At 66.5% G+C, this 56,230-nt stretch carries 58 protein-coding genes and 2 tRNA genes (2 of these 60 cut by a window edge); 19 read left to right on the forward strand and 41 right to left on the reverse strand.

What is annotated here, in order from left to right; genetic code table 11:
- From pgm to rpiA, 5 genes are all read left to right on the forward strand, one after another.
- Positions 1-733: the final stretch of a phosphoglucomutase (alpha-D-glucose-1,6-bisphosphate-dependent) gene (gene pgm / locus D2E24_RS00910; protein WP_125967434.1), read on the forward strand. 944 nt of this gene lie to the left of the window's left edge; 733 of the gene's 1,677 nt are visible here — the last part of the coding sequence; its start codon lies beyond the left edge, outside the window; its stop codon occupies positions 731-733.
- Positions 734-993: 260 nt separating this feature from the next.
- A complete protein-coding gene (locus D2E24_RS00915; RefSeq protein ID WP_206430897.1) occupies positions 994-1,770 on the forward strand; it encodes an SDR family NAD(P)-dependent oxidoreductase in 777 nt (258 codons plus the stop codon).
- 27 nt (positions 1,771-1,797) lie between these two features.
- Entirely contained in the window at positions 1,798-3,033 is a 1,236-nt protein-coding gene (locus D2E24_RS00920) for an L-lactate MFS transporter (protein ID WP_125967435.1), read from the forward strand.
- A gap of 177 nt (positions 3,034-3,210) precedes the next feature.
- Positions 3,211-4,359: a ribonuclease H family protein gene (locus tag D2E24_RS00925; RefSeq protein ID WP_125967436.1), complete on the forward strand. Its 1,149-nt coding sequence runs from the start codon at positions 3,211-3,213 to the stop codon at positions 4,357-4,359.
- Between the two features lie 93 nt (positions 4,360-4,452).
- Positions 4,453-5,151 (forward strand): ribose-5-phosphate isomerase RpiA, encoded by a 699-nt coding sequence (gene rpiA, locus D2E24_RS00930; RefSeq protein ID WP_125967437.1) that lies wholly within the window; start codon positions 4,453-4,455, stop codon positions 5,149-5,151.
- 400 nt (positions 5,152-5,551) lie between these two features.
- Here rpiA and D2E24_RS00935 read toward each other — a convergent pair whose 3' ends face one another.
- Both D2E24_RS00935 and D2E24_RS00940 read right to left on the reverse strand, forming a co-directional pair.
- Positions 5,552-5,641 carry a 30S ribosomal protein bS22 gene (locus D2E24_RS00935; protein WP_081887254.1) on the reverse strand — a complete coding sequence of 30 codons (90 nt, stop codon included), beginning with the start codon at positions 5,639-5,641 and terminating at the stop codon, positions 5,552-5,554.
- A 131-nt stretch (positions 5,642-5,772) separates the two neighbouring features.
- Positions 5,773-6,411, reverse strand: coding sequence for a hypothetical protein (locus D2E24_RS00940; protein ID WP_125967438.1), 639 nt, complete (start codon positions 6,409-6,411; stop codon positions 5,773-5,775).
- Between the two features lie 160 nt (positions 6,412-6,571).
- Between D2E24_RS00940 and radA the strand changes: the two genes are divergently transcribed.
- The 7 genes from radA (at position 6,572) to D2E24_RS00975 (ending at position 14,546) form a co-directional block, all read left to right on the forward strand.
- Positions 6,572-8,005, forward strand: coding sequence for a DNA repair protein RadA (gene radA / locus D2E24_RS00945; protein ID WP_125967439.1), 1,434 nt, complete (start codon positions 6,572-6,574; stop codon positions 8,003-8,005).
- A gap of 40 nt (positions 8,006-8,045) precedes the next feature.
- A complete protein-coding gene (locus tag D2E24_RS00950) occupies positions 8,046-9,659 on the forward strand; it encodes an adenosylhomocysteinase (RefSeq protein ID WP_125967440.1) in 1,614 nt (537 codons plus the stop codon).
- Positions 9,656-11,041 carry an amidohydrolase family protein gene (locus tag D2E24_RS00955; protein ID WP_125967441.1) on the forward strand — a complete coding sequence of 462 codons (1,386 nt, stop codon included), beginning with the start codon at positions 9,656-9,658 and terminating at the stop codon, positions 11,039-11,041. Before D2E24_RS00950 ends, D2E24_RS00955 begins: the two co-directional genes overlap by 4 nt.
- 73 nt (positions 11,042-11,114) lie before the next feature.
- Positions 11,115-11,603, forward strand: coding sequence for a cupin domain-containing protein (locus tag D2E24_RS00960; RefSeq protein WP_125967442.1), 489 nt, complete (start codon positions 11,115-11,117; stop codon positions 11,601-11,603).
- A 202-nt stretch (positions 11,604-11,805) separates the two neighbouring features.
- Positions 11,806-12,675 (forward strand): ABC transporter substrate-binding protein, encoded by an 870-nt coding sequence (locus D2E24_RS00965; RefSeq protein WP_125967443.1) that lies wholly within the window; start codon positions 11,806-11,808, stop codon positions 12,673-12,675.
- Between the two features lie 165 nt (positions 12,676-12,840).
- Entirely contained in the window at positions 12,841-13,716 is an 876-nt protein-coding gene (locus D2E24_RS00970) for an amino acid ABC transporter permease (protein ID WP_125967444.1), read from the forward strand.
- A complete protein-coding gene (locus tag D2E24_RS00975) occupies positions 13,713-14,546 on the forward strand; it encodes an amino acid ABC transporter ATP-binding protein (protein WP_125967445.1) in 834 nt (277 codons plus the stop codon). The genes D2E24_RS00970 and D2E24_RS00975 overlap by 4 nt, the downstream gene beginning before the upstream one ends.
- A gap of 421 nt (positions 14,547-14,967) precedes the next feature.
- On the opposite strand, the gene D2E24_RS00980 is transcribed toward D2E24_RS00975, so the two are convergent.
- From D2E24_RS00980 to nusA, 6 genes are all read right to left on the reverse strand, one after another.
- Positions 14,968-16,206 carry a riboflavin kinase gene (locus D2E24_RS00980; RefSeq protein WP_125967446.1) on the reverse strand — a complete coding sequence of 413 codons (1,239 nt, stop codon included), beginning with the start codon at positions 16,204-16,206 and terminating at the stop codon, positions 14,968-14,970.
- Between the two features lie 142 nt (positions 16,207-16,348).
- Positions 16,349-17,047, reverse strand: coding sequence for a hypothetical protein (locus tag D2E24_RS00985; protein WP_164520945.1), 699 nt, complete (start codon positions 17,045-17,047; stop codon positions 16,349-16,351).
- 327 nt (positions 17,048-17,374) lie between these two features.
- Entirely contained in the window at positions 17,375-18,538 is a 1,164-nt protein-coding gene (locus tag D2E24_RS00990) for a tRNA pseudouridine synthase B (protein WP_125967515.1), read from the reverse strand.
- 152 nt (positions 18,539-18,690) lie between these two features.
- Positions 18,691-19,302: a 30S ribosome-binding factor RbfA gene (gene rbfA / locus D2E24_RS00995; protein ID WP_125967448.1), complete on the reverse strand. Its 612-nt coding sequence runs from the start codon at positions 19,300-19,302 to the stop codon at positions 18,691-18,693.
- Between the two features lie 99 nt (positions 19,303-19,401).
- Entirely contained in the window at positions 19,402-22,323 is a 2,922-nt protein-coding gene (infB, locus tag D2E24_RS01000) for a translation initiation factor IF-2 (RefSeq protein ID WP_125967449.1), read from the reverse strand.
- 300 nt (positions 22,324-22,623) lie between these two features.
- Positions 22,624-23,667 carry a transcription termination factor NusA gene (nusA, locus tag D2E24_RS01005; RefSeq protein WP_125967450.1) on the reverse strand — a complete coding sequence of 348 codons (1,044 nt, stop codon included), beginning with the start codon at positions 23,665-23,667 and terminating at the stop codon, positions 22,624-22,626.
- 76 nt (positions 23,668-23,743) lie between these two features.
- Between nusA and D2E24_RS01010 the strand changes: the two genes are divergently transcribed.
- The 3 genes from D2E24_RS01010 to D2E24_RS01025 all read left to right on the forward strand — a co-directional run bounded on the left by D2E24_RS01010 (position 23,744) and on the right by D2E24_RS01025 (position 26,567).
- The gene (locus D2E24_RS01010) at positions 23,744-24,796 is read left to right on the forward strand and encodes a hypothetical protein (RefSeq protein WP_125967451.1); all 1,053 of its coding nucleotides are present in this window, start codon (positions 23,744-23,746) and stop codon (positions 24,794-24,796) included.
- A 176-nt stretch (positions 24,797-24,972) separates the two neighbouring features.
- Positions 24,973-25,049 (forward strand) — tRNA-Lys (locus D2E24_RS01015).
- A gap of 366 nt (positions 25,050-25,415) precedes the next feature.
- Positions 25,416-26,567, forward strand: a complete 1,152-nt coding sequence (locus D2E24_RS01025) for an IS1249 family transposase (RefSeq protein WP_125967452.1) — start codon at positions 25,416-25,418, stop codon at positions 26,565-26,567.
- Positions 26,568-26,685: 118 nt separating this feature from the next.
- On the opposite strand, the gene D2E24_RS01030 is transcribed toward D2E24_RS01025, so the two are convergent.
- Together D2E24_RS01030 and D2E24_RS01035 are read right to left on the reverse strand one after the other, a co-directional pair.
- Positions 26,686-26,770, reverse strand: a tRNA-Ser gene (locus D2E24_RS01030).
- A 122-nt stretch (positions 26,771-26,892) separates the two neighbouring features.
- Positions 26,893-27,813: a tRNA pseudouridine synthase A gene (locus D2E24_RS01035; protein WP_206430898.1), complete on the reverse strand. Its 921-nt coding sequence runs from the start codon at positions 27,811-27,813 to the stop codon at positions 26,893-26,895.
- Between the two features lie 369 nt (positions 27,814-28,182).
- Here D2E24_RS01035 and D2E24_RS01040 point away from each other — a divergent pair, with 369 nt between their 5' ends.
- Complete coding sequence (locus D2E24_RS01040) at positions 28,183-33,240, forward strand: discoidin domain-containing protein (protein WP_125967453.1); 5,058 nt, start codon at positions 28,183-28,185, stop codon at positions 33,238-33,240.
- A gap of 171 nt (positions 33,241-33,411) precedes the next feature.
- On the opposite strand, the gene rplQ is transcribed toward D2E24_RS01040, so the two are convergent.
- The 29 genes from rplQ to rpsJ form a co-directional block, all read right to left on the reverse strand.
- A complete protein-coding gene (gene rplQ, locus D2E24_RS01045; protein ID WP_125967454.1) occupies positions 33,412-33,882 on the reverse strand; it encodes a 50S ribosomal protein L17 in 471 nt (156 codons plus the stop codon).
- Between the two features lie 96 nt (positions 33,883-33,978).
- Positions 33,979-34,974: a DNA-directed RNA polymerase subunit alpha gene (locus D2E24_RS01050; protein WP_125967455.1), complete on the reverse strand. Its 996-nt coding sequence runs from the start codon at positions 34,972-34,974 to the stop codon at positions 33,979-33,981.
- An 82-nt stretch (positions 34,975-35,056) separates the two neighbouring features.
- Positions 35,057-35,455: a 30S ribosomal protein S11 gene (gene rpsK, locus D2E24_RS01055; RefSeq protein ID WP_033516516.1), complete on the reverse strand. Its 399-nt coding sequence runs from the start codon at positions 35,453-35,455 to the stop codon at positions 35,057-35,059.
- An 83-nt stretch (positions 35,456-35,538) separates the two neighbouring features.
- The gene (gene rpsM, locus D2E24_RS01060) at positions 35,539-35,916 is read right to left on the reverse strand and encodes a 30S ribosomal protein S13 (protein ID WP_125967456.1); all 378 of its coding nucleotides are present in this window, start codon (positions 35,914-35,916) and stop codon (positions 35,539-35,541) included.
- A gap of 145 nt (positions 35,917-36,061) precedes the next feature.
- A complete protein-coding gene (gene rpmJ, locus D2E24_RS01065; RefSeq protein ID WP_003842636.1) occupies positions 36,062-36,175 on the reverse strand; it encodes a 50S ribosomal protein L36 in 114 nt (37 codons plus the stop codon).
- Positions 36,176-36,200: 25 nt separating this feature from the next.
- A complete protein-coding gene (infA, locus tag D2E24_RS01070) occupies positions 36,201-36,419 on the reverse strand; it encodes a translation initiation factor IF-1 (RefSeq protein WP_003808114.1) in 219 nt (72 codons plus the stop codon).
- A gap of 185 nt (positions 36,420-36,604) precedes the next feature.
- Positions 36,605-37,165: an adenylate kinase gene (locus D2E24_RS01075; RefSeq protein ID WP_125967457.1), complete on the reverse strand. Its 561-nt coding sequence runs from the start codon at positions 37,163-37,165 to the stop codon at positions 36,605-36,607.
- 57 nt (positions 37,166-37,222) lie between these two features.
- A complete protein-coding gene (gene secY, locus D2E24_RS01080) occupies positions 37,223-38,557 on the reverse strand; it encodes a preprotein translocase subunit SecY (RefSeq protein ID WP_125967458.1) in 1,335 nt (444 codons plus the stop codon).
- Between the two features lie 387 nt (positions 38,558-38,944).
- Positions 38,945-39,400, reverse strand: coding sequence for a 50S ribosomal protein L15 (gene rplO / locus D2E24_RS01085; protein WP_125967459.1), 456 nt, complete (start codon positions 39,398-39,400; stop codon positions 38,945-38,947).
- A gap of 2 nt (positions 39,401-39,402) precedes the next feature.
- Complete coding sequence (gene rpmD, locus D2E24_RS01090; protein WP_125967460.1) at positions 39,403-39,585, reverse strand: 50S ribosomal protein L30; 183 nt, start codon at positions 39,583-39,585, stop codon at positions 39,403-39,405.
- Positions 39,586-39,587: 2 nt separating this feature from the next.
- Positions 39,588-40,307, reverse strand: coding sequence for a 30S ribosomal protein S5 (gene rpsE, locus D2E24_RS01095; protein WP_125967461.1), 720 nt, complete (start codon positions 40,305-40,307; stop codon positions 39,588-39,590).
- Positions 40,304-40,675, reverse strand: coding sequence for a 50S ribosomal protein L18 (rplR, locus tag D2E24_RS01100; RefSeq protein ID WP_125967462.1), 372 nt, complete (start codon positions 40,673-40,675; stop codon positions 40,304-40,306). Before rplR ends, rpsE begins: the two co-directional genes overlap by 4 nt.
- A gap of 1 nt (position 40,676) precedes the next feature.
- Positions 40,677-41,216 carry a 50S ribosomal protein L6 gene (gene rplF, locus D2E24_RS01105; RefSeq protein ID WP_125967463.1) on the reverse strand — a complete coding sequence of 180 codons (540 nt, stop codon included), beginning with the start codon at positions 41,214-41,216 and terminating at the stop codon, positions 40,677-40,679.
- Between the two features lie 17 nt (positions 41,217-41,233).
- Complete coding sequence (gene rpsH / locus D2E24_RS01110) at positions 41,234-41,632, reverse strand: 30S ribosomal protein S8 (protein ID WP_125967464.1); 399 nt, start codon at positions 41,630-41,632, stop codon at positions 41,234-41,236.
- Between the two features lie 93 nt (positions 41,633-41,725).
- Positions 41,726-41,911, reverse strand: a complete 186-nt coding sequence (locus D2E24_RS01115; protein WP_003808046.1) for a type Z 30S ribosomal protein S14 — start codon at positions 41,909-41,911, stop codon at positions 41,726-41,728.
- 1 nt (position 41,912) lies between these two features.
- Positions 41,913-42,482 carry a 50S ribosomal protein L5 gene (gene rplE, locus D2E24_RS01120; RefSeq protein WP_125967465.1) on the reverse strand — a complete coding sequence of 190 codons (570 nt, stop codon included), beginning with the start codon at positions 42,480-42,482 and terminating at the stop codon, positions 41,913-41,915.
- Entirely contained in the window at positions 42,479-42,814 is a 336-nt protein-coding gene (gene rplX, locus D2E24_RS01125; protein ID WP_125967466.1) for a 50S ribosomal protein L24, read from the reverse strand. The genes rplE and rplX overlap by 4 nt, the downstream gene beginning before the upstream one ends.
- A 1-nt stretch (position 42,815) precedes the next feature.
- Positions 42,816-43,184 (reverse strand): 50S ribosomal protein L14, encoded by a 369-nt coding sequence (gene rplN / locus D2E24_RS01130; RefSeq protein WP_125967467.1) that lies wholly within the window; start codon positions 43,182-43,184, stop codon positions 42,816-42,818.
- A gap of 91 nt (positions 43,185-43,275) precedes the next feature.
- The gene (gene rpsQ / locus D2E24_RS01135; RefSeq protein WP_125967468.1) at positions 43,276-43,536 is read right to left on the reverse strand and encodes a 30S ribosomal protein S17; all 261 of its coding nucleotides are present in this window, start codon (positions 43,534-43,536) and stop codon (positions 43,276-43,278) included.
- The gene (gene rpmC / locus D2E24_RS01140) at positions 43,536-43,793 is read right to left on the reverse strand and encodes a 50S ribosomal protein L29 (protein ID WP_125967469.1); all 258 of its coding nucleotides are present in this window, start codon (positions 43,791-43,793) and stop codon (positions 43,536-43,538) included. The genes rpsQ and rpmC overlap by 1 nt, the downstream gene beginning before the upstream one ends.
- Positions 43,793-44,212, reverse strand: coding sequence for a 50S ribosomal protein L16 (gene rplP, locus D2E24_RS01145; protein ID WP_125967470.1), 420 nt, complete (start codon positions 44,210-44,212; stop codon positions 43,793-43,795). The genes rpmC and rplP overlap by 1 nt, the downstream gene beginning before the upstream one ends.
- A 4-nt stretch (positions 44,213-44,216) precedes the next feature.
- Positions 44,217-45,017: a 30S ribosomal protein S3 gene (gene rpsC / locus D2E24_RS01150; RefSeq protein ID WP_125967471.1), complete on the reverse strand. Its 801-nt coding sequence runs from the start codon at positions 45,015-45,017 to the stop codon at positions 44,217-44,219.
- Between the two features lie 2 nt (positions 45,018-45,019).
- Positions 45,020-45,379 carry a 50S ribosomal protein L22 gene (rplV, locus tag D2E24_RS01155; protein ID WP_125967472.1) on the reverse strand — a complete coding sequence of 120 codons (360 nt, stop codon included), beginning with the start codon at positions 45,377-45,379 and terminating at the stop codon, positions 45,020-45,022.
- Between the two features lie 17 nt (positions 45,380-45,396).
- Positions 45,397-45,675 carry a 30S ribosomal protein S19 gene (rpsS, locus tag D2E24_RS01160; RefSeq protein WP_015450968.1) on the reverse strand — a complete coding sequence of 93 codons (279 nt, stop codon included), beginning with the start codon at positions 45,673-45,675 and terminating at the stop codon, positions 45,397-45,399.
- A 15-nt stretch (positions 45,676-45,690) separates the two neighbouring features.
- Positions 45,691-46,521: a 50S ribosomal protein L2 gene (gene rplB, locus D2E24_RS01165; protein ID WP_125967473.1), complete on the reverse strand. Its 831-nt coding sequence runs from the start codon at positions 46,519-46,521 to the stop codon at positions 45,691-45,693.
- Positions 46,522-46,557: 36 nt separating this feature from the next.
- The gene (gene rplW, locus D2E24_RS01170) at positions 46,558-46,854 is read right to left on the reverse strand and encodes a 50S ribosomal protein L23 (RefSeq protein WP_125967474.1); all 297 of its coding nucleotides are present in this window, start codon (positions 46,852-46,854) and stop codon (positions 46,558-46,560) included.
- A gap of 5 nt (positions 46,855-46,859) precedes the next feature.
- On the reverse strand, positions 46,860-47,525 hold the full coding sequence (rplD, locus tag D2E24_RS01175; RefSeq protein ID WP_125967475.1) for a 50S ribosomal protein L4: 666 nt from the start codon (positions 47,523-47,525) through the stop codon (positions 46,860-46,862).
- A gap of 6 nt (positions 47,526-47,531) precedes the next feature.
- Complete coding sequence (gene rplC / locus D2E24_RS01180) at positions 47,532-48,185, reverse strand: 50S ribosomal protein L3 (RefSeq protein ID WP_125967476.1); 654 nt, start codon at positions 48,183-48,185, stop codon at positions 47,532-47,534.
- A 16-nt stretch (positions 48,186-48,201) separates the two neighbouring features.
- Positions 48,202-48,510: a 30S ribosomal protein S10 gene (gene rpsJ, locus D2E24_RS01185; protein ID WP_003808013.1), complete on the reverse strand. Its 309-nt coding sequence runs from the start codon at positions 48,508-48,510 to the stop codon at positions 48,202-48,204.
- 406 nt (positions 48,511-48,916) lie between these two features.
- Here rpsJ and D2E24_RS01190 point away from each other — a divergent pair, with 406 nt between their 5' ends.
- Positions 48,917-49,741 (forward strand): YwiC-like family protein, encoded by an 825-nt coding sequence (locus tag D2E24_RS01190; protein WP_125967477.1) that lies wholly within the window; start codon positions 48,917-48,919, stop codon positions 49,739-49,741.
- Positions 49,742-49,866: 125 nt separating this feature from the next.
- Here D2E24_RS01190 and adhE read toward each other — a convergent pair whose 3' ends face one another.
- Positions 49,867-52,599, reverse strand: a complete 2,733-nt coding sequence (gene adhE / locus D2E24_RS01195) for a bifunctional acetaldehyde-CoA/alcohol dehydrogenase (RefSeq protein ID WP_125967478.1) — start codon at positions 52,597-52,599, stop codon at positions 49,867-49,869.
- Positions 52,600-53,005: 406 nt separating this feature from the next.
- Between adhE and D2E24_RS01200 the strand changes: the two genes are divergently transcribed.
- Positions 53,006-54,139, forward strand: coding sequence for an ROK family transcriptional regulator (locus D2E24_RS01200; RefSeq protein ID WP_125967479.1), 1,134 nt, complete (start codon positions 53,006-53,008; stop codon positions 54,137-54,139).
- Positions 54,140-54,479: 340 nt separating this feature from the next.
- Here the strand turns inward: D2E24_RS01200 and D2E24_RS01205 are convergent, their stop codons facing one another.
- A complete protein-coding gene (locus D2E24_RS01205; protein ID WP_125967480.1) occupies positions 54,480-54,881 on the reverse strand; it encodes a VOC family protein in 402 nt (133 codons plus the stop codon).
- A 728-nt stretch (positions 54,882-55,609) separates the two neighbouring features.
- On the opposite strand from D2E24_RS01205, the gene glgX reads away from it, so the two are divergent.
- Positions 55,610-56,230, forward strand: the start of a protein-coding gene (glgX, locus tag D2E24_RS01210; protein ID WP_125967481.1) for a glycogen debranching protein GlgX. The gene runs 2,049 nt beyond the window's last position; the window shows 621 of its 2,670 coding nt (coding positions 1-621); it begins with the start codon at positions 55,610-55,612; its stop codon lies beyond the right edge, outside the window.

A 56,230-nucleotide genomic window follows, 5' to 3' on the forward strand; every position in this document is an offset into this window, starting at 1 on the left:
TCCGGACGCCGACCGCCACGGCATCGTCTGCCCGAACTGGGGCGTCATGAACCCGAACCACTACATCGCCGTGTGCGTCGAATACCTGTTCGGCGGCAACCGTCCGGGCTGGCCGGCGGGCGCGGGCATCGGCAAGACGCTCGTCTCCTCCTCGCTGATCGACCGCGTGGCCGCCTCCATCGGCGCCAAGCTCGTCGAGGTGCCGGTCGGCTTCAAGTGGTTCGTCGACCCGCTGTTCAAGGGCGAGGTCGCCTTCGGCGGCGAGGAGAGCTCCGGCATGAGCTTCCTGCGCCGCGACGGCCACGTGTGGACCACCGACAAGGACGGCCTGATCCCCGACCTGCTGGCCGCCGAGATCACCGCCAAGACCGGCAAGAACCCGGCCCAGCTGCACGTCGAGCAGGTCGAACGCTTCGGCGAAAGCTGGTACAAGCGCGTCGACACCCCGACCACGCTCGAGCAGAAGGCCAAGTTCGCGGCCCTGAGCGGCGACGACGTGACCGCCGCCACGCTCGCCGGCGAGGACATCACCGCCAAGCTGACCGAGGCCCCGGGCAACGGCGCGAAGATCGGCGGCCTGAAGGTCACCACCGAGAACAACTGGTTCGCGGCCCGCCCGTCCGGCACCGAGAACATCTACAAGGTGTACGCCGAGTCCTTCGAGAGCCCCGAGGCGCTAGACAAGGTCCTCGAGGAGGCCACCGTCGTCGTCGACAAGGCGCTCGGCGAGTAGGACACTCCCCCGTCGCACCCATCGCGAAGGCCGTCGGATCAACCGATCCGGCGGCCTTCGCCGTGTCCGGGGCCAACCGGCCCACCCGGCCCGACCATCCCGACCATCCCGGGCGCGCCGAAAAAGATGCCGAATCGTTATCGAACCGGCTCCCCTCCCCCGGCCATGCGTCCCTAGAATGCTCAGGTGTGCCGATCCGCCGACGCAGGCGGAGCGCACGGCACGCACCAGCAACGAAGATTCGAGGAGGAATACCGACAGTGGAACGCAAGGTCGTACTGATCACCGGCGGCGCGATGGGCCAGGGCCGCGCCCACGCGCTCAAGTTCGCCGAGAACGGCTTCGACGTCGTGCTCGCCGACATGCAGGATCCGGCCGGCGACGTCTTCCGCGCCACCGTGGCCGACATCGAGGCCACCGGCGCCAAGGCGCTCGCCGTGCGCTGCGACATCACGTCCGACGCCGACATGAAGGCGCTGTTCGAGCAGGCGTGGGACGAGTTCGGCCGCATCGACGTGGTCGTCGCCAACGCCGGCGTCATCAACTTCGGCAGGACGTGGGAGCTGACCGACGAGCAGGTGCAGAAGGTCATCGACATCGACCTGATCGGCACCTGGCGCACCGACAAGTACGCGGCGCAGTACATGCTCCGCCAGGGTTCGGGCCGCATCATCAACATCGCGTCCACCTCCGGCATGTACGGCACGCCGCAGCTGGCCACCTACTGCATGGCCAAGTGGGGCGTGCGCGGCCTGACCAAGACGCTCGCCCAGGAGCTCAAGGGCACCGGCATCGTCGTCAACACCGTCTGCCCCACCAAGGTCAAGACGCCGATGTGCGAGACCGCCAGCTACGTCGAGTTCATCAACGACCTGACCGGCAGCCACTACGAGACGTGGCAGGAGATGTACGATTCGATGCCGTTCCTCGACGTCGAGGACATCTCCGACATGGTCTACTGGCTGGGCACCAGCCGTTCCGCCGGCAAGTTCAGCGGCCGCGACCTCGGCCTCGATCTGGGCACGCTGCAGCAGTAGGAACGTCGGAAGCAAGGAGAGACCTCGATGCGTATCACGAAAGCGACCCGCTGGCGCGTCTTCGCCGGCGTGTGGATCCAGAGCCTGTTCACCTCCGCGACGGCGTTCTTCAGCCTGTTCGCGCTGCCGCTGACCGGCCAGTTCGGCTGGAGCGACTCCGACTTCAGCATGGCGTACACGATCTACATGTTCGTGTACTGCGCCGTCGGCTTCATCGGCGGCCTGCTGGCCGAGAAGCTGCAGCCGCGCGTGGCGATCTACATCGGCCTCGCGTTCTTCGCCGCCGGCTGGTTCCTGACCGGCTTCGCCTCGTCCATCCCGCAGCTGTACCTGTTCTACGGCGTGCTCGCGGGCGCCGGCGCCGGCACCATCTACCCGGCCTGCCTGCCGACCGCCCTCAAGTGGTTCCCCGACAAGGCCGGCTCGATCTCCGGCCTGGTGCAGGCCGGCGCCTCGTGCGGCCCGTTCATCATGTCGCCGGTCGCCCAGTGGCTGATCGACACGTACGGCGCGCAGTCCGCGTGCAAGATCCTCGCCGTCATCTTCCTGATCGGCGTGGGCGCGGTCGCATGGATGATCGTCCCCTGCCCCGAAGGCTGGCTGCCGGAGGGCTGGAAGCCGAGCGCCGAGCAGGCCAAGACGCTCAACACGAGGAACTACAACATCCCGCAGATGGTCAAGACCCCCGTCTTCTGGGTGATGCTCGTCATGTTCATCTTCGCCAACGCAGCCGGCACGATGATGGTCAGCGCCACGTCGCCGATCGCCCAGCGCCAGATCGGCCAGTCCGCGATGACCGCGGCCATGTGCGTGAGCATCATGACGCTCGCCAACATGTGCGGCCGCATCGGTTTCGGCTTCATCTACGACCGGCTCAAGGGCTGGAACTCGCTCATCCTCGTGCTGTTCCTCAACGGCCTGTCGATGATGATGCTCACCGTCGCGAACTCGCTGCCGTACTTCATCGCCTGCATCTGCCTGGTGGGCTTCTCGTTCGGCGGCCTGCTGGTCGTGTTCGCCCCGATCGTCAAGAACGTGTTCGGTTCGCGCTTCTACAACCGCAACTACGGTCTGATCTTCATCGGCTACGGCATCGGTGCGTTCGTCGGCCCGAAGATCAGCGCCGGCTTCTACGACCAGACCGGCTCGTACGTGGCCGGCTACGTCGGCTCGGCGATCCTCGCCGTCGCCGCCATCGCCCTGGTGTTCGCCGCGCGCAAGCTCGTCGCCTCGATGCAGGAGCGCGACGCCGCCCAGGCGTAGCGCGCCGGTCGAGTCCCGGATGCGGGGCGTTCTCGTCCGCCTTGTCTCCCCGGAAGGCCGTCGGATCCTCCGATCCGGCGGCCTTCGTCGTATCCGACGAGCGCCGGCGGGCGAATGTCGACGGGCGGATGGCGGGGATGCGCCGACCGGCCCGCCCCTGCGGTTAGGCTGGGGCGCATGACTATCACGGTTTCTACGGACGGGTCGGCGCTGGGCAATCCCAACGGCCCGATGGGCTGGGCGTGGGCCGACCACACGCCGCACGCGGGCGGCACGTCCGGGCATCTGCACGGCGGCGACTGCGACGCGGGCGGCGCGACCAACGGCACCAATCAGATCGGTGAACTGTGCGCGGTATTGGAGGCGCTGCGCGCGCATCCGGGCGACGAGCCGCTGGTCATCGAAACGGACTCCCAGTACGCGATCAACTGCTCGACCAAGTGGGTGGCCGGCTGGAAGCGCAACGGCTGGAAGAACTCGCAGAAGAAGCCGGTCAAGAACCGGGCCGTCATCGAAGCCATCGACGTCGAGATCAGACGGCGGCGCGGGTCGGTCAGATTCGTGTGGGTCAAGGGGCACGCGGGCAACGCCGGCAACGAGAAGGTCGACGAGCTGGCGCGCACGTACGCCGAGGACTGCCGGTCCGGCGCGCGCGACGGCTACCTGCCGAAGGAGGGCTGGGAGTCGCTGCTCGCCTCCGAATACTCGAAGGGCACCGACGTGCCCGAGGACGCGCGCATGCTGCTCGACGGCCGCATCAGCGCCGCCGACTATCATCTCGGCCGCGGCGGCGAGTCGTTCGACGACGCCGTCGTCATCGGCGCGGAGCGTCCCGCCGGCGACGATCGGCGGGATGACGACGCGCGGACGGACGGCGTCGCGCGCGACGATGACGGCATCGGGGACATCGACGACGTGATCGTCGACGAGGCGACCGGCGTCATCGACGACGTGCCGGCGGACGGACCGACGCCCGATACCGCGGATGATGCCGCGGACAATGCCGCGCACCATGCCGCCGAAGCAGCCGATGCGGATGCCGACGCGAAGCCGACGGAGGCCACGGCCCCGGCGGCGGAATCGACGGTCTCGCAGCCGGCGCCGACCGTGCCGACCGCACCGACCGCGACGGTCGTGCAGCAGACCGCGCCGGCGATGCGGGCGAGCGGGCTGACCGTGTCGGGTCGGGTGCGCGTGTCGCCGCCGCCGTCGTCGAGCCCGACGTTCGACGGACGGCCGCGCATGGTACGCGGGTTCATCGAGGTCGCCGGATACGTGGACGGCGACGGCACGCTGACGCTCGCCGACGCGGCGCTGCTCATGTAGGCCCGCAGAACCGCCGCGCGCAACGCATCGGATAGTATAGGAACGGGCTTGGCGCTACGGGCGCGAAGCGACGACATCCGTAAGGAGAGCATTATGGACAAGGCACAGCAGGATGCACTGAAGAAGGCGGCCGGCATCGAAGCCGCCAAGCTGATCGAGAACGGCATGATCGCGGGTCTGGGCACCGGTTCGACCGTGCGCTTCCTCGTCGACGAGCTCGGCCGCCGCGTGCAGGAGGAGGGCCTGCAGTTCACCGGCGTGACCACCTCCCGCCGCACCCAGGAGCAGGCCGAGAGCTACGGCATCACGATCGTCGACATCGACGACGTCGACCATGTGGACATCACCATCGACGGCGCCGACGAGGTCGACAAGGACTTCAACGGCATCAAGGGCGGCGGCGCGGCCCTGCTGTGGGAGAAGATCGTCGCGATCAACTCGAACAAGATCGTGTGGATCGTCGACGAGTCCAAGGTCGTCGACACGATCGGCAAGTTCCCGCTGCCGGTCGAGGTCATCCCGTTCGGCGCCGGCCAGGTCGTGCGCAAGTTCGAGGAACGCGGCTACAAGCCGGTCCTGCGCCTCGACGCCGAAGGCAAGCCGGTGCGCACCGACGAGAACAACTACGTGGTCGACCTGCATCTCGAGCGCATCGAGCATCCGCAGGATCTGGCCGACGACCTGATCAACACGGTCGGCGTGGTCGAGCACGGCCTGTTCCTCAACATGGTCGACACCGTGATCGTGGGCGATCCGAACGGCCCGCGCGTGCTGACCAACGGCAACAAGTAAGGTCTCGTAAACTCACGTTCCGGCGTCCATCCGACCGGCGGACGAACGACTGAGGAGGGGTGCGGTTCAACAGTGAGCCGCACCCCTCCTGCGTTTTGTATGCGTCCCTCCGCACTCCGACGTGGCGTCGGAATCTGTATGTGACTGAGTTTTCCCATGCTGATTGCGACGCTGGGGGCACGTGTTGCGTCGGGATTCGTATGTGATGGACGGCCGGTGTACAGATTGCGACGCTGGGAGGCTGTGTTGCGTCGTTTTCTGTATGTGATGGATAGCTGGTTCACCGATTACGACGCTGGGAGGCCGTGTTGCGTCGGGATTCGGATATACCCGGATATGACGAAGCCCCTCGCGACGGAACGTCGTGAGGGGCTTCCTGCTCACCTGGTGAGCGAAAAGACTACCTGCGCTGGTGGCGAGTCTTACGCAGCAGCTTGCGGTGCTTCTTCTTGCTCATCCGCTTGCGGCGCTTCTTGATGACCGAACCCATCTCAGCCTCCGTTCCTAGTAAATCGTAAAGATTGCAACTTGCCTAATAGTACACACATTCGGGGACGAACGGTAACGGCGTTCCGCAGGGCCCTGATGCACGTCCGCGCGAACATCCGCCGGCAGCGGCGCTCACAGCGGGAAGTCGACGTAGAAGCGCTGCACCGACTCCGACGATCCGCTCGCCTGGAAGACGACGGTGTCGTTGCGCCACACGGCCACGGCCTTGCTCTCGTCGGCGGCGTCCTCGTGCACGGTGTAGCTGCCGGTCGCCTCGCCGGACACCTTGACGGTGCCGGATGCGAGTTCGGATCCGGCGAGCGCCTTGGTGACCGCCTCGTACTGCGCCTTGGCCGATTTGGCGGTCGACCATTGCGCGACGACGAGGGTCACGTCCTTGGCTTCGGCGCCGGTCGAGTAGGTGAGCGTGTACTCCTCCAGCGGCGAGGCGGCGCCCCACGTGGTGCTGGCGTCGGCGGCGGTGCGCGCGTAGTTCAGCACGCTGTCGGGCATGGCCTTGAGCAGTTCGCTGGCGTCGTCGGGCAGGGCGGTGGCCTTGATGCTCGGCGTGGTCGGCTCCGTGTCCTTCGTGCCGTCGTCGGTGGTGGACGTGGTGGATCCGTTGTCGGATGCGGCGTTGCGGTCGAGCGCCCAGCCGGGCCAGACGAATGCGGACAGGAGCGCCAGCACGATGACCAGCGCGGCCGCGGCCACGACGACGAGGAGCTTGCCGTGCGACGGGGAGTTCGGAGTGTGTTGCGTGTTCGCCATAGCCCCCGATTCTCTCACAGCCGTCTGACGCTCGCCCGCCGGGCGCCTGCCGCCGCCGAACCGCACGGCCTCATGTTTTCACGGGATGTTTCACAACGTCGCCGACCGGCCTCAGGCCGTCCGCGCTCCCCTGTCAGCGCGATGCCGTAGCGTCGGCGTCATGGCGAAATCGGCGAAGTCCCCAGTGCAGTACCTGTGTTCGGAATGCGGGTGGAGCGGCCCCAAATGGTACGGCCGCTGCCCCGAATGCGGCCAGTGGGGTTCGCTTGAGGAGTTCCGCGAATCATCACCCGCGGCCGGTTCCGCGCGCACGGCCGCGCCGGGCCGCACGGCGCGCACGGTCGCCGCACCGCTGTCGTCCCTGTCGGCGCAGTCGGCGGCGCGTCCGATCACGCAGGTCGCCGCCGACGCGGTGACGCGCGTGCCCACCGGCTTCGGCGAGTTCGACCGCGTGCTGGGCGGCGGCATCGTCCCCGGTTCGGTCACGCTGATCGCCGGCGAACCGGGCGTCGGCAAGTCGACGCTGCTGCTGGAGACGGCTGGGCGCATCGCCCGCGGCGTGCGCGCCGACCATCGGGCCGTCCTGTACATCTCGGGCGAGGAGTCGGCGGCGCAGGTGCGCATGCGCGCCTCGCGCATCGACGCGGTCGAGGAGAACCTGCTGCTCGCGTCGACGACGGATCTGGCGACCGCGCTGGCGCTCATCGAACGAGAACGCCCGGCGCTGGCGATCGTCGATTCGGCGCAGACGATCGTCTCGCAGAGCGTCGACGGCATTTCGGGCGGGTCGACGCAGGTGCGCGAGGTCGCCAGCGCGCTCATCGACACGGCCAAGTCGCTCGACGTGCCGGTGCTGCTCGTCGGCCATGTCACCAAGGACGGGTCGATCGCCGGCCCGCGCACGCTGGAGCATCTGGTGGACGTGGTGTGCCAGTTCGAGGGTGACGCGCAGACCGCGCTGCGCATGCTGCGCGCGGTGAAGAACCGCTTCGGACCCACCGACGAGGTCGGCTGCTTCGACATGAGCGGGGAGGGCATCGAGGAGGTGGCCGACCCGTCCGGCCTGTTCCTGTCGGGGGCGGGCGGCGGCGAGGCGCCGGTGGAAGGTACGTGCGTCACGTTCACGCTCGACGGGCATCGCAGTCTGCCGATCGAGATCCAGTCGCTGGTGACCACATCGGTGCTGCCCACGCCGCGGCGCGCGGTCAACGGCGTGGACACGAGCCGCATCGCGATGCTCGTCGCCGTGCTGTACCGGCATGGCCGCATCAACCTGCTCGCCAACGACCTGTACGTGTCCACGATCGCAGGCGGGCTGGCGAAGGAGCCGGCGTGCGATCTGGCGATCGTGGCCGCGCTGGCGAGCGCCGCGAAGGAGCGTCCGATCGCACGGACGACGTGCGCGGTCGGCGAGATCTCGCTGACGGGCCAGGTGCGTCCGGTACCGCGTCTGGAGCATCGTCTGCGCGAGGCGGCGCGGCTGGGGTTCACGACGGCGGTGACGCCGACGCTGCGCAGGCCGGTCGAGATTCCCGGACTGACGATCGTGCAGTCGGATACGCTGCGCGACGCGCTGGCCGCGCTGGGATTGTGACGGCGGCGGCTCATGCCGCCCCGCCGGTAGAGTGGGCGGCATGAGCGTGAACGATGACGATATGCACACCACCGATTTCGCCGCGTGGGCGGCCTCATACTCCCAGCGAACGAACTGTTCGCTGGCCGGCGCGCGGCTCGTATCGCCCGACATGGCCGGCGACGCTGCCGGGCGTTTCGCCGTCGCGGCAGCCCAGTGGGGCATGATCGCCGTCGACGGTGCCGAGGGCACGCCCGACGACGATTTCTCGATCCGGTTCCCCGCCGCCCATGCGGATGCCGACTCCCCCGCCGACTTCGACGCGCGCACGCTCGACGGCAAGGCGGCGATCGACTATGCGCAGGCGCATATGCCGGTGCTGCGCGACCTACTCGCCCACCTGCGCGAGCACGGTGTCGTCGATGCGGATGGCACCGATTCCGTGCCGGTCGATCTGACCGGCGTGCGCATCGCCGTATGTCTGGTACTGGAGCCCAAGACCGCGGTGCTGCTGCGCGCGCTGCATGACGCGGGCGCGGTCGTGGGCGTGTTCGCCGACCCGTCGGAGACGGACCAGCGTGTGGCCGACCGGCTGCGCGAGGAGGGCATCGCCGTCGAGGCGGACGTGCGCTGGAGCGCCGAGGACGCGCATCAGGGCGCGCTGCGGCTGCTGGATGCGATCCGCCCGCAGATCATCATCGACGACGGCGGCAGCTTCGCCCGTCTCGCCGCGCAGGAGCGGCCCGCCCTGCTCGCCGACCTGATCGGCGTGGCGGAGGAGACGACCAGTGGCGTGCGCGCGTTCGAGGCGATGCAGGCGGCGGGTGCGCTCACGTTCCCGGTGGTCGCGGTCAACGACAGTGTCCTGAAGACCGGATTCGACAATCTGCACGGCACGGGCGAATCGTGCGTGACGACGATGCAGGAGCTGCTGGGCGCGCACGCGTTCGACGGCGCGCGCGTCGCGGTCGTCGGCTACGGGCCGGTGGGCCGCGGGTTCGCGGTGCGCGTGCGCGCGCTGGGGGCGCACGTCGCCGTATGCGACATCGACCCGGTGGCGGCGCTCAGGGCCGTGTTCGACGGGTTCGAGGCGCGCGACCTGGCCGATGCGGCCGCGTGGGCGGATATCGTCGTGTCGGCGACGGGCGTGCGCCACACGGTCACGCTCGACCATATGCGGCGCATGCGCGACGGCGCGGTGCTGTCGGTCATCGGCGGCATCGCCAACGAGATCGCGTTGGACAACGTCCCCGGATTCACGCACGTCACCGGACGCGGCCGCACCGACGTGGCCGTGCCGGACGGGCCGACGCTGACGCTGCTGGCGGAGGGCGACGGCGTCAACTACACGGCCGGCGGCGGCAATCCGATCGAGATCATGGACTTCAGCTTCGCCGTGCAGGCGAGCGCCGTCGCGTATCTGCTGGCGCATCGCGGCCGTCTTGCGGCCGGCGTGCATCGGCTGCCGGCGTCGTGCGACCGCATGATCGCGCGCGTCGCGCTGCGTGCGCGCGGCATGTCGGCCAGTCATGCCGTCGGCGACAATGGCTATAGCTGGCGGCTGACCCGCTTCGCCGACACCGTCGGGCAATCGGATGGCCGACGGTCCGGCCGATCGTCCGACCAGCCGTCCGACCAGCCGACGACGACCGATCCGAGAGGAGCGCACGCATGACCGACGATTCGATCGACCCGCTGTACGCGGCCGCCCATCCGGCGCCGCTGACCGACGTGACGCTGTACAGCGCGCCGATGATCATCCCCGTGACCGGTCCGGTGATCCTCGACGGCGCGGTCGCCGTGTCCGGGGCGCGCGTCGTGCACGTGGGCACGCGCCGCTGGGTGCTCGACGCCCTGCGGCAGGACATGGCGCCGCACGCGCGACTGGAGGAGCGGCATTGGCACGGCGTGATCACGCCCGGCCTGATCAACGCGCACACGCACCTGCAGTACACGGACATGGCCGACGTGGGCCAGGGCTCGTATTCGAGCTTCCATGACTGGGAGCTGGGATTCGACCGGGTGTACGAGACGCTGGGCGACGGCTCGTGGAAGGCGTCGGCCGAACGCGGCGCGCGCATGATGGTCGAGGCTGGCACGACGGCCGCCGCCGACATCGTGACCGACGCGGAGGCGGCGGGCGCGCTCGCCGCGGAGGGCATGCACGGCGTCGCGTACTGGGAGGTCATGAACTGGCGCAACGACGACTGGCGCACCGTCGGTCTGGGCAGGCTCGTCGAGCATCTCGACCGTATGCGCCGCATCGACCTGCCGAGCGTGGGCATCAGCCCGCACGCCCCGTACACGCTGGAGACGGGCCCGTTCGTCGACCTGCCCGACATCGCCCGTCAGCTCGACATGCGTCTGCACATCCACCTGGCCGAAACGCCGATGGAGGCGGGCGAGCGCGAGGCGACGCTCTCGACGTATTCGACCGCGTCGTGGCGCGACGACGACTGGGCCAGCTACCAGCAGCTCAAGGACGCCGGCAAGGGCGCATCCGCGATTCAGTTCCTCGACCAGCTCGGCTCGCTCGGCCCCGACGTGCATATCGCGCACGGCGTGTGGGCGGACGCCGAGGACCGTCGCATCCTGCGCCAGCGCGGCGTGGGCGTCGCCCTGTGCCCGCGGTCGAACCGGATCACCGTCACCGGCAAGGACGCGCCGATCCGCGAATATCTGGAGGAGGGCAACCTGCTGGCCGTCGGCACCGACTCGCTGTCCAGCTCGCCGTCGCTCGACGTGCTCGACGACGCGGCGATGCTGTACGACCTGGCCCGCGAACAGGGGTATACGCGCGACGATCTGACGCATCGGATCATCCGCATGCTCACGCTCGGCGGCGCGCAGGAACTCGGCATGCACGTGGGCGCGGGCCGCATCGGCCAGATCAACGCGGGCGCGACCGCCGACCTCGCGTTCTTCGACATCCCCGTGTACGTGGCCACGCCGCGCGGCATCGAGGACACGCTCGACGTGCTCGTCCGCCACGGCGCGGGCACGAACCGGGCCACCGTCATCTCCGGCCGCGTCGTGTACAACGACCGCGCGTGGTGACGTTCCGCGGCGTTCCCCGACAATCCGCGGCATTCCGCGAACCGACCAACCAACGAAACGAAAGGAGCATCCGATGAGCATCGCATTGGAGGACATGAGCGACTACGCGCGCGGCGTCGTCGAACGGCTGGGCCTCGAAGCCCATCCGGAGGGCGGCTGGTACGTGCGCGACTGGCAGTCGCCGCACCCGCACGAGGCGTCCGGCCGGCCGCTCGCATCCCTGATCTACTTCCTGCTGCCGGAAGGCGACGCGAGCGCCTGGCACAAGGTCGACGCCGACGAGATCTGGCTGTGGCACGGCCCGGCGCCCGTCACGCTGGAGCTGGGCGGCGACGGCGACGCCCCGGCCGCCGACCCGGCCGCGCGCACGAGCGTCACGCTCGGCGCCGGCATCTCGGACGCGGCCGGCGATGGCGCTGACGGAGACGGCCAGCCGACGCCGGCCGGCCATGCGATCGTGCCCGCCGGCGTCTGGCAGCGCACCGTCCCCGGCAAGGGCGACGCGCTCGTCTCCTGCGTCGTCTCCCCCGGCTTCACGTTCGACGGATTCGTCCTCGAATAGCCGACCCGCCGGCCGGCGTCCGACATGCGGTCAGCCGGCCGGCATACCCGCCCATCCGCCCGGCCGGCTGACCGGCCGGCGCATTATAGTGGTCCCCGTCACGCCGTCACCGGCAACCGGCCCACGCGACCGCGGCGACCCCGCGACGACCATCCGCAACGGACCCGACGGGTCCTGGAGACCCCAAGAAGAGAGCGAACCCATGACCTTCACCCGCCGCGCCATCATGCGCACCATCGCCGCCGGCCTGTCCGCCGCGGCGCTCGTCTTCACCGCCGCCTGCGGCTCCGCCGACAACACGTCCGGCGACGACACCGCCACCGACGCCAACGACATCACCCAGCTGACCGTCACCCCCGGCACGCTGACCATCGCCACCGGCGACCCGGCGTACGAGCCGTGGGTCATGAACGACGACCCCGAGTCCGGCGAAGGCTACGAGGCCGCCCTCGCCTACGCCGTGGCCGACAAGCTCGGCTTCGACAAGGACCACGTCACGTGGGTGCGCACCACGTTCGACTCCGCCATCGCGCCCGGCGCCAAGGACTGGGACATGAACATCCAGCAGTTCGGCATCACCGACGAACGCCGCAACGCCGTCGACTTCTCCTCCGCCTACTTCAAGGACACCCGCTCCGTCATCGTCAAGAAGGACGGCAAGTACGCGTCCGCGACCAGCCTCGCCGACCTCAAGGGCGCGGTCATCGGCGCGACCGTCGGCACGCAGGGCTACACGTACGCTAAGGAGATGATCACCGACGACGTGCAGACCTTCAACGACGACGCCTCCCTCGCCCAGGCGCTCGACTCCGGCCAGATCGACGCGCTCGTCGCCGACACCACCGTGTGCGTGTACATGGTCTCCTCCGAGCAGGTCAAGGACGGCGTGGTCGTCGGCCGCATCGCCGGCTCCGAAGACAAGGACGGCATGGGCATCGTGCTGCCCAAGGACTCCAAGCTGACCGACGCGACCAGCAAGGCCGTCGACGCGCTCGAAGCCGACGGCACCCTCAAGCAGCTGCAGGACAAGTGGCTGGCCGAATACACCAGCGACCTGACCGAACTCAAGTAACCTTCCCCTTTCCCGAACCGGGGCCGGCGTGACGACCGGCCCCGGTTCCGTCTTCCGGGATGGACGGGGCGTGACGGCGTCGCTTCGACGCCATCACGCCGATGAGACGCCGTCCCGTCCATCCCGCACCCACCGACCCACCGAATCCACCGCGAAGGGCCCACCATGGTATCCGAATCCACCACCACCGCCGACGCGACGCCGCCGGTCAGCGCGGTCGAACAGGACCGCCGCGCCTACCGCCGACGCCAGCAGCTCAAATCGGTCGCCGTCAGCCTCGTCAGCACCATCGCGCTCGTCGCGATCGTCGTCATCGGACTCAAGATGTCCCCCGGCTGGCCGCGCGTCAAGCAGACGTTCTTCTCCCCCGAATACTTCGCCAAGGCCTTCCCCGACCTGCTCAAGGGCCTGTGGCTCAACCTCAAGGTGCTCGCCGTCGCCGTCGTCGGCGTCGCCATCTTCGGCACGCTCATCGCGCTCGTACGCACCAGCCGCAACCCCGTCATGTTCCCGCTCCGGGCGCTCGCCGCACTGTACACGACCGTCATGCGCGGCATCCCGATGATCGTGCTGCTCTACCTGATCGGCTTCGGCATCCCCGGACTGGGCCTGTTCGGCCGCATCGACCCGGCGATCCTCGGCACGATCGCCGTGGTCATGGGCTACAGCGCGTACGTGGCCGAGGTGCTGCGCGCCGGCTTCAACGACGTGCACCCCTCCCAGCGCGCCTCCGCCCGCTCCCTGGGCCTGACCGCCGGGCAGACCACGTGGATGGTCGTCATCCCGCAGGCGCTGCGCAAGGTCGCGCCCGCCCTGATGAACGACTTCATCTCCATGCAGAAGGACGTGGGCCTCATCTCGGTGCTGGGCGCGGTCGACGCGGTGCGCGCCGCCCAGATCGAGGTGGCCAGCTCCTACAACTTCACCCCGTACGTGGCCGCCAGCCTGCTGTTCATCCTGATGAGCGTCCCGTTCATCCTGCTGAACGACTGGTATTCGGAGCGGCTGCGCAAGCGCGAACTGAGCGGAGGCACGGTATGAGCGGCATCATCGACGACAAGACCACCAACGGCGCGGCGGCGACCACGGCGCCTACCGGAACGTCCGACCCCACGGCGCGGCTCGTGGTCGACAATCCCGCGCCGGTGCTCCGGCTCGACGGCGTGCGCAAGTCGTTCGGCTCGACGCAGGTGCTGCGCGGCATCTCCTTCGAGGTGGCGCGCCACGAGGTCGTGGCCCTGCTCGGCCCGTCCGGTTCTGGCAAATCGACGCTGATGAAGTGCGTCAACCTGCTCGAACGCGTCGACGACGGCCAGATCTGGCTGGGCGACACCGACATCACCGACCCGCGCGAAAATCAGGACCGCATCCGCGCGCGCATCGGCGTCGTCTTCCAGCAGTTCAACCTGTTCCCGCACATGACGGTGCTGCGCAACGTCACCCTCGCCGCGATCAAGGTGCATCACTGGCAGCGCGACCGCGCCGAGGCGCGTGCGCTGGAACTGCTCGACCGCATCGGCATGCGCGCCAAGGCCAACGCCTACCCGGACCAGCTGTCGGGCGGCCAGCAGCAGCGCGTCGCGATCGCCCGCGCGCTCATGACCGATCCGGAGCTGCTGCTGCTCGACGAGATCACGTCCGCGCTCGACCCGATGCTCGTGGGCGAGGTGCTCAACATGGTCACCGAACTCAAGGCGCAGGGCACGACGATCCTCATGGCCACGCACGAGATGAGCTTCGCGCACGAGGCCGCCGACCGGATCGTGCTCATGCGCGGCGGCGTCATCGCCGAGAACGGCACGCCGCAGCAGGTCATGGACGAGTCCGACGACCCCGCCACGCGCGAGTTCTTCGCCCACTTCCGTCACTGAGGGCGACTCAGCCCCACCAGTGTGCGGATTGCGACGCAACAGGGCCTGTTTGCGTCGCAATCCGCACACGATTCCCGGTCTATATACGAATGGCGACGCAACACACTCCTGTTGCGTCGCCGTTCGTATATGATTCCCGTTCCGATAACAGGTTGCGACGCCAAACAGCCCTATTTGCGTCGCAATCTGCATATGTTCCCGTTCCGTGAACGAACGACGACGCGCCCCGTTGCGTCGCCGTTTGTATGTGATGACGTCCCGATATGCGAATCCCGTCGCAGGCAGGTCTGTCTGCGACGGGATTCGTTCACGATCCTGACTTTCTATGCGGATTGCGACGCAACACGGTCCGTTTGCGTCGCAATCCGCATATGATTCGGTCCGATTGCACGGATTGCGTCACGACCTCACCGTGATCGCGTCACGCGGTGAGGCGGCGCGTCTCCTCCACGTTGCGTGCCAGCTCGTCCTTGAGCGCGTCGACGCCGTCGAAGCGCACCTGCGGACGCAGGAATCCGGCGAATTCGACGCGCACGCGGTGGCCGTACAGTTCCAGCCAGTCGTCGGCGATAGCGTACGCCTCGACGACGCGGTCGGCCAGTCCGGTCTCCTCGTTGAATGTCGGCTTCGTGCCGATCGAGATCGCGGCGGGCCAGCGGTGCGGCGAATCGGCGGCCAGACGCGCCGCGATGTCGTCATCGGCAACGTCGGCGGAGACGACGTCGGCGGAAGCCGCGTCGGCAGCCGTATCATCGGCAGCAACATCGCCCAAACCCATGTCGACGAGCCAGCCGGCGTACACGCCGTCGACCGGCAGGTAGCCGTCGGCGCCGGCCGCGTCGATGTTGGCGGTCGGGAAGCCGATCGTGCGGCCGCGCTCCTCGCCGTGCACGACGGTGCCTTCGATCGCGTGCGCGTGGCCGAGCACGTCGTTGGCGGCGATGATGCGCCCCTGCGACAGCAGGTAGCGCACGTTGGTGGAGCTCCAGACGCGGTGGAGCAGCGCCTGGCGCTTCTTGCTCCACGCGCGCAGTTCGGCCTTGGTCATGCCGGCGGTCGGGTCGGCCGGTTCGCCGGGCTCGCTGGGGGCCTGCGGCTGCGCGTTGAAGGGGATGCGCACGGTGCCGGGGCCGCGGTCGTCGACCACGTCGAGTTCGAACACGCCGGTCGCGGCGGCGAGCGTGGCGATGGCCTTCACGTCGCCGGCGCGGTCCTTGCCCATCGCCGCGTCGGAGCCGAGCACGAGCGTGCGCATGCCGAGCTTGCCGACCAGCTGGCCGAGGAAGAAGCGGAACGATTTGCCGGCGAACGCCATCGTGTAGTGCACGAGCATCACGTGGTCGACGCCGAGGTCGCGCATGCGGCGCAGGCGATCGTCGACGCCGCTGACGGCCTGCGGGTCGTGCATGCCGGCGGGCATGTCGGCGCCGTCGTGGGCGGCGGCGTAGCGGTGGGCGGCGGCCGGGCGCGGGTCGAACAGCACGACCACGGAGAACGCGTCGTGCCGCTTGGCCAGTTCGACGACGCGGCCGATCACCGCCTGATGGCCCTGATGCATGCCGTCGAACGCGCCGACGGTGACGACGGCCTTGCGGTCGTCGCTCAGCGTCGGCCATGCGACCAGACCGGTGGAATCGGGAGTGAGTCGGGTGATGTTCATGCTGTCCTCAAGTCCAATGCTCTACGATGCGAAATACCGCCCCAACTCTAGCAGTAGGCCTCGCACCATGCCGCGGGTACCGGGACGGAACCGAAAACGACTCCGCCCCCACTGTGCCGTTATGCCTTGCACGGGCCAGAGGTCAATCCTCGCTGCCCCATGGAAACGTGAAGTCGGTGTCATTGGCAGCCAGACATCCCCGCACCTCGGCCGAGTTCAGATCAAGAATCATGTCCGGCGCAGGAGCGTTATGATTCCACAGGTCTCGTTCCTCCCGGTATTGCGCGATGGTGTACGACTGAGGAACCAACTCGGCGCGTCTCAGACAGTCAACGGCCCCCTCGGAACGGTCGGCATACAGATTGGGATTACCGGCCTGTGCTTGATAGAACTCCTGAATGGCAATGAGATGAGCCGTCTTGCAAACGCTGCTGGCTTCCAATAATCGTTCCCCATACGCTATGTCACCGTTGTATTCCGGCGGCGCGGTAATGCTACCCCCTTGGTACAGACCGTTCTCCAGCATGTAATAATCCGGCCGGGGATATCCGCTGTCAACAACGCACGAGGAGAAATCAGACCATGCTGCGGCATAGTCAGCGGCACTGATCTCACCGGTCCGGGCTGCCTGCTCAAGCACCTCATACTGGGCCGGCGCCAGAACATCACCGTCTCGTTCCAACAACTGCTCGGCATACGCGGTAAACGACGACGCCAATCGTTCACCAGTCCCGTCCGGAACCGCCGTATCCTCCGTCTGCCCGCCACAAGCGGCCAGCATCATCACGCACGCCAATACGCCACAAGCCGCTGCAACGCAGCGTCGTCGAGTGACTCCCATAGTCCGCATCCTGTCATCCCTCCGTGATGGGCGTCATCATCGTCAATGACGCCCATCACGGCACGCCGGTAGCACTTGCATGAACCTCAGGCCAGATATCCCCAAAAAATCGAAATACTGTATGCACCTTTGCCATAGCAACAGTATAGCTAGTCGGGGGGGGCTCAAGTCAAGATAAGGAGTGTTAATCATAGCGTTTTGACCCGCCTGTGAGATGAAGGCCGGCAACAGTTTCTCAACGCGATGAGGTCCATCAGGGCAGATTGGCGGCTCTGCAAACACCTATCTGGATGATGAGGGGGCTGAAATGCGACCGTATCGTGCGGTTCAGTGCGCGGCGAACACGGCGACGGGCTTGGCCTCGCCGCGGCGCGCGCGTTCGACGATGGCGACCACGTCGGCGGGCGTGCCGTCGTGCGCGGGCACGATCGCCGCGGTCGGGCCGTGCACGTCGGCGGCGATGCGGCGGCCGAAGCGCAGGTCGACGGCGGCGGCCGCGTCGATCTCGACGACCGGCATCGCGGTGCGCACGGCCGCATCCATCGGCAGGATCGCGGCGGCGAGCGTCTCACCGCGGTCGATGACGGCCCGGTTGCGGGTCACGGTCTCACCGTCGCGGTTGACGAACGTCTTGGATTCGGCGCGCGCAGTGACGACGTTCGGCGCGTCCACGGCGAAGCGGCCGACGCGCGTGCGGCGCAGGCGGGTCAAGTGGCCGCCGACGCCGAGCATCGCGCCTAGGTCGCGGGCGAGCGCGCGGATGTACGTGCCGGCCGAGCAGGTGACACGCACGTCGAGGTCGATGACGGGGATGAGCACGGCGTCCGCCGCGCTCGCGGAGTCGAGCAGCGGTCCGCCGGCGGCGTCGGCCTCGGTCCGGCCAAGACGCATGCCGAGCACGGCGAATTCGCCGATGGTGACGGGCCGGGCGGCGAGCGTCACGTCCTTGCCTTCGCGCGCCAGATCGTACGCGCGGCGGCCGTCGATCTTGATCGCGGAGAACGCGTTCGGCACCTGTTCGATGCGGCCGGTCAGACGCTCGCCGATGACGCGCTCGATCCGCGCACGGAGGGCGGTGGAGACATCGGCATCGCCGGCGCCAATCCCGTCGGCAGGGGTATCGCCGCCGCTCTCGCGGCCGCCGACGATGCGCATCCAATCATCGCGGAACGTCGGATCGGCGGCGCCGGCGTCGATGCGCAGCGACGCGGCGACGGCGGCCGGATCGACCGGCGTGCCGTCGGCGTCGTCGGTGTCGGTCGCCTGACCGAGCCGAATCGTCGCCTCGTACGTCTTGTCGTGGTCGACGATGATGTTGAGCAGGCGGGTCGCGTCGCCGAAGCCGACGACGAGCACGCCGGTGGCCATCGGGTCGAGCGTGCCCGCGTGGCCGACCTTGCGCGTGTGCACCGCGCCGCGGGCGGCCGCGACCACGTCATGGCTGGTCACGCCCTGCGGCTTGTCGACGACCAGCACGCCCGACGCGGGCATGGCCGGTTCGGCCGTGGTCGTGTGCGGCTGCGGCTGCGATTGCTGCTGTTCCATCGTCTCCCCTTCTTGTGCGCCGGCACCGGATTGCGGCGCCGGCGCGAGGCACCGGGGATCTCCGGTGCCGGTGTGCGGTGATGCCGTCGCGGTGCGGCTCAGGCCTCGGCGGACTCGTCCGACTCGGCATCCGACTCGGCATCCGACTCGCCGTCGGAATCGTCGCCGTCGAGGGATTCGACCGTCACGGCGTCGTCCTCGTCGTACTCGTCGGCGTCGTCATACTCCTCGTCGTACTCATCCTCGTACTCCTCGTCCGACTCGTCGTCGTGGCGGTCCTCGGGATGCTTGTACGGGTCGGCGTCGCCGGCGTACTGGGCGGTCTCACGGGCCTTGGCGAGCTGCTCGTCGCGCTTGCGGGCCATCGCGAGGATGTCCTCGATGCTGCTGGCCTCGGCCGGCACCTCGTCGTAGACGAACTGGAGCTGCGGGGTCAGGCGCAGGCCGGCCTTGACGCCGACGAGCGCGCGCAGACGGCCCTTGGCCTGGTCGAGGGCCTGCTTGGCGCGCTTGCGTTCGCCCTGCTCCTTGCCTTCGTGACCGAGCTGGGTCCAGTACACCTTGGCGAGCTGGAGGTCGTTGGTGACGCGCACTTCGGTGATGGTCACGTTCTGCAGACGCTTGTCGTGCAGCTGCGCCTCCATCGACGAGGCGATGACGCGCTGGATGAGCGCGGCGATGCGGGCCGCGCGCGGATTGGTTCCTGCCATGGGAAAACGTTCCTTTCATAGGGAAGGCCCCCTCGGCTGAGGGGCTGAGGGGGCCTTCCGATCGGGCGCACGCTAGGCGCGCACCCGAAATGTCTTCGACTACTTGCGTTCGATCTCGCGCATCTCGAAGGTCTCGATGATGTCGCCCAGCTCGATGTCGTTGAAGGAGCCGAGGTTGATGCCGGCCTCGTAGCCTTCCTGCACCGAGTTGACGTCGTCCTTGAAGCGACGCAGCGTGGAGATCTCCAGGTCGTTGACCGTGGCGACGCCGTTGCGCAGGATACGGCACTTCGTACCGCGCTTGACCTCGCCGTCCTGGACCATGACGCCGGCGATGTTGCCGAACTTGGAGGAGCGGAAGATCTCGCGGATCTCGGAGTGCGAGGTGGTGACCTCCTCGTATTCCGGCTTGAGCATGCCCTTGAGCGCGGCCTCGATGTCCTCGATCGCCTTGTAGATGACCGAGTAGTACTTGACCTCGACGCCCTCGCGCTCGGCGAGGTCCGCGACCTGACGGTTCGGACGCACGTTGAAGCCGAGGATGACGGCCTTGTCGACCGTGGCGAGGTTGACGTCGTTCTGGGTGATCGCGCCGACGCCGCGGTGGATGACCTGGATGCCGACCTCGTCGGACACCTCGATCTTCATCAGGGAGTCCTCGAGCGCCTCGACCGAGCCGGACGAATCGCCCTTGATGACGATGTTCAGCATGTCGACCTCGGACTTGGCGAACTGCTCCTTGAGCGATTCGAGCGAGACGATCTTGCGGCGCTTGGCCAGCTGCGCGGCGCGCTCGGTGGCCTGGCGCTTCTCGGCGATCTGACGCGCGGTGCGGTCGTCGCCGGCGACCAGGAACAGGTCGCCCGCGGTCGGCACGGACGTCAGGCCCAGCACCTGGACCGGCGTGGACGGCTTGGCCTCCTTCATGGTGCGGCCGTTCTCATCGAGCATGGCGCGCACGCGGCCGTACGAGGTGCCGGCCACGATCGAGTCGCCGACGTGCAGCGTGCCGGACTGGACCAGCACGGTCGCCACGGCGCCGCGGCCCTTGTCGAGTCGCGCTTCGATGGTCGCGCCGCGCGCGTCCATGTCCGGGTTGGCGCGCAGGTCGAGCTCGGCGTCGGCGGTGAGCAGCACCGCTTCGAGCAGCTTGTCGACGTTCAGGCCCTGCTTGGCGGAGATGTCGACGAACATGGTGTCGCCGCCGTACTCCTCCGGGATCAGACCGAACTCGGTGAGCTGGCCGCGCACCTTGTCCGGGTTGGCGCCTTCCTTGTCGATCTTGTTGACCGCCACGACGATCGGCACGTTGGCCGCCTGCGCGTGGTTGATGGCCTCCACGGTCTGCGGCATCACGCCGTCGTCCGCGGCCACGACCAGGATCGCGACGTCGGTCAGCTCGGCGCCGCGGGCACGCATGGCGGTGAACGCCTCGTGGCCCGGGGTGTCGAGGAACGTGATCTTGCGCTCGTTGCCGTCGAGTTCGACGGTCACCTGGTAGGCGCCGATGCGCTGGGTGATGCCGCCGGCCTCGCGTGCGATGACGTTGGTCTGGCGGATCGTGTCGAGCAGTCGGGTCTTACCGTGGTCGACGTGGCCCATGACGGTGACGACCGGCGGACGCGGCTCGAGATCCTCGTCGTCCTGCAGCTCCTCGTCATCCAGGTTGATGTCGAACTGCTGCAGCAGCTCCTTGTCCTCCTCTTCGGCGGACACGATCTTGATGTTCCAGCCGATCTCCTCGCCCAGGATCTGGAACGTGGACTCGTCCAGGGACTGGGTGGCCGTGGCCATCTCGCCCAGGTGGAACAGGACGGTGACCAGCGCCGCCTGGTTGACGTTGATCTTCTCGGCCAGATCGGCCAGCGAGGCGCCCTGACGCAGACGGACGGTCTGTCCGTTGCCGGTCGGGATGCGCACGCCGCCGATGACCGGAGCCTTCAGCTCCTGGAACTCCTGACGCTTCGCAAGACGGTTCTTGCGCGCCTTCGAGGACTTGCCGCCCTGACGGCCGAACGCGCCGGCCGCACCGCCGCGACCGCCGCGGGCGCCGCCGCGCGACGGACCGCCGCTGGGAGCACCGCCTTGGTTGGCGCCGCCGCCGAAGCGGTTGCCGCCGCCCTGACCCGGACGCGCGCCCTGGGCGCCGCCGGCCTGGCCCGGACGGTTGTGGCCCCACTGGCCCGGACGCGGAGCGCCCTGCGCGCCGCCCTGACCCGGACGGCCGCGGAAGCCGCCACGACCCTGGCCGCCGCCCTGACCCGGGCGACCGCCGCGACGGTCGTTGTTGTTCGCGCTCGGACGCGCCATCGGATGCGGACGCGGGATGTCGCCCGGCGTGGGCGTACGCATGCCCTGCTTACGGCTGAACGGGTTGTTGCCCGGACGCGGGCCCGGGGTCGGCACCGCCGAGGACGGCTGGCCGGACTGACCCGGCTGGCCCTGCGGACGCGGGGTCGCGTTGTGGGCGGACGCCGGGGTCGGGGCGCCCGGACGCGGCGCGTTGCCGCCGTTGTTGCGCGGCTGCGACGGACGGTTGCCGTGGTTCTGGTTGTTGCGCTGGCCGCCACGCTCGCCGCGGTTGCCGCCGTCGCGCGACGGACGACCGTCACGGGACTGGCGCTGCGGGGCGTGCGGGCCGGGGGTCGGCGCACCCGGCTTCGGAGCCGGGGCGGCCGGACGCGGGCCCGGGGTCGGGGCGGCCGGCTTCGGCGCGGACGCACCCGGCTTCGGAGCCGGGGTCGGCGTCACGGCCGGACGGGCCGGAGCGGACTGGGCCGGCTTGGGGGCCGGGGTCGGGACCGGCGCGGCCGGCTTCCTGACGGATTCGTTGGCCGGCTTGCGGTTCTGCGCCGGCTGTGCGGGCTGCTGGAAGGCCGACTTCAGACGGCGGACCACCGGAGCCTCGACGGTAGATGATGCGGACTTGACGAATTCTCCCATGTCCTTGAGCTTGGCAAGGACATCCTTGCTTTCGACGCCAAGTTCCTTGGCCAAATCATACACGCGTGCTTTCGCCACTAATGTTTCTCCTGATTCCTGACCGCGCGCATGACCACGCGGTCATTGTTCGATTGTCGAGAGCCTACCCTGTCTCATCGTGCGACCATGATCGTGGTACCTCGTGTTTCACAACAGGCATGACCGCATGGCGCGACCATGCTCGGATTCGTCACAAGCATACTCGTGCCGCTGGATGTGGTCGCAAAGGCGCCGCGAGGCCGTGTCGGGGAGTCCCCGGCACGGCCTCGTGCGATGTTTCGCTGATGTTCGCGGTTGTCTGCGGTCGCCTTCCGCCGACGTCCCGCGGTGCGCGACGCCTTACTCGGCGTCCGCGGCCTTGGCTTCGGCGGCGGCCTTGCGCGCGTGCGCCTCGGCCGATTCGATGCCGATCTTCCAGCCGGTCAGCTTCGCCGCCAGACGCGCGTTCTGGCCTTCCTTGCCGATCGCCAGCGACAGCTGGTCGTCATGGATGAACGCGATCGCGGTCTTGTTCTTCTCGCTGATGACCTGCACTCCGGTCGCCACGGCCGGTGACAGCGCGGACGCGACGAAGCGCGCCGGGTCGGCGGACCAGTCGACGATGTCGATCTTCTCCGGGCCCAGGTTCTCCATGACCGCGCGCACGCGGGCGCCGCCGGGGCCGATCAGCGCGCCCTTCGGGTTGACGCCCTCGGTGTTGGCGCGCACCGCGATCTTGGTGCGGGCGCCGGCCTCGCGCGCGATCGCCATGATCGACACCGCGCCCGACACCAGCTCCGGGACCTCGCGTTCGAACAGCTGGCGCACCAGCTCCGGGTGCGAGCGGGACACGACGATCTCCGGGCCCTTGAGGCCGCGGGCCACGTTCACCACGTACACGCGCAGACGCTCGCCGTGACGGTAGCGCTCGCCCGGCACCTGCTCGCGGCGCGGCAGGATGGCCTCGACCTCGCCGATGGCGATGTGCACGTTGCTCGGGTCCTTGGCGTTCTGCTGCACGATGCCGGTGACGAGCTTGCCCTTCTGGCCGGAGAACGCGCCGAAGATCTTGTCGTCCTCGGCCTTGCGGAACAGCTGGGTGATCACCTGACGCGCGGTCGCGGCGGCCAGACGGCCGAAGTCGCGCGGGGTGTCGTCGTACTCCTCGCCCAGGGTCGGGGCCGGATGGGGGTTCTCCTCGGTGGGGTCGCCCGGGATCTCGTCCTGGGCCCACACGGTGAAGGTGCCGGCGCGCTCGTCGAGTTCGATGCGGGCATGACGGGCCGCGTGCGGCGTCTTGAGATAAGCGAGTCGCAGCGCCTCGGAGAGCGCCGCATCCAGCGTCTCGGGATCGATGCCCTGCTCGGCGGCGAGACGATGCATTCCTGACAGGTCAAGTTCCATGGTTCAAGACCTCCTATGAAGTTATTTCCGAGCACTAGGGCCCTCTGGTCACAGTCGATTACTAGTGTAGAAGCTTATGCAGACACGCCTTCCCGGCCACCGGCCGCACCATCCGTCGTCGATCGTCGCGGCCGCCGCCGTGGCGGCCGTCGTCCTCGCGACCGCCGGATGCGCCACGCCGCGCTTCGAAGGCCGCGCCGAATCCGAGCGGACCGTCAGCGACTGCGAACGCGCCTACTACGCCGCCGCTGACCTCGAGGCCGCGCTCTCCCACCCGTTCGTCCTGCGTTCCCTCGCCGCCGCCGACGCCGCCGCGCAATGGCTCGACGTCGCCGTCGACTGCCCGTCCCGCTTCGGCGAAGGCGTCGTCAACGCCGCCCGCCTCGCCTCCCGCTACGAGCTCGCCGATGTCGGCGGCGGAGATGATGGAGATGATGACGCCGCCGCCGCGATCGCCGATCTCGACGCATGGTCGTCGCTCGCCGGCGAAGGCGCGTCCGTCGCCGACGATACAGACGACAACTATGCCGATGCCGCCATCCCGGCCGCATCCCTCACCGCGATGGCACTGGCCGAGGACCGCGCCGGATTCATCCTGCAGATCATGGCCGCCCGCGGAGACGGCGGCGTCACGCTCGCGATGTCCGACGCGCACCGCACCGTCGGCGAGCGCCTGTTCTCCCTGTCCGGTCTCGCCGCCGCCGACGATCCGCGGCTCAAGACCTATGATGCGTCCGCCCTGCTCGACCACCCGTCCACGCTCGTCGACCCGGCGACCGGCTTGGACGCGCCGGCGCTCGCCGTCGTGGAGATGAACTGCGCGCGCGAGGAAATCGCCGCCGTCGAGCCGTCCGGCGGCAACTCCGATTCCAATTCCGAGGCAGTCGGCACCGCATCCGGCGAATCCGACACGACCGGCATGACTGACGGAACGCATGCCGGTTCCGAATCCTCGGATTCAGCGGTTTCGACAGCGCAAACCGAAACCGGTTCGTCCAACGCAGCGGCGTCCTCGTCTGCCGACCGAACCCGTACGTCGCGCCGCGCTCTGGCCGGCCTCATCGCCGACCGCCTGCGTCTCGCCTTCGACCACAGCTACCCGATGTTCGACGCGGCCCTGTTCGTCTGAGTCGACGCATGGAACGGCATCCCGCCGGTGGAAATCGTCCCATTCGACCGAAATACCGTCAGGCGCCCCGGATTCGATCAGGGCGACACGCGCAACCAGACCATCCAAGTTGCGCGCTGCACAAAAGGGTGTATATTAGCCCATCGTTGCCTGAAACACGGCAATGCACTGAGACTGCCCCTGTAGCTCAGTTGGTTAGAGCAGCTGACTCTTAATCAGCGTGTCCAGGGTTCGAATCCCTGCGGGGGCACCAGCAAGACCGGAATCGCATGATTCCGGTCTTTTTGCATTCAGGCTGCGGTCGGCCGTTCCTTCCCGTGAAGTGGGTACGCATCTACAGAATCCGTCCGCCCCCGCTCATGTACCCACTACGGCACCCACCGAAACGCGCTGTCGCGCACCGATACGCAGACGTGGCAGAAGCGGCGTAACACCTCGAAAACGTTGGAATCGCGGGTTAAGTAAAGAAAAGTGTGTCTTAAATCCGTGGTGAGACTTACTGCGGGTTCGCGTGTCGGGGTGTGATTAACGGTTCCGGCGTTAATCGGGCGGGATGCTTGACTTTTCGTGTTGGCTTGTTCCATGAGCAGGAACAAGTCTCCGAGGGCGAGGAAATGCCCTGTGTGCGGTACGCCGATGCGCGGGGAACGGGTTCACGAAGGCCGGTTCCCGGCGATGGCGGTGCGACGCGTGCCGGTTGAGCACCACTGCGAAGCGGGAGGATTCGACCCGTATGGCGGAGTTCCGCGCGTTCATCGCGTGGGTGACGGGCAAGGAGTCCATGAACGAGGCCGCGGCACGGCTCGGGATCACCCGGCAGGCGTTCGCGGCCAGGATCGCGTGGTGCTGGAGGGTGGAGCCGACGCTGCCGGATGTTTCCCGCTTCCACCGGTACGTGATGGCCGACGGCACGTACGTGCCGTACGGCTGGTGCCTGCTGGCGCTCTCCGGCGATGACGGTCGGCCGGTGAAGTGGCAGTGGTGCGCTACGGAGACGAAGGAGGCGTATTCGAGGTTGTTCCGCGGGGTGAAGCGTCCGGGACTGCTGGTGTGCGACGGCGGCCAGGGGTGTCTGGCGGCCGCCGAGACCCGTTGGAGGGGAGTCCGCGTGCAGCGGTGCCTCGTGCACGTGTTGCGCAACACGCGCGTCGACCTGACGAACAACCCCAAGAGCGATGCGGGAAAAGCGCTGCTCAGGCTTGCGCGCAGGCTCACCAAAATCAACACCGCCGACGAGGCGGCCGCATGGCTCACGGACCTCAACGCATGGCACGCGGAGCACGGCGGCTATCTCAAGGAGCGCACCACCGCCAGACAGGATCCCGGGCACGCGAACGGCCGCAAGTGGTGGTGGACGCACGAGCGCCTGCGCCGCGCCTACTTCCGGCTCGTCAGGCTCAACCGGGACCGGATGCTGTTCGCGTTTCGCGACCCCGCCGTAACCAGGGACGGCGGACCGCTGCCATCGACCACGAACCAGCTGGAAGGCGGGGTCAACGCCATCGTCAAACGCACGCTCGACCACCACCGTGGACTATCCGAAGCGCATATGAAACGCTGCTGCGAATGGACGGTGTACATGCTCACGGAGCATCCGGCCCCGGAGTCGTTCGTCGTGCCGAGGCATTGGAAGGCCGGGAAGACGGAGGGCGCGGGAAGCGACGGGCCGGTTCCGGGCACCGTGACCGAGGTCCAGCTGCCGGCCACGGGCGTCGATGCCTACGAGAGCGGTTTCGGGGTCAGGGCCGGATGGGCCGGGCGCTCGGGATGACCAATGGACACACCGATGACACGCGCGGATAAGACACACTTTTCTTTACTTAACCCGGAATCGCAACGTTTTCGGCATGAAAAAAGGGTTCCAAGTGAACCACTCGAAACCCTAGGGGCGGATAAGGCGAGATTCGAACTCGCGGAGGGGTTAACCTCACACGCTTTCGAGGCGTGCTCCTTAGACCGCTCGGACACTTATCCATTCGCTGCGAAATCGCAACTTGTCTATTATATGTCGATTCGCCACGTATGCAAATCGGCGTGGCGCGTCTTTCGACTCCCCGGAATGCAATCGAATAGAACCCGGATGCGGCCGCACACGATCACAGCGTGCGCTTGGCGCGGATCGCCTCGGCGCGGGCGGCGAGCTGGCCGTCCTGCGGGTAGGCGATGTGTTCGAGCGTCAGGCCCTGCGGTGCGATCGGCCCGGTCGAGCCTTCGCGAAGCGGCGTCGCCATCTTGCCGGCGAACCAGTTGAGCGAGCGCTTGCCCAGACCGACCTGCACGCAGCCGTTGACCAGGGACCGCACCATGTTGCGGGCGAACGCGTCGGCCACGATCGTGAAGCACAGCAGCCCTGATTCGGCCGCCGGCGTACGGTACCGCTCCCCCATCGCCATGTCGTCGCCGATGAGCGGGCGCGACGGCACGCGACGCCAGTACGCGGTCTTGACCTCGCGGATCGTCGTACCGCCCGGGTTGGGCGTCGCGAACGAGCCGAAGTCATGCAGGCCGATCGTCATCGCCGCGGCCGCGTTCATCGCGGCCTCGTCGAGCGTGTCGTCGATGTGCAGGACGAATCCTCGCGTACGCGGGTCGACGACGGCGCCGCGGTCGGCGATCCGGTAGACGTACGTGCGTTCCAATGCGGAGAATCGCGCGTCGAACCCGTCAGGCGCGACGGACACGTCGTGCACGGCGATGTCCGCCGGCAGGATGCGCTGCAGTCGCCGCGTCAGTGCGACGACCGGCGTCACGTCCATATGGCCGACGCAGCGGACCAGCACGTCCTCTGACACGTCCACATGGCACACCTGATGACTGGCATGCACGCCGGTGTCGGTACGTCCGGCGACGGTCAGCCGCAGCGTCTCGTCCGCATCGTCGTCGCGCACGCGCAGGATGCGGTGCAGCGCCGTCTCGATCTCCCCCTGCACGGTGCGCATCGCGGGCTGTTTCGCCCACCCGTAGAATCCGCCGCCGTCGTATGCCAAGTCAATCCGCAATCTCACGGACCCCATCATACGGGACGCTCGTGCGGCCGCGTCGCAATCCGCACACTCTCCGCCCTTCCCGTACGGATTGCGACGCAACCCGCCTTCCCAGCGTCGCAATCCGTTCATCCGCGCAGATTCGCATACGACTTGCGACGCAACGCCCCTTCCCAGCGTCGCAATCCGCATACCACCGAACGATTCCATACGGGTCACGACGCAACTCCGTCCGTCCGAGCCCGCCAGCCACGGTTGACACACGGTAATGGTAAACTATGTATGCATTAATGCGACGCAGCATTGATGACTCCAATCCACTGATCATCTCCGATGCTCACCGACCCTCGATCGCCATCGATCGACTCATCACCAATCACCCTCATCTTCAATGGAGAGACCATGAGACCACACCGAGCACGAGCCGCCCTGGGAGGGCTGCTCGCCACGGCCACCCTGCTGGGCCTGTCATTGACGGGATTCACCGCGCAGGCCGCCGACAACAATCTGGCGCTGGGCAAACCCGTCACGGCCAGCGAATACGAAGTCGATTCCACATCCCCCGCCAAAGCCGTCGACGGCGACCTCGCCACCCGCTGGGGCACCTCGCAGAACAAGGCCGCCGGCGAATGGATCGACATCGACCTGCAAGGCGAGCAGACCGTCCGCCAGATCGACATCGACTTCGAGCGCACCGACGCCGGGCAGAACATCACCGGCTATCAGGTCGAGCTCAAGGAAGGCGGCCAGTACACGACGGTGTACACCAAGAACGAGCGCGCGGCCCAGCATGAGGCGATCACGCTCGACGAGGACCATACGGCCACGAACGTCAAGGTCACGATCCTGAACGCCGACGGCGGCACCCTCAACTGGGTGAACGTGGGCATCAACGAGATCTCCGTCTACCCGACCGTGCACGAGGAGGTGATCGACACCCCCGACACGAACCACATGCTCAACGCCACGATGACGGCGTCCAGCAGCGAAGCCGCCACACTGGGACCGGAGAAGGCCATCGACCAGAACCGCACCGACCGCGCCAACCGCTGGGCCAGCGACTACGAGACGCCGTCCGGCATCTGGCTGCAGGGCGCTTTCGCCCAGCCGACGCTCATCAAGGACATCCGCGTCTACTTCTTCCACCGTGACGCGGCGCCGATGCCGTCGAACGTCATCAGCTTCGACGTGACCTACACCGACATCGACGGCAACAAGCAGACCGCCAAGGCCACGTGGACGATGGACGCCGACGGCGACGGCTACGCCACCGACGCCGTCATCCAGCTCGACGAGGCGATCACCGCCCGCGCAATCAGACTGGAGAACTTCGCCATCGGCAAGGGCAGCTGGAACAACGTGAGCGTCGCCGAATGGGAGGTCTACTCCAACGACCAGGCCAAGCCGGGCGCGACGCTCTCCAGCGTCGTCGCCGCGCTGGAAGGCGACCATCGCACCATCGGCACCGACGTGGACACGCTGCCCATGCCGACGCTGCCCGACGGATTCACCGCCGCATTCAACGGCGCCGACTACGAGCAGCTCATCGCCGCCGACGGCACCATCGACCACCCGCTGACGGACCGCACCGTGCAGGTCGCGTACGTCGTCACCGACACGGCGACCGGCGAGACCGCCACCACCTCCGACATCCCGTACGTGGTGCAGGGCACCACGACGCAGGCCGAAGGCATGAACGCCAAGCCGGCCATCATCCCCGAGATCGCCGAATGGCATTCCGACAGCACCGACTCGCTGCCGCGGACCGCCATCGACACCGTCGTCTACGACGATCCGTCGCTCAAGGCCGTCGTCGACGAATTCGTGCTCGACTACGCCGATTTCACCGGCGTCACGCTGACCGCCGTGCAGGGCGACGCCCGCGCCGGCGCGTTCAACTTCTCGCTGACCGGCGCGAACCAGCTCGGCGACGAAGGCTACACGCTCGACATCGCCGCCGACCGCATGACCGCCGCCTCGCAGAGCGTCACCGGCAACATGTACGCGATGCAGACGATCCTGCAGATGACCCGCCAGGATGCGAGCGCCTTCCCCATCGGCTCCATGCGCGACTATCCGCGCTTCGAGGTGCGCGGCTTCCTCATGGACGTGGCGCGCAAGCCCGTGTCGCTGGAGATGATGCGCGAGGTGACCCGCACGATGCGCTACTACAAGATGAACGATTTCCAGGCGCATCTGTCCGACAACTACATCTTCCTGGAGAACTACGGCAAGGGCGAGAACGAGAACGAGGCGTTCAAGGCGTATGACGCGTTCCGTCTGGAGTCGAGCCTGACCAACGAGGCGGGCGAATCCCCGACCGCCGAGGACTATGCCATCTCCAAGGCCGACTTCCAGGAGTTCATCCGCAGCGAGCGCGCGCTGGGCATGAACATCGTGCCCGAGATCGACGTGCCCGCGCACGCGAACTCGTTCACGAAGGTGTGGCCTGAGCTGATGGTGAAGAACAAGGTGTCGCCGATCAACGCCCGCCGGCCGCTCATCGACCATCTCGACGTGTCCAAGCCGGAGACGATCGCCAAGATCAAGGAGATCTTCGACGACTACACCACGGGAGACGATCCGACCTTCGATGCGCAGACCACCGTGCATATCGGCGCCGACGAGTTCCTCGCCGACTACACCGCGTACCGCGAGTTCATCAACGAGCTGGTGCCCTACGTCAAGCAGACGAACACGGTGCGCGAGTGGGGCGGCCTGACCTGGATCGACGACCACAAGACCGAGATCGCGCCCGAGGCCATCGAGGACGTGCAGATCAACCTGTGGTCGAGCGACTGGTCCGACGGCCTGCAGATGTACGAGATGGGCTACGATCTGATCAACACGATCGACGACTACGGCTACATGGTGCCCAATGGCAACCTCGGCCGCGCCAACTCGTACGGCGACCGGCTCAACGTCAACCGCATCTTCAACAGCTTCGAGCCGAACCGGCTCAAGACCCGATCCGGCTACCGGTACGTGCCTTCGGGCGACGACCAGATGCTCGGCGCGGCCTTCGCGATCTGGAGCGACAACATCGACAAGAACGCGTCCGGATTGACCGAATCCGACCTGTACTGGCGCTTCTTCGACGCGATGCCGTACTACGCGGAGAAGACGTGGTCGCAGACCGGCAAGGAGAAGGGCAGTGCGGATGCGCTCGCCGCCCTTGCCGATCAGCAGGGCACCGGTCCGCGCACCAACCCCTACTATCAGGCCGACAGTGTGGATGATGCCTACGCCAGCTACGATTTCGAGCAGGACGGCGACGACATCACCGCCAACGAGCGTGATCTGACGCTCGACGCCGCGTCCGTGGACGACGGCGAGCTGCGGCTCACCGGCGGTTCCAGCTACGCCACGACGCCGATCGACCGGCTCGGCAACGGCAACGAGCTGACGTTCGACATCACGCTGAACAAGGCCGCCAAGCCCGGCGACATCCTGTTCGAGGCCGACGGCGCCTACGGCACGCACGACCTGCGCATCATGGACGACGGCAGCCTCGGCTTCACCCGCGAACTGTACGACTATACGTTCGGCTACGAGCTGCCGGTCGGCAGGAAAGTCACGGTCACCATCGCCGTCGACCAGCAGTCGACGAAGCTGTACGTGGATGGCGAATACGTGGCCGACGCCACCGGCAGCTTCATCCACAACGGCATCGTGAAGAAGACCGGCATCACCGCCGCGACCTTCGCCCTGCCGCTGCAGCGCATCGGCTCCACGACGCAGGCCATCGACGCGACGATCGACAACGTCGTCGTCAAGCCGACCGCCGACGCCGTGGACGAGTACGACAAAACGGCGTGGACCGGCAAGACCGACAGCGAGACCGTATACGACGCGAAGGAGGGCCTGCTCACCTACGCCTTCGACAACAAGCCCGGCACGCACTGGCATTCCAACTGGCAGGGCGCGACCGACAAGCTGACCGGCAGCAACTCGTTCTACGCCGAGATCGACTTCGGACGCCAGTACGAGATCAACCAGTTCTCGTTCACGCCGCGCACCGACCAGGCCAGCGGACGGGTCACCAAGGCCGACCTGTACGTCAAGGCCGCCGAGGGCGACGAATGGACGAGGATCGCCGTCGATCAGACCTTCGCGAACGACGAGACCAAGAAGACCTTCATGTTCGACACCCGCAAGGTACGGTACGCCAGGTTCGTGGCCAAGGCGTCGAATGACGGGTGGGTCGCGGTCTCCGAATTCGACATCGCGAACAGGCCGGCCTCCACATACCGCGTGTTCGTCGCGGCCGATCCGGCCGAAGGCGGCGTCGTGACCGCGGCCGCGGGCGCGGCTGACGGCGCGGACGCGGGCGCCGCGCTCGACGTGACCGGCGGCACCGAAGTCACGGTCAGAGCCGAGGCGAACAAGGGATACACCTTCGCCGGCTGGTATCACGTCGGCGACGAACCGGTGTCCGAGGACGCCTCGTACACCTTCGCCGTCGAAGGGAACACCGCGTTGACGGCACGGTTCACCAAGGACGAGGTGCCGCCGGATCCCGAGCCGACCGACCCGGCCGACAAGACGGCCCTCGACCAGGCGATCGAGGCGGCCAAGGCCATCGACCGCACTCTCTACACCGACGAGAGCCTCACCGTACTCGACGCGGCACTCGCCACCGCCGAGGAACTGTCCGCCAGGACCGACGCCACCCAGGCCGAGGTCGACGCGGCCGCCAAGGCATTGCAGAACGCGATCGACGGACTGGAGGAACGTCCCGTGACCCCGCCGGACCCCGAGCCGACCGACCCCGCCGACAAGACGGCCCTCGACCAGGCGATCGCCGCAGCCAAGGCCATCGACCGCAGCCTCTACACCGACGACAGCCTCACCGCACTCGACGCCGCACTCGCCACCGCCGAGGAACTGTCCGCCAAGACCGACGCCGCCCAGGCCGACGTCGATGCGGCGGCCACGGCATTGCAGAATGCGATCGACGAACTCAAGGAGCGCCCCGTGACCCCGCCGGATCCCGAGCCGACCGATCCGGCCGACAAGACGGCCCTCGACAAGGCGATCGAGGCGGCCAAGGCCATCGACCGCGCCCTCTACACCGACGACAGCCTCGCCACACTCGACGCCGCACTCGCCACCGCCGAGGAGACGACCGCCAGGACCGACGCCGCACAGGCCGACGTCGACGCGGCCGCCAAGACGCTGCAGGCCGCGATCGACGGACTGGAGAAGAAGGATGACGGTCCCGACACTCCCGTCACACCGGATCCCGGTGACGGGGACGGCGACGACAAGCCGGGTACCGGGGACAAACCGGGCGATACCGCCAAGCCCGATACCAAGCCCGGCACCGACAAGCCCGCCAAGCCCGGCGCCACCAGGCCGGGATTGACGAACACCGGTTCGGCGGTCGCCGGCATGGGATTGGCCGTAATCGTGCTGGCGGGTCTCGCCGGCGTGATCATCTGGCGTCGCCGCGCCTGATCGGCGACGCGGCCGCTCACCGGCAACGATGAAGGCCGGCCCTGCACGATGTGCGGGGCCGGCCTTCTGCAATCACCGAACAATCACCGGACCGTAGCGAAAACGGGTATGGAAAAGGGTCGGAACCCGGATGGGATTCCGACCCTTCACGTCGTTGTCAGCGAGTCAGGCTCACTCGGCGTTCTCAGCCGGGGCCTCGGCCTCGACCGGAGCCTCGACGACGGCTTCCTCGGCGACCTTGACGGCGGCTTCGGCTTCCTTCACGACGGCCTTCTTCGGGGAGACCGGCTCGGTGACCAGCTCGATGATGGCGGCCGGAGCGGAATCGCCCTTACGCGGGGTGATCTTCACGATGCGGGTGTAGCCGCCCTCGCGCTGCTCCATCTGCTCGGCGATCTCGGTGAAGAGCTTGTGCACGACGGACTTGTTGCGGATCACGCGCAGGACGCGACGGCGGGAGTGCAGGTCGCCGCGCTTCGCGAAGGTGATCAGGCGCTCGGCCAGCGGACGGAGGCGCTTGGCCTTCGGCAGCGTGGTGACGATGCGGCCGTTCTGGAACAGGCTGGTGGCCATGTTCGCGAGCATGAGGCGCTCGTGGGCCGGGCTGGAAGCCAGGCGCGGGCCCTTCTTCGGGGTAGGCATAGTAAGTAACTCCTTGGGGAAGCCCCGCCGCGCTCAGGTGGGCATATGCCCGAACATCCGGGCGCGGCGAAGCGGTTGGGTTTCAAAGGGGGCGGATCACTCGTCTTCCGGCGAGTAGAAGGTGCCGCCTTCGAGGTTGGTGGCGTCGAAGCCCAGCGGCGAGGCCTTGAGCGACAGACCCAGGGTCTGCAGCTTCTCCTTGACCTCATCGATCGACTTCATGCCGAAATTGCGGATGTCGAGCAGGTCCTGCTCGGTGTGGGCGACCAGCTCGCCGATGGTGTGGATCTGCTCGCGCTTCAGGCAGTTGTAGCTGCGCTGGGTCAGGTTCAGATCCTCGATCGGCACGGCCATCTCCGGGTTGGATTCCTCGGCGACCGGGGCCGGGCCGACCTCGACGCCTTCGGCCTGGACGTTGAGCTCACGGCACAGGCCGAAGAGCTCCACCAGGGTCGAACCGGCGGAGGCGACCGCGTCACGCGGCGAGATGGCGGGCTTGGTCTCCACGTCCAGGATGAGCTTGTCGAAGTCCGTGCGCTGTTCCACGCGGGTGGCCTCGACCTTGTAGCTCACCTTGAGCACCGGGGAGTAGATCGAGTCGACCGGGATGCGGCCGATCTCGTCGGTGTCCTGCTTGTTCATCTGGGCCGGGACGTAACCGCGGCCACGCTCGACGGTGAACTCGATCTCGAGTTCGCCGTCCTCGGCGAGGGTCGCGATATGCATCTCGGGATTGGCGATGGTCACGCCTGCCGGCGGGGTGATGTCACCCGCGGTGGCCTCGCCTTCGCCGCTCTTGCGCAGATACATGACGACCGGTTCGTCGTACTCGCTGGTGAGCACGATGCCCTTGATGTTGAGCAGGATCTCGGTCACGTCCTCCACGACGCCCGGCAGAGTGGTGAACTCGTGCAGGGCACCGGAGATGCGGACCGAAGTCACGGCGGCACCCGGAATCGAGCTCAGGAGGGTTCGGCGCAGCGAGTTGCCAAGCGTATAGCCGAAGCCCGGCTCCAGCGGCTCGATGGTGAAGCGGGAGCGCTGCGGATTGAGGACTTCCTCGGTCAGGGTCGGACGCTGTGCGATAAGCACTATGGTATCCTTTCAGCTTTTCTGGTCGGTGGTGCACTCACCGGCCAGGCAAGCGGCTTTGGATTATTTGCTCTGTCTGTGCTCAGACGCGACGACGCTTCGGCGGACGAACGCCGTTGTGCGCCTGCGGGGTGACGTCGGTGATGGAACCGACCTCGAGGCCAGCGGACTGCAGGGAGCGGATGGCGGTCTCACGACCGGAACCCGGGCCCTTGACGAACACGTCGACCTTCTTCAGACCGTGCTCCATCGCCTTGCGGGCGGCGGACTCGGCAGCCATGCCGGCGGCGTACGGCGTCGACTTACGGGAGCCCTTGAATCCGACATCGCCACCGGAAGCCCAGGACACGACAGCGCCGGACGGATCGGTGATCGAGATGATCGTGTTGTTGAAGGTGGACTTGATATGCGCCTGCCCGACCGGGATCGACTTGCGATCACGGCGACGCGGCTTGCGCGCGGCTTGCTTTTGAGCGGCCATTGATCCTCGTTTCCTATTAACGAATGAATTTGCTTGTCCGGACGATGGAACTCACGTCCCGTGGCCCGGATCTCGCCACCGGACTACTTGGTGGCCTTCTTCTTTCCGGCGACCGTGCGCTTCGGGCCCTTGCGGGTGCGGGCGTTGGTCTTGGTGCGCTGGCCGCGCACGGGCAGACCCTTGCGATGACGCATGCCCTGATAGCAGTTGATCTGGATCTTACGACGGATGTCCGCGTCGATCTCACGACGCAGATCGCCCTCGATCTTGTAGTTACCCTCGAGATAGTCACGCAGCGTGATCAGCTGCTCATCCGTCAGATCCTTGACGCGGATGTCCGGGTTGATACCGGTCGCGGCAAGCGTTTCCTTCGCACGAGTGCGACCCACACCGAAGATGTAGGTGAGGGCGATTTCAATGCGCTTCTCATTGGGGATGTCGACTCCGGCAAGACGTGCCATTGCGATTCCTTCTATGTTCCGCAGGTCGTGCACCGAGTCGTCCGGTCTCCCGGCCCGGGCCTGCGAACCCGGGGTTCAGCCGTTCTTTTCCCGAGGGAAGAAACGGTCGTGACTCAGCGCCTTTCTGTGTGCCGCTGGATCTGTCTCAGCCCTGGCGCTGCTTGTGGCGCGGGTTGATGCAGATCACCATGACGCGGCCGTGACGACGGATCACGCGGCAGTTCTCGCAGATCCTCTTCACACTAGGGCTGACCTTCATGGTTTTCCTTTTTGTGTTGTGTACCTTACTTGTATCGGTACGTAATGCGCCCGCGGTTCAGGTCGTAGGGGCTCATCTCAAGCACGACGCGGTCCTGGGGCAGGATGCGGATGTAGTTCTTGCGCATCTTGCCGGAGATCGTCGCGAGCACGATGTGCTTGTTCTCGAGTTCGACGCGGAACATCGCGTTCGGCAGTGCTTCCACCACCTGACCTTCGACTTCAATCACACCGTCTTTTGCCATGAGTCCCTTTAATCCGTTCCTTGGGTCAATTACCGTTGACATGTCCGAAGACACACCAACTTACAAATATACACGAAAAGCGGAGATGTGACACTCGGCGTGTCGTATCTCCGCTTTCGTGACGGACTGTGTTATCCGGGTTTGCTATCCGATCGGCCGATCGTCCGATCGTCCGCTCGGGCCGATCAGCCCAGCACCTCGACGATGGCGGCCTGGATGGCGTTGATCTCGCCGACGCCGTCGATGGCGACCAGCTGGCCGCGGTCGCGGTAGATGTCGAGCAGCGGCTCGGTCTCCTTGGCGTAGGTGGCCAGACGCTTGGCGATGGCCTCCGGGGTGTCGTCGGAGCGGCCCTGCTCGGCGGCGCGCTTGGCGATGCGCTCCATCAGCACCTCATGGTCGGCGTCGAGGGCGACGACCTTGTCGAGCGGGGTGCCCAGCTCGGCGAGCATCGCGTCGAGCGCCTCGACCTGGGAGGCGTTGCGCGGGTAGCCGTCGAGAATCCAGCCGCCCTGAGCGTCATCCATGGCCAGACGGTCCTTGACGATGGTGTTGGTCAGCTCGTCGGGGACCAGCTCGCCCTTGTCGGTGTACTTGAGCGCCTCGAGGCCCAGCTCGGTGCGGTTCTTGATGTTGTAGCGGAAGATGTCGCCGGTCGAGATGGCCGGGATGCCGTAGTGCTCGGCGAGCAGCGCGGCCTGGGTGCCCTTGCCCACGCCCTGGGGGCCCATGATGAGAAGACGCATGTCGTTTCCTTTCGTAGAAATGGCGGCGGCTCCCCTATGCGGGGAGCCGATGGGTCGTCAGCCTTCCTTGTGGTCGATGTTCTCGAGCAGGAAGCCGGTGTACTGGAACTGTTCGGTCTGGGCCTTGGCCTGACGCAGGGTGTCGAGGCCGACGCCCGCGATGATCAGGATGGTCGTGCCGCCGAACGGCAGCTTGGAGTTGAGCTGCAGCGCCATGATGAGCACGGTCGGGATCAGCGCGACGAACAGCAGGTAGACGGCGCCGACGGTGTTGAGTCGGTTCATCACGTAGTTCAGGTAGCGGCTGGTGGCCGAGCCGGCGCGGATGCCGGGGATGAAGCCGCCGTACTGCTTCATGTTGTCGGCGGTCTCGTCCGGGTTGAACGTGATCGACGTGTAGAAGAAGCAGAAGAACACGATCATCAGCGCGTACAGCGCGATGTACCACACCGAGGTGGTGTTCGCCAGGTTGGAGTTGATCCACTTGACCCAGGCCTGGTCGGAGTCGCCGAACTGGGCGATCAGCGTCGGGATGGCGAGGATCGAGGAGGCGAAGATCGGCGGGATGACGCCGGACATGTTGACCTTGAGCGGCAGGTAGGTGGAGGAGCCGCCGTACATCTTGCGGCCGATCATGCGGCGCGTGTACTGGACCGGGATGCGGCGCTGGCACAGCTCGACGTAGTCGACGAAGATCAGGATGACCAGCAGCACGCCGGTGACGATGCCGAACTTGAGCCAGTCGCCGTCGGTGCCGTCGGTGCCCCAGCCGATCTCCCACAGCTGCGGCAGGAAGCCGGAGCAGATGGACATGAAGATGAGGATCGACATGCCCTGGCCGATGCCCTTGTCGGTGATGAGCTCGGCCATCCACATGATCAGGCCGGTGCCGCCGGTCATGATGAGCACCATGACGATGAGGTCCCACACGTTGCTGCTGGGGATGACCTGCGCGGAGCATCCGGAGAAGAGCGCGCCGTTCTTGGCCGTCACGAGGATCGTGGTGGACTGCAGCACCGCGAGTCCGATGGTCAGGTAACGGGTGTACTGGGTCAGCTTGGCCTCGCCGGACTGCCCTTCCTTGTGCAGCGCCTCGAAGCGCGGGATGACCACGCGCAGCAGCTGCACGACGATCGACGCGGTGATGTAGGGCATGACGCCCAGCGCGAAGATCGACAGCTGCAGCATGGCGCCGCCGGAGAACAGGTTCACCAGGCCGATGAAGTTCTCCTGGTTGGAGCTGAGCGCGTCGACGCACTCCTGCACCGCACCGTAGTCGACTCCCGGGGTCGGAATGAACGATCCGATCCGGTAGATGATGATCATGCCGAGGACGAAGAGGATCTTGTTCCTCAGCTCCTTGGTTCGAAAGGCCTGGATTAACGTCCTCACCTGGGTTCCTTTCCATTCGTGCGCCCTTCGCGCACCCTCCGGACAGACTCTAACCGTCGAGTCTAGCGTATCGCGTCTACCGTGGGATGGCCGCGACCGCCATGCGTATCTGTCGTGTCTTCCTCGACGAAAGTACCATGGTCCGTTGCGTCTTGTCTGTGTTGTGGTTGGCCGTCGCGCCGATGACGGCGTCCGATGCCGTCCGTCGCGTCCGTCGCCGGGCGGTATGGCCCGTCGTCCGATGCCGTCGCGTCCGTCCGTGCCTCTCCCCCCACGTTGACGACGCCGGCTGTGCCGCGTGACCGCGGCCGCATACGAGATGACCCTCGCCGCAAGCGCGGACGAGGGTCATCATTCGTTGCTCGATGCGGATCGGCAGCGAGGAGACTACTCCTCGATCGAACCGCCGGCAGCCTCGATCTTCGACTTGGCCGAAGCGGAGGCCTTCACGCCCTTGAGGTTCAGAGCCACGGTGGTCTCACCGTCGCCCAGCACCTTGACGGGCTGGTTGGCGCGCACGGCGCCCTTGGCGACCAAGTCGGCGACGGTGATCTCACCGCCGGCCGGGAACAGCTCGGCCAGAGCGGCCACGTTCACGACCTGGTATTCCTTCTTGAACGGGCTCTTGAAGCCACGCAGCTTCGGAAGGCGCATGTACAGCGGCAGCTGGCCACCTTCGAAGCCCGGACGAACCTGGTAGCGCTTCTTGGTGCCCTTGTCGCCACGGCCCGAGGTCTTACCCTTGGAGCCCTCACCGCGGCCGACGCGGATGCGGTCCTTCTTCGCGCCCGGAGCCGGACGCAGATCGTGCATCAGCAGGATGCCGGTCTCTTCTTCAGCCATAATCAGTCTGCCTCCTCAACGGTGACCAGGTGGCGCACCGTGTTGATCAGACCGCGGGTGACGGCGTTGTCCTCACGGACGACCGTCTGGCCGATCTTGCGCAGACCCAGGGTCTGAGCGGTGGCGCGCTGCTTCGGGGTACGGTTCACCAGACCGTGGTGCAGGGTGATCTTCAGGTTAGCCATTATCACTCACCATCCTTCTGGGCGGCAGCCTCTTCGCGGGCCTTGCGGGCCTCGGCGATGCCGGCGGCGCGGGCGCGCAGCAGGGAGTCCGGGGCGACCTCGTTGAGGGCCAGACCACGGCGGGCCGCGATCTCCTCCGGATCCTCGAGCTGCTTGAGGGCGGCCACGGTGGCGCGAACCATGTTCACGGCGGTGGCGGAGCCCATCGACTTGGTCAGGATGTCGGTGATGCCGGCGCACTCCATGACGGCGCGGACCGGGCCGCCGGCGATAACGCCGGTACCCGGGGCGGCCGGGCGAAGCAGCACGGTGCCGGCGGCGTCGTGGCCGATCACCGGGTGGGTGACGGTGCCGCGGACGCGCGGAACGGTGAACATGTGCTTCTTGGCATCCAGCTGGCCCTTGGCGATAGCGGCCGGAACCTCACGGGACTTGCCGTAGCCGACGCCCACGGTGCCGTTGCCGTCACCGACGACGACCAGAGCAGCGAAGCTGAACGTACGGCCGCCCTTGTGGGTCTTGGACACACGGTTGATGGTCACCACGCGGTCGAGCAGCTCATCGCCCTGCTTCTCTTCACGACGGTTGCGACGCTCGCCGCGACGGCCTTCGCCGCGCTGGCCGCGACGGGACTTGCGGTCCTCGTTCGCGTTGTTGGTCTCCGCCGCAGTGTTCTGAGTTTCTTCAGCCACTTGGGTTTCCTTCTGGGTTTCGTCGCTCACAGTGCCAGACCTCCCTCGCGGGCGCCTTCAGCGACAGCTGCGACGCGACCGGTGTACTTGTTGCCGCCACGGTCGAAGACGACGGCCTCGATGCCGGCAGCCTTGGCCTTTTCAGCCACGAGCTGGCCGACCTTCTTGGCGGCCTCGACCTTGGTGCCCTCGAAGCCGGCGAAGTCGGCGGTCAGGGTCGACGCGCTCACCAGGGTGTGGCCCTTGGTGTCGTCGATGATCTGGGCGACCATATGGCGGTTGGAACGGGTCACGACGAGACGCGGCATTTCCGGGGTGCCGGAGATGCGCTTGCGCAGACGGGCGTGACGACGCTTGAGCGCGACCTTCTTGCCCTTGCCGAGAATCTCAACGCTCATATCACTTACCAGCCTTTCCAGCCTTGCGCAGGATACGCTCGTCCGCGTACTTGATGCCCTTGCCCTTGTAGGGTTCCGGAGCGCGCAGCATGCGGATGTTGGCGGCAGCCTGGCCGACGGCCTGCTTGTCGATGCCCTTGACGATCACGGTGTTCGCGTTCGGAACCTCGAACTCGATGCCTTCGGCCGGGTCGACGGTGATGGTGTGGGAGTAGCCGAGCGCGAACTCAATGCTCTTGCCCTTCAGCGTGGCGCGGTAACCGGTGCCGACGATCTGCAGGGTCTTGGCATAGCCTTCGTGCACGCCCTTGACCAGGCTGGCGACGATGGCGCGGGCCAGACCGTGCTTCGCACGGGTCGGACGCAGGTCGTCAGCGGGGGTGAGGACGACCTCGTTGCCTTCGACGGCAGCGGAGATGCCCTCCGGGATGATGTAGGAGTCGGAACCCTTCGGGCCCTTGGCCGTGAAGTTCTGACCGTCGATCGTGACTTCCACGCCGGCCGGGATGGCGACGGGGAGCTTACCAATATGCGATGCCATGTGTCAGCTCTCCTTTCTCACCACACGTAGGCGACGATCTCGCCGCCGATGCCCCGGTCGAGGCATTCCTTCTGGGTCATCAGTCCCGAGCTGGTCGAGATGATCGCGATACCGAGGCCACCGAGCGGCATCGGCAGCGCGTCGGACTTCGCGTAGCGGCGAAGGCCCGGCTTGGAGATGCGCTTGATGCCCTGGATGGAACGCTCGCCGTTCGGACCGTACTTGAGCGTGAGCTCGAGGGTCTGGCCGACGCGGGCCTCCTTGGCGGCGAAGTCCTTGATGTAGCCTTCGCGCTTCAGGATCTCGGCGATGCTCGCCTTGAACTTGGAGTACGGCATGTCCACGGTCTCGTGCTTCGCCGCGCTCGCATTACGCAGACGAGTGAGCATGTCTGCGATGGGATCTGTCATTGTCATTTTGGGCTTGTTGCCCTTTCTCGCTATGGTTTCCGCCGCCCTTACGCCCGTGTGTTCACGGGCGATCGGGCCGCGGACCTTCAGCGTCGATGTTTACCAACTGGACTTCGTAACGCCGGGCAGCTCGCCGCGGTGGGCCTTCTCGCGAAGGCAGATGCGGCACAGGCCGAACTTGCGGTAGACGGAGTGGGGACGACCACAAACCTGGCAGCGCGTGTAGGCGCGCACCTTGAACTTCGGCTTGGCGGCCGCCTTGTTCTTCAGAGCGGTTTTTGCCATATCAGTTCTCCTTGAAGGGGAAGCCGAGGTGCTTGAGCAGCACGCGGGCTTCCTTGTCGTCCTTGGTGCTGGTCACCACGGTGATGTCCATACCGCGCTGGTGATCGATCGAATCCGGATCGATCTCGTGGAACATGGACTGCTCGGTGAGACCAAAGTTGTAGTTGCCCTGGCCGTCGAACTGGTTGCCGTTGATGCCGCGGAAATCGCGGATGCGCGGCAGAGCCATGGTCAGCAGACGGTCGAGGAACTCCCACATGCGGTCGCCACGCAGGGTGACGTACGCGCCGATGGCCTGGCCCTCACGCAGGTGGAACTGCGCGACGGACTTCTTGGCCTTCGTGATCTTCGGCTTCTGGCCGGTGATCAGGGTGAGGTCCTTGACGGCGCCCTCGATGAGCTTGGAGTCACGCGCGGCGGCGCCGACGCCCATGGACACGACGACCTTCTGGATGCGGGCGACCTGCATGGGGTTGGAGTACTGGAACTCCTTCTCCATCTCGGGGACGATGACGTCCTTGTACTGCTGCTTCAGGCGGGGGGTCGCCGGCGCTTCGACGATATCGGTCATGCCAGCTCCTTTCCGGACTTCTTGGCCACGCGCACGCGCACGGTCTTCACCTTGCCGTCGCGGACCTCTTCCTTGACCACGATGCCAACGCGGGTCGGCTGCTTGGTCTCCGGGTCGATCAGCATCACGTTGGAGCGATGGATCGGGGCCTCGACGGAGACGATGCCGGCCTGCTGGCCCTGCTGGGTGGCGCGGACGTGCTTCTTGACGATCTGCACGCCCTCGACGATCAGGCGATCGTTGTCCAGCACGCGGGTCACGGTGCCTTCCTTGCCCTTATCCTTGCCACGGATGACCTTGACCAGGTCGCCGCTCTTGATCTTGGCTACCATGTCAGATCACCTCCGGGGCGAGGGACACGATGCGCATGAACTTCTTGTCGCGCAGCTCACGAGCGATCGGTCCGAAGATACGAGTGCCCTTCGGTTCACGGCCGGAGCCGAGAATGACGGCGGCGTTCTCGTCGAACTTGATGTAGGAGCCGTCGACACGACGGTGCTCCTTGACGGTGCGGACGACGACGGCCTTGACCACGTCGCCCTTCTTGACCGACCCGCCAGGGATCGCGTCCTTGACGGTGGCGACGATGATGTCGCCCAGGCCGGCATAGCGTCGCTTCGATCCGCCGAGCACTCGGATGGCGAGGATTTCCTTCGCACCCGTGTTGTCGGCGACATGAAGCCGCGTTTCCTGCTGAATCATTGATTCTCCTTAGCCGAGCTGGTTCTCCCCGAGCACCCCGCCCACCTGTACGAGCATGGGCGGGGTGTCTCGCGGAGCCTTGCCGAACTTGTTACTTAGCGCGCTCGATGATGGTATCGAGACGCCAACGCTTGGTCTTGCTCAGGGGCCGAGTCTCCATAATACTCACGAGGTCGCCAACGTGCGCGTCGTTGTGTTCATCATGGGCCTTGACCTTGCTGGTGGAGCGGACGACCTTGCCGTACAGCGGGTGGGTCGTACGCAGCTCGAGCTCGACGGTGATCGTCTTGTCCATAGCGTCGGACACGACGTAACCGCGACGAACCTTACGGAAGTTACGCTCTTCAGCCATTAGTTCTCCTCAGCTTTCGTCTCGGAGGCCTCGGGCGCCTGGCTGATGCCGAGCTCACGCTCGCGCAGGACGGTGTACATCCTGGCGATGTCGTGCTTGACCGCCTTGAGGCGGGCAGTGTTCTCGAGCTGACCGGTCGCGTGCTGGAAGCGCAGGTTGAACAGCTCTTCCTTGGACTTCTTCAGGAAGCCCTCGATCTCCTCGTTGGTCTTCTCGTTCAGATTCTTGATTGCGTAATCAGCGGTACCGACTGCCATCAGATATCACCACCTTCGCGTGCAATAACACGGCACTTCATCGGAAGCTTGTCGATCGCGCGGCGCAGGGCCTCGCGGGCGACTTCCTCGGACACGCCGCTGATCTCGAACATCACGCGGCCCGGACGCACGTTGGCGATCCAGAACTCCGGGGTGCCCTTACCGGAACCCATTCGGGTGCCCAGCGGCTTCTTGGTCAGCGGACGATCCGGGAAGATCGTGATCCACACGCGGCCGCCACGCTTGATGTAGCGGGTCATGGCGATACGAGCGGCCTCGATCTGACGGTTCGTGATGTAGGCCGGCGCAAGCGCCTGGATGCCGAACTCGCCGAACGCGATCTCGTTGCCGCCCTTGGACATGCCAGAGCGGACCGGACGATGCTGCTTGCGGTACTTAGTCCTCTTCGGGATAAGCATCAGTTCACTCCTTAGTTTCCGTTGCGGCAGGCGCCTCGGCGGCGGCCGGGGCCTGAGCCTCGGTGTTGCGCGGGGCGGCGTTGCGGTTGCCACGGCGCGGACGGCGATCGCCGCCGCGGCGGCCACCGCGGTTGTTCTGCTGAGCCTGCTGCTCTTCGAACTCGCGCTCGGTCATATCGCCCTTGTAGATCCACACCTTGACGCCGATGCGGCCGTAGGTGGTCTTGGCCTCGAAGAAGCCGTAGTCGATCAGGGCGCGCAGGGTCTGCAGCGGGACGCGACCCTCGCGGTAGAACTCGGAACGGCTCATCTCAGCGCCGCCGAGACGGCCGGAGAGCTTGATGCGGATGCCCTTGGCGCCGGCGTGCATCGCGTCCTGCTGGGCCTTGCGCATCGCGCGACGGAAGGTCACGCGGTTGGCCAGCTGCTCGGCGATGCCCTGAGCGACGAGCTGGGCGTCCAGAGCGGCGTTCTTGACCTCGAAGATGTTGAGCTGGACCTGCTTGCCGGTGAGCTTCTCGAGCTTGGCGCGGACCTTCTCGGCCTCGGCGCCACGGCGGCCGATCACGATGCCCGGACGGGCGGTGTGGATGTCCACACGCACGCGGTCGCGGGTGCGCTCGATGACGATGCGGGACACGCCCGCACGCTCGAGGTCCTTGTTCATGACCTTGCGGATCTGGTCATCTTCCAGGACGAAGTCACGGTAGCGCTCGCCGGGCTTGTTGGAATCGGAGAACCACTTGGAGCGGTGGTTCTCGGTGATGCCCAGACGATAGCCAAAGGGATTGATCTTCTGACCCATCTTTAGCGGGCTCCTTCCTTGCTAGCGACGACGACCGTGATGTGGCTCGTGCGCTTGTTGATACGAGCGGCACGACCCTGGGCGCGGGCGCGGAAACGCTTGAGCGTCACGCCTTCGTCCACGTAGGTCTCCTTGATGACCAGGTCGTTCTCGCGGAACGGCTCGCCGGCGCGCTCGGCCTTGACGCGGGCGTTCGCGATGGCGCTCTCCAGGACCTTGCGAACCGGGAGGGACGCGTCCTGCGGAGCGAACTTGAGGATGGTGACGGCTTCGGTCGCCTTCTTGCCGCGGATGAGGTCGACCATGCGGCGAGCCTTGCGCGGCGTCACGCGGACGTGACGAGCGATTGCTTTAGCTTCCATGTTCTATTCCTTATCCTTTAGCGGCGGGCCTTCTTGTCGTCCTTCACATGACCCTTGAAGGTCTTGGTCGGGGCGAACTCACCGAGCTTGTGACCGACCATGGCCTCGGTGACGAACACCGGGACATGCTTGCGGCCATCGTGAACAGCGAACGTGTGTCCGATGAAATCCGGGGTGATCATCGAACGGCGCGACCACGTCTTGATGACGTTGTGCGTGCCCTTCTCGTTCTGCTCGTCGACTTTCTTCTGCAGGTGGGCGTCGACGAAGGGCCCCTTCTTGATGCTACGAGTCATCTACTCGACACTCCCTTACTTGCGGTTCTTGCCATTCGGACGGCGGCGAACAATCATCTTGTTCGAAGCCTTCTTCGGACGACGGGTACGAACCTCGCCCTTGCCCCACGGGGAGACCGGCGGCTTGCCACCGCGGGTACGACCGCCGTGCGGGTGGTCGACCGGGTTCATGGACTCACCACGGGTCCACGGACGCTTGCCCATCCAACGGGCGCGACCGGCCTTGCCGAGCTGGATGTTGGCGTGGTCGGAGTTGCCGACCTCACCGACGGTGGCGCGGCAGCGGGCGTCCACGTTGCGGATCTCACCGGACGGCATACGCAGCTGGGCGTAGGCGCCGTCCTTGGCGACGAGCTGGACGGAGGCACCGGCGGAACGCGCGATCTTGGCGCCGCCCAGCGGCTTGAGCTCGATCGCGTGGACGACGGTACCGGTCGGGATGTTCTTGAGCGGCAGGTTGTTGCCCGGCTTGATGTCGGCCTGGGCGCCGGTCTCGATCACATCACCCTGCTTGATGCCTTCCGGGGCGATGATGTAGCGCTTCTCGCCATCGGCATAGTGCAGCAGCGCGATGCGGGCGGAGCGGTTCGGGTCGTACTCGATGTGAGCGACCTTGGCCGGCACGCCGTCCTTGTCCCAGCGACGGAAGTCGATGAGACGGTACTGGCGCTTGTGACCGCCGCCGCGATGGCGGGAGGTCATACGGCCGTAGGAGTTGCGACCGCCGGTCTTGGACAGCTTGCGAACCAGCGACTTCTCAGGCGTGGAGCGCGTGATCTCGGAGAAGTCCGAGACGGAGGCGTTGCGACGGCCTGCAGTCGTCGGCTTGTAAACGCGGATAGCCATAATATAGTTCTTCCTTTAACTTTTCTCGGCTAGCCTTCAGTTGCCGAAGATGTCGATCGTCTGGCCCTCGGCGACGGTCACGATCGCGCGCTTCTGGTTGACGCGCTGACCGAAACCGGTGCGGGTGCGCTGACGCTTGCCGGCGCGGTTGAGGGTGTTGACGTTCGTCACCTTCACCTTGAAGATCTCTTCGATGGCCTGCTTGATCTGCACCTTGTTCGCGTCCGGGGACACCACGAAGGTGTACTGGCCGCGATCGGACAGGGCATAGCTCTTCTCGGAGACGACGGGCTTGATGATGACGTCGTATGCGGGCTTGTGAATAGCGACCATGGAAATCAGGCCTCCTTGACGGCCGGCTCGGTCTTCGCCGCGACGAAGGCGTCCAGGCCTTCCTTGGTGAAGACGACGTACTGAGCCGTGACCACATCGTAGGTGTTCAGCTGGTCGGCGAAGATCGGGTGGACGGTCGGGATGTTGCGGACCGACAGCCACTCGTTCACGTTCTCGCGGGCGAACACGACGGTGGTGAACTTGTTCTCGGTGATCGGGGTCAGCGCGGCGACGGCGGCCTTGGTGGACGGGGCGTCGGCGACACCGAAGTCCACGACGGCGACGTGGCCGGCGTTGGCACGGTCGGAAAGCACGTAGCGCAGGGCCGCGGCCTTCATCTTCTTGGGGGTGCGCTGCGAGTAGTCACGCGGCTGCGGACCGAAGACGGTGCCGCCGTGGTACCACTGCGGGGCGCGGGTCGAACCCTGGCGGGCACGGCCGGTGCCCTTCTGCTTCCACGGCTTCTTGCCGCCGCCGGAAACCATGCCACGGGTCTTGGTCGCGTGAGTGCCCTGACGGGCGGCGGCCAGCTGGGCCACGACGACCTGGTGGATCAGCGGGACGCGAGCCTGGACCTCTTCGGCGGTGTGGCCGAAGATCTCACCCGGGACCTCAACGGTGCCGGTGGCCTGGCCCTTGGCGTCAGTCACGTTCAGAGTAACGTTTGCCATGATTTATCAGGCTCCCTTCACTGCCGTGCGGACGAGAACGATGCCGTTCTTCGGGCCCGGGATGGCGCCCTTGACAGCGATGATGCCGTTCTCGGCATCCACGGAAACGACGGCGAGGTTCTGGACGGTCGCGGTCACGTGACCCATGCGGCCGGCCATGCGCTTGCCCTTGAGAATGCGGCTCGGAGTCGCGCATGCGCCCACGGAACCGGGACGACGCTCGTTCTTGTGCGAGCCGTGGGAACGACGGTAGGACTTGAAGCCCCAGCGCTTGATGGTGCCGGCGAAGCCCTTGCCCTTGGTGGTGCCGGTCACGTCGACCTCGGAACCCTCGGCGAAGGACTCGACGGACAGCTCCTGGCCCGGCTCGTACTCGGCGGCGTCGGCGGTGCGCACCTCGACGAGGTGGCGACGCGGGGTGACGCCCGCCTTGGCGAAGTGGCCGGCGAGCGGCTTGGTCACCTTGGTCGGGTTGATCTGGCCGTAGCCGATCTGGATGGCCTCATAGCCGTCGGTCTCCTCGGACTTGACGGCGGTCACCACGTTGGTGGAGACGTCCACCAGCGTGACCGGGACGAAGAAGCCGTTCTCGTCCCAAACCTGGGTCATGCCGAGCTTCTTGCCCAGCAGAGCCTTGTGGCTACCCCTCTGCGAAGTCATAACGGTCCCTCCTCCCTTACAGCTTGATCTCGATGTTGACGTCCGCCGGCAGATCAATGTGCATCAGGGAGTCCACGGCCTTGGGGGTCGGGTCCACGATGTCGATGAGACGCTTGTGGGTGCGCATCTCGAAATGCTCGCGGGAATCCTTGTACTTGTGAGGAGAACGGATAACGACGAACACGTTCTTCTCGGTCGGGAGCGGAACCGGGCCAACCACAGTTGCGCCCGCGTTCGTCACCGTTTCGACGATCTTCTTCGCCGATTGGTCGATGACCTCGTGGTCATAGGACTTAAGCCTGATGCGGATTTTCTGTCCCGCCATTGCCTTCCGCCCTTTCTAGCGATTCGTGTACTGTTTACCAACCTGTATTCATCAAAGGGCACCGGCGAGGTCGGCCGCACGAAGACCCACCTCTGGCGAGGTGACCTCGTGGCCGAGCCACATCAGTGCGCAGGCATCCAAGCACCCACTCTCATGGATCCATGTCCTGCGCTCGCTTTTTTGATTCCAATTTGCGAGCCCTAAATCAGGCAACTGCTTCATTAAACCACCCGCCCTACCCTTAGGGACTCCGGGCGTGTCGCGCTCCGTGGGCAGGACTGCGGCCGGACTTCGGCCGGTCTGCGGGCTCGCACCGGCGGTCCCGTCATCGGCGATCCGGCGACCCGCGTCCGACCGTCGGAGATAACTCTGGCGCGTCCGCGGACGCTCCCCTATCGTAGGCGGCATGACCTCATCACCGCATACGCAGACCACCCGCACCGGCGCGAGGCCGACGACGGCCCGCGACTGGATCCCCGACCAGCCCGGCGCATGGATGATGGCGCTCTCCCCCGCGCTGGCCGGCATGATCGTCGGCGGACCGAACCTCACGACGCTCTGGCTGCTCGTCGCATGGACGCTGTGCTACTGCGTCCAGTTCACCGCCTCCCGATGGCTCACGTCGCGCTTCGCGCGCCGCTACCTGCCGCCGGCGGCGACGTACGCGGCGGCCCTCGTCGTCGTCGGGCTGCCGTTCCTGATCATGCATCCGACCGTGCTGTGGTGGGCGCCGCTGTACGCCGTGCTGGCGGCGCTGTCGTTCGCGGCGGCGTGGCTGCGCCGCGAACGCACGCTGTGGGGCAATGCGGTCGCGGTCGTCGCCGCCTGCTCGATGGCGATGGTCGTCGCCTCGTTCGGCAGCCGGGCGGCCAGCGCCGCGCATCCGGCCCTCGTCAACGGAGGTCCGCCGGCGGCCGTCACGTTCCTGCTCGTCCAGTTCGGTTCGGTGCTGTTCGTCAAGACGATGATCCGGGAGCGCGGCAAGCGCGCGTATCTGCTCGCCTCGTGGGGCTGGCATGCGGCGCTGCTGGCCGTGGCGGCCGTCCTGTGGGCCGTGCTGGGATTCGGCCGGCCGTTCGTGATGCCGCTGATCCTGTGCGTCTGGCTGCTGGCGCGCGCGGTCGCGCTGCCGCTGATCGCCCGGCGCCGGCGGCTGAAGCCGATCGTCGCCGGCGTCGTCGAGATCGTGTCGAGTCTGCTGGCGTTCGCCGCGGTCGTCATGACGTTCTAGGCGGTGTCGGACGGCCCGGTTCCGTCCTGCATAGAAATGGACATAGCGAAGGAGCCCGGCCCCTGATGGGGTCGGGCTCCTTCTCTATGCGGACCTATCCGGAAGCGAGGTTCCGGATGTCAGGCTCAGATGCGCTCGGAGGCTTCCTCCGTGGCGGCCTCGCCCTCGCGCTCGACGCGCAGGCGATGGCCCTCGGCCTGGGACACGCCGTAGTACGCGGCGATGGCGATGTCCTTCATGTCCTCGATCTGCGGGATGCGCGGGTTCGCCGGGGCGCACTGGTCCTCGTAGGCGCGCATGCCGATCTGGTCGAGCACGCTCCAGAAGTAGTCCTCGTCCACGCCGCAGTCCTGGAAGGACTTGTTCATGCCGAGCTTGTTGTCGCGGTAGTCCTCGACGGCCTTGGCCAGGTTCTCGACGGCCTCCGCCGGGGTCTTGCCCGGGTCGACGCCGAGGTTGATGGCCAGCTCGCGGTAGCGCTCGTCGGCGATGTACTTGTTGTACTTCGGCCACGAGGTCGGCTCCTCCGGCACCTGGCCGTTGTAGCGGATCACGTACGGCAGCAGGATGGAGTTGGTGCGGCCGTGGGCGATGTGGCACAGGGCGCCGATGGTGTGGCTCATGCCGTGGCACATGCCCAGGAACGCGGAGCCGAAGGCCATGCCGGCCATGGTGGCGGCGTTGTGCATCTTCTCCTGCGCCTGCGTCTTCTCCAGGCCCGGCTCGCCGTTGACGGACTCGGCCAGGTTGTTCCAGATCAGCTTGGCCGCGTGCAGCGCCATGCCGTCGGTGAAGTCGTTGGCGTAGACGGACACGTAGGCCTCGAAGCTGTGGGTCAGGGCGTCGAAGCCGGCGTCGGAGGCCAGGCGACGCGGCTGGGTGCGGGCCAGGACCGGGTCGACGATGGCGACGGACGGGGTGAGCGCGTAGTCGGTGATCGGGTACTTGTAGCCGGTCTTGTGGTCGGTGATCACGGCGAACGGCGTGACCTCGGAGCCGGTGCCGGACGAGGTCGGCACGCACACCAGCTTGGCCTTGGAGCCCAGCGGCGGGATCTTGAACGCGCGCTTGCGGATGTCGAAGAACTTCTCGCGCACGTCGGAGAAGGAGATCTCCGGGTGCTCGTAGAGCAGCCACATGATCTTGGCCGCATCCATCGGGGAGCCGCCGCCGACCGCGATGATCGTGTCGGGCTCGAACTCCTCGCGCATCATCTCCGCGCCCTTCTCGACGGTCTCGACGGACGGCTCCGGCTCGACGTAGTCGATGATGCGGAAGGTGACGTTGTTGGCGCGGGCACGCAGCTGGTCGATGACCTTGTCGATGATGCCCAGCTGCTCCATGACGCGGTCGCACACGATGACGGCGCGCTCGATGCCCTCCATGTCGCGCAGGTACTTGATCGCGTTCGGCTCGAAGTAGGTCTTGGCCGGGATCTTGAACCACTGCATGTTGTTGTTCCTCCGAGCGATGCGCTTGATGTTGATCAGGTTCACGGCCTGCACGTTGCCGGAGACGGAGTTGCCGCCGTAGGAGCCGCAGCCCAGGGTCAGCGACGGGGCGATCGAGTTGTAGATGTCGCCGACGCCGCCCAGCGAGGACGGGGAGTTCCAGATGATGCGGCAGGCGTGCATGCGCTTGCCGTACTCGCGCACGAGCTCCTGGTTGTTGGTGTGGATGGCGGCGGTGTGGCCGGCGCCCAGCTTGAGCATGGCCTCGCACATCTCGAACGCCTGCTCCTTGTTGTCGGACTTGAGCACGGCGTGGACCGGGGCGAGCTTCTCGTGGGTCAGCGGCTCGTCGTCGGAGACCTCCTTGCACTCGGCGGCCAGGATGGTCGCGTCGGCCGGGATCTCGAAGCCGGCGGCCTTGGCGATGAACTGCGGGGACTTGCCCGGCACCACGGAGTTGAGGACCGGCTTCTGGCCGGAGCCGGCGGTGCAGCCGAACATGTACTGCTCGAGCTTCGCCTTCTCCTCGGCGTTCACGAAGTAGGCCTTGCGGCGCTTGAGCTCCTTGACCAGACGCGCGTAGACGTCCTTGTCGGCGATGATGGCCTGCTCGGTGGCGCAGATCATGCCGTAGTCGAAGTGCTTGGACAGGATGAGGTCGTTGGCCACGCGCACGACGTCGACGTCCTTGTCGATGTACGCCGGGGCGTTGCCCGCGCCCACGCCCAGGGCCGGCTTGCCCGAGGAGTAGGCGGCCTTGACCATGCCCGGACCGCCGGTGGCCAGGATGGTGGCGATGCCCGGGTGCTTCATCAGCGCGCCGGTGGCCTCGATGGACGGATGCTCGATCCACTGGATGCAGTTCTCCGGGGCGCCGGCCTCGATGGCGGCGTCGCGCACGATGCGCGCGGCCTCGGCGGAGCACTTCTGGGCGCCCGGGTGGAAGCCGAACACGATCGGACAGCGGGTCTTCAGGGCGATGAGGCACTTGAAGATCGCGGTGGAGGTCGGGTTGGTGACCGGGGTGACGCCGGCGACGACGCCGACCGGCTCGGCGATCTCGTCGATGCCCATCACGTCGTCCTCGCGGATGATGCCGACGGTCTTCTGGCCGGCCAGGTAGTTGGTGACGTGCTCGCAGGCGAAGATGTTCTTGGTGGCCTTGTCCTCGACCAGACCACGGCCGGTCTCGTCGACGGCCATCTTCGCGAGCACGAGGTGCTTGTTCAGCGCGGCGACCGAAGCCTTGGCGACGATGCGGTCGACCTGCTTCTGATCGAGCTTCTCGAACTCCGCCAGAGCCTTCAGACCCTTGTTGACGAGGGCGTCGACCTCGGCCTCGGCCGCGGCCTGCTTCTCTTCGGGGGTCGGCTTGGTCGGAGCTTCGACCTTCTTTGCTTCTGCCATGAATCCTCCTCGACTTGCGTGTAGCAAATTGGGTGTTCCGCCCGCGCGGAGCGGACATTGTGCGGCCCGCTGCGGGATCATACCCGCGCGATGTGGCCTGCGTCACAATCTACCCGATGACGTTGCGCCCCGCATGCGCACATTTCCCCCGGCGTTTCATGTGATGTCTTGTGCCATTTTTGTGCAAAACCGTTCGCTTTGCCGTGATTTCGACGCCAAATACGTCGATTTTGAGGGGTTTTGTTCACTTTCGACCGTTTTCTCACACCCTAGAACCGGTCTCATCTCCCACTCTTTTGCAAAGTCATTTATCAAAAGAAAAAAGATACTACCCAAATACATAAAGCGACTTTGCAAAAGTGGTATGATAATCATCGAAAACGGCCTTATCAGGCGGGAGAGGACGATGACGACCACCACACCGGCAGCCGACGCACGTCACGACAGCGCGCGCATCATCCTGCGGCACCTGTACGCGAACCGGCGCGCCACCAAACGCGATCTGCAGCAGACGCTGGGGCTGAGCCTGCCCACCATCGGCGCGCGACTGCGTGAACTCGAGGACGACCGGCTCGTCACCTGCGACGGGGAGGCGGCGTCGACCGGCGGCCGCAAGGCGCGCACCTACGCGTTCGCGTCCGCATCCCACGTCGCCATCGGCGTGGCCATGCGCCCCACCGAACTGACCGTGTGCGCCGTCGACCTGTACGGGTCGGTCGTCGCGCGCGTCGACCGGACCACCGTCTACCGCAACGACAACGCCTACTACCAGCGGGCCGGCGCGCTCGTCGACGAGGTCGCCGCCGAGCAGGAGCGCGACGGGCGCGTCGTGCTCGGCGTCGCGTTCGTCGTGCAGGGCATCGTCGCCCCCGACGGCTTATCCGTCGCGTTCGGTCCCATCATGGGCAACACCGGACTGACGCTCGCCACGCTCGCCCAGAACGTGCATCATCCGGCGACGATGATCCACGCCGCCGACGCCGACGCGACCGCCGAACTGTGGTTCGACCGCGACCTGCGCGACGCGGTCTGCCTCTACCTCGACCGGCGCGTCGGCGGCGCGCTCGTCATCGACGGGCGGCTGCGACAGGGACCCAACCGCTGCAACGGGGGCATCGAACACATGACGCTCATGCCCGGCGGACGCGCCTGCTACTGCGGGCAGCGCGGCTGCGTCGACGCGTACTGCTCGCCCGAGACGCTGCCCGAGGACTACGAGAGCATCCCCGGCTTCTTCAGCGTGCTCGAACAGGGCGAGACGCACCACCGCGAGCGCATGAACGAATGGCTCGACCACATCGCGCAGGCGATCGTCAACGCACGCACCGTGGTCGCCGGCGACGTGGTCGTGGGCGGCGAGGCGGCTCAGTACCTCGTCGACGAGGACATCGCCGCGCTGCGTGCGCGCGTAGAGGCCCGCACGCCGTACGGAACCGACCGGTTCACGCTGCGCAAGGGGCTCGGACTCGAGGGACAGGACGTCGTCGGCGCCGCGCTCACGCTCATCGGACCGTATCTGCGCGACCTGCTCGGCGACTGAACGCCGGCACGGCCGGCCGGTTGCGTCGCAATCCGTGACCGGCCCCGGGCCATCCCATACCGATTGCGACGCAACACGCGTCCCCAGCGTCGCAATCCGCATGAGAATTGACGGTCTCATACGAATAACGACGCAATTCATCCCCATAGCGTCGTTATTCGCACAGAACTGGCCCATCCCATACGAACGGCGACGCAACACACGTCCCCAGCGTCGCAATCCGCATCGGGAACAGCTTCCGCATACAGGTTGCGACGTGACACGGGCTTTCTGCGTCGTGATTCGTAATCGACCGGCCCATCACATACGAACGGCGACGTGGACGGGACGTATGGGACCGTTACTTGACGATCTGGCAGAACTCAATCGTCTCGCGGTTGGGGCCGAACACGTTGAAGTAGCGGATGCCCTTGTCCCAGAACGTCGGAATCGACTGGATCTCGCTCTCGCGCGTCTCCAACCCCAACGCCTTCGCGTTCTCCCACGCGGCCTCGATGTCCGGGGTGTCGAATGCCCAGTGGTTGATCGCGCCGGCGGCCATCGGCGCCTCCTCGCCCTCCCACGTCTCGATCGTCAGATGACCGTAGCGCAGGAACGCGCACCGGTTCTCCCCGTTCGGGTAGACGCCCACCAGCTCGAAGCCGAGCTTGTCGACGTAGAACGCGATCGTCTCGTCGAGGTCGCGGGCGATCATGCCCGAATGCTGCAGGTCGGTGGTGAACGCGGTCATCGGTGCGGTCATGGGATCCTCCTTCGTCGTGGACCGTCGCGGATACGCATCCCAGCGTAGCCGTCGGCGTCGCGATCCGCACACGAACCGACCGTCGCATACGAACGGCGACGCAACACACGGCCGCAGCGTCGCATCCTGTACAGGAACGGTCCATCATGTGCGGATAACGACGCAACACACGACTGCAGCGTCGCAATCCGCATGGGGATGGGTCATCACATACGAATTACGTCGCAATCCACAGCGGACCGGCCCAACCCATACGAATCGCGACGCAAAACGCGGCCGCAGCGTCGCAATCCGTATGGAAATGGTCCGGCACGTACGAACGGCGACGCGAACAGGGGTGTCCTCGTCGCAACCTGTACAGAATCGGTCCATCGTGTGCGGATAACGACGCGGGACGCGGCCGTAGCGTCGCAATCGGTACAGGAACGGTCCCATCACATACGAACGGCGACGCGAACAGGGGTGTCCTCGTCGCAACCTGTACAGAATCGGTCCATCGTGTGCGGATAACGACGCGGGACGCGGCCGTAGCGTCGCAATCGGTACAGGAACGGTCCCATCACATACGCGAACGGCGACGCAACACGCGGGAACAGCGTCGCAATCCGTACGGAATCGGCCGGTCCCATACGAACGGCGACGCGGGATGCAGGCATGAGGAAGAAACGGCCGTCGGGGATGCGGACGGAACCGGGATTGGCGCGCGCGGCGACCGTACAATGGGCATCATGAAACAAGCGATCCCCCAGCGGTATGCGATCCCGCACCGCTATGCGACGAGGCCGGGGCTGTACTTCACCGAGGACGGCGGCGCCGACGCCGTCGTGCGGTCCGAAACCGCCGACCAGGTGTGGCTGTGCGTCTACGAGCCCGTCGACCAGCCCACCGCGTTCTTCAACGACGCGATCCGCATCTTCGAGGACTCGGCCACGCCGTTCATCAACGAAATCCACGCGCACCCGGTGTGCACGCGCATCATCGAATCGATGTACGTGCGCGAGACCCTGTTCCGTATGGAGGGCCCCAACTACGGCCTGTGGTACGTGCATCTGCCCAAGGCGTGGGACGGCATGCGCTACGCGTACCGCGTCGACGGCGCCTGGGACCCGAAGAAGGGCCTGCGGTTCAACCCGTACAAGCTGCTGCTCGACCCGTACGGCAAGGGCATCGACGGCTCGATGCAGCTCGACCCGGCCGCCTTCTCGTACCGGTGCGAGATCGGCCCCGACCACCGGGTCACCGGCAACGCGTACGGCGAGATGAGCACCGTCGACGCGCTCGGCAAGGTGCCGCTGTCGGTCGCCATCGACGACCGCGACGAGACCAAGCACGACGCCGACCCGTCGCAT

The sequence above is a fragment of the Bifidobacterium samirii genome (assembly GCF_003952945.1).
GTDB classification, from domain to species: Bacteria; Actinomycetota; Actinomycetes; order Actinomycetales; family Bifidobacteriaceae; genus Bifidobacterium; species Bifidobacterium samirii.

Bases quoted from the DNA above. Each gene is read 5' to 3' on its own strand.
- D2E24_RS00965 (WP_125967443.1), top strand. From the start codon at position 11,806: ATGACCTTCACCCGCCGCGCCATCATGCGCACCATCGCCGCCGGCCTG.
- D2E24_RS00960 (WP_125967442.1), top strand. From the start codon at position 11,115: ATGAGCATCGCATTGGAGGACATGAGCGACTACGCGCGCGGCGTCGTC.
- D2E24_RS01190 (WP_125967477.1), top strand. From the start codon at position 48,917: ATGACCTCATCACCGCATACGCAGACCACCCGCACCGGCGCGAGGCCG.
- rplN (WP_125967467.1), bottom strand. From the start codon at position 43,184: ATGATTCAGCAGGAAACGCGGCTTCATGTCGCCGACAACACGGGTGCG.
- adhE (WP_125967478.1), bottom strand. From the start codon at position 52,599: ATGGCAGAAGCAAAGAAGGTCGAAGCTCCGACCAAGCCGACCCCCGAA.
- rplP (WP_125967470.1), bottom strand. From the start codon at position 44,212: ATGCTTATCCCGAAGAGGACTAAGTACCGCAAGCAGCATCGTCCGGTC.
- rplB (WP_125967473.1), bottom strand. From the start codon at position 46,521: ATGGCTATCCGCGTTTACAAGCCGACGACTGCAGGCCGTCGCAACGCC.
- D2E24_RS01040 (WP_125967453.1), top strand. From the start codon at position 28,183: ATGAGACCACACCGAGCACGAGCCGCCCTGGGAGGGCTGCTCGCCACG.
- rpsJ (WP_003808013.1), bottom strand. From the start codon at position 48,510: ATGGCGGGACAGAAAATCCGCATCAGGCTTAAGTCCTATGACCACGAG.
- D2E24_RS01200 (WP_125967479.1), top strand. From the start codon at position 53,006: ATGACGACCACCACACCGGCAGCCGACGCACGTCACGACAGCGCGCGC.
- D2E24_RS00985 (WP_164520945.1), bottom strand. From the start codon at position 17,047: ATGGGAGTCACTCGACGACGCTGCGTTGCAGCGGCTTGTGGCGTATTG.
- rpsH (WP_125967464.1), bottom strand. From the start codon at position 41,632: ATGACAATGACAGATCCCATCGCAGACATGCTCACTCGTCTGCGTAAT.
- D2E24_RS01205 (WP_125967480.1), bottom strand. From the start codon at position 54,881: ATGACCGCACCGATGACCGCGTTCACCACCGACCTGCAGCATTCGGGC.
- D2E24_RS00990 (WP_125967515.1), bottom strand. From the start codon at position 18,538: ATGCCCGCGTCGGGCGTGCTGGTCGTCGACAAGCCGCAGGGCGTGACC.
- D2E24_RS01035 (WP_206430898.1), bottom strand. From the start codon at position 27,813: ATGATGGGGTCCGTGAGATTGCGGATTGACTTGGCATACGACGGCGGC.
- D2E24_RS00935 (WP_081887254.1), bottom strand. From the start codon at position 5,641: ATGGGTTCGGTCATCAAGAAGCGCCGCAAGCGGATGAGCAAGAAGAAG.
- rplR (WP_125967462.1), bottom strand. From the start codon at position 40,675: ATGAGCGTTGAGATTCTCGGCAAGGGCAAGAAGGTCGCGCTCAAGCGT.
- D2E24_RS00920 (WP_125967435.1), top strand. From the start codon at position 1,798: ATGCGTATCACGAAAGCGACCCGCTGGCGCGTCTTCGCCGGCGTGTGG.
- rbfA (WP_125967448.1), bottom strand. From the start codon at position 19,302: ATGGCAGGAACCAATCCGCGCGCGGCCCGCATCGCCGCGCTCATCCAG.
- D2E24_RS00925 (WP_125967436.1), top strand. From the start codon at position 3,211: ATGACTATCACGGTTTCTACGGACGGGTCGGCGCTGGGCAATCCCAAC.
- D2E24_RS00975 (WP_125967445.1), top strand. From the start codon at position 13,713: ATGAGCGGCATCATCGACGACAAGACCACCAACGGCGCGGCGGCGACC.
- nusA (WP_125967450.1), bottom strand. From the start codon at position 23,667: ATGGAACTTGACCTGTCAGGAATGCATCGTCTCGCCGCCGAGCAGGGC.
- D2E24_RS00980 (WP_125967446.1), bottom strand. From the start codon at position 16,206: ATGAACATCACCCGACTCACTCCCGATTCCACCGGTCTGGTCGCATGG.
- rpsC (WP_125967471.1), bottom strand. From the start codon at position 45,017: ATGGGTCAGAAGATCAATCCCTTTGGCTATCGTCTGGGCATCACCGAG.
- rpsM (WP_125967456.1), bottom strand. From the start codon at position 35,916: ATGGCACGTCTTGCCGGAGTCGACATCCCCAATGAGAAGCGCATTGAA.
- rplQ (WP_125967454.1), bottom strand. From the start codon at position 33,882: ATGCCTACCCCGAAGAAGGGCCCGCGCCTGGCTTCCAGCCCGGCCCAC.
- D2E24_RS01010 (WP_125967451.1), top strand. From the start codon at position 23,744: ATGCAGACACGCCTTCCCGGCCACCGGCCGCACCATCCGTCGTCGATC.
- rplF (WP_125967463.1), bottom strand. From the start codon at position 41,216: ATGGCATCGCATATTGGTAAGCTCCCCGTCGCCATCCCGGCCGGCGTG.
- rpsQ (WP_125967468.1), bottom strand. From the start codon at position 43,536: ATGGCTGAAGAGCGTAACTTCCGTAAGGTTCGTCGCGGTTACGTCGTG.
- rpmJ (WP_003842636.1), bottom strand. From the start codon at position 36,175: ATGAAGGTCAGCCCTAGTGTGAAGAGGATCTGCGAGAACTGCCGCGTG.
- D2E24_RS00955 (WP_125967441.1), top strand. From the start codon at position 9,656: ATGACCGACGATTCGATCGACCCGCTGTACGCGGCCGCCCATCCGGCG.
- D2E24_RS00970 (WP_125967444.1), top strand. From the start codon at position 12,841: ATGGTATCCGAATCCACCACCACCGCCGACGCGACGCCGCCGGTCAGC.
- rplD (WP_125967475.1), bottom strand. From the start codon at position 47,525: ATGGCAAACGTTACTCTGAACGTGACTGACGCCAAGGGCCAGGCCACC.
- rplC (WP_125967476.1), bottom strand. From the start codon at position 48,185: ATGACTTCGCAGAGGGGTAGCCACAAGGCTCTGCTGGGCAAGAAGCTC.
- rpmC (WP_125967469.1), bottom strand. From the start codon at position 43,793: ATGGCAGTCGGTACCGCTGATTACGCAATCAAGAATCTGAACGAGAAG.
- rplX (WP_125967466.1), bottom strand. From the start codon at position 42,814: ATGGTAGCCAAGATCAAGAGCGGCGACCTGGTCAAGGTCATCCGTGGC.
- infA (WP_003808114.1), bottom strand. From the start codon at position 36,419: ATGGCAAAAGACGGTGTGATTGAAGTCGAAGGTCAGGTGGTGGAAGCA.
- rpsS (WP_015450968.1), bottom strand. From the start codon at position 45,675: ATGACTCGTAGCATCAAGAAGGGGCCCTTCGTCGACGCCCACCTGCAG.
- rpmD (WP_125967460.1), bottom strand. From the start codon at position 39,585: ATGGCTAACCTGAAGATCACCCTGCACCACGGTCTGGTGAACCGTACC.
- rpsK (WP_033516516.1), bottom strand. From the start codon at position 35,455: ATGGCCGCTCAAAAGCAAGCCGCGCGCAAGCCGCGTCGCCGTGATCGC.
- D2E24_RS01115 (WP_003808046.1), bottom strand. From the start codon at position 41,911: ATGGCAAAAACCGCTCTGAAGAACAAGGCGGCCGCCAAGCCGAAGTTC.
- D2E24_RS01075 (WP_125967457.1), bottom strand. From the start codon at position 37,165: ATGCGTCTTCTCATCATGGGCCCCCAGGGCGTGGGCAAGGGCACCCAG.
- rpiA (WP_125967437.1), top strand. From the start codon at position 4,453: ATGGACAAGGCACAGCAGGATGCACTGAAGAAGGCGGCCGGCATCGAA.
- D2E24_RS00940 (WP_125967438.1), bottom strand. From the start codon at position 6,411: ATGGCGAACACGCAACACACTCCGAACTCCCCGTCGCACGGCAAGCTC.
- radA (WP_125967439.1), top strand. From the start codon at position 6,572: ATGGCGAAATCGGCGAAGTCCCCAGTGCAGTACCTGTGTTCGGAATGC.
- rplW (WP_125967474.1), bottom strand. From the start codon at position 46,854: ATGGTCGCTATTCACAAGCCCGCATACGACGTCATCATCAAGCCCGTC.
- rplO (WP_125967459.1), bottom strand. From the start codon at position 39,400: ATGGCTGAAGAAGAGACCGGCATCCTGCTGATGCACGATCTGCGTCCG.
- rplV (WP_125967472.1), bottom strand. From the start codon at position 45,379: ATGGAAGCTAAAGCAATCGCTCGTCACGTCCGCGTGACGCCGCGCAAG.
- D2E24_RS00950 (WP_125967440.1), top strand. From the start codon at position 8,046: ATGAGCGTGAACGATGACGATATGCACACCACCGATTTCGCCGCGTGG.
- rplE (WP_125967465.1), bottom strand. From the start codon at position 42,482: ATGACCGATATCGTCGAAGCGCCGGCGACCCCCCGCCTGAAGCAGCAG.